We start from the raw sequence: 57671 nt of genomic DNA, 5'->3' as shown, positions 1-57671 counted from the left end.
TGAACTGGAAACTATTTTCAATCATTGGTCAACAATACATATTTCCGACAAAGAGATGAAAGAGCTTATCAAACTGGCCTTGGTCCCCAATAATGAAGTATTGGCCAATTTGCAAAAAGGGAACAGCGAGGAATTATCAACCTGTTTTAAAAATAGGTGTGACCATGCTTTTGAGTACGCCATGAGCAGTCCAGCTCAATTAACGACCACGACGAAGGGAACAGTATTTGGCGCCTACAATGCTGTTACGGGTTACTTCCAAAATGTGCGCACCTATGCTAACCAGGAAGCTAAAGTTAAGTCATTGTTGCTTGGCGGAACTGGGCAGCTGCGAGCGAAGGCGGCCTTTAAACTTTGTAATGATTTTGCAAAACATGGAAGGGTGGTATTGTCTTTAAATTGATCTGAAATAGGAGGAGGATTAAGCTTCTACCCTTCTCCAAAGTTCTTTGACCGTCACCAGATTTTTTCAAAATCTTTAAGTTTTTAAGGGATAATACCAATACCCTTGACGGTTGCTACAACCGTCTTTTGGTGAACGTCCAAGCCGCAGCAACGTTCGATTTGAAGAGAAAATTCTACAACGCGTCCATGAGAAGTGTTTTAGGTAGTAACAATTTTCATGGCCGTTGGTGAATTCCTAATTCATGTATGTTTTATTGTCATTTACTTTGCATTGATCATTCACATCCCCGAATTATCCATTTGAGTCTGATTATCGATTTTAATCTTTTGTTTTAGCTTGTAATTCATCTAATGGACTTTTTATCAGTTCAATATTAGGGGTAAAGTTTTTATAAATAATGGTTGTTCGCACATCGCTATGTCCTAATAATTTTTGCACCACATGAATATCATGTCCTGCTTCTACCAAATGAGCAGCAAAGGAATGTCGAAAGGTATGACAGGAGGCAGGTTTATCAATTTTTGCTTTGATTAGAGCTTTTTTAACGGCCTTATGGAGAAAACTTTCATGTCGGTGATGTAATCTTTGTTCTTTTAAATGATGGTCGGATGGGAAAATATATTGCCAATCCAAATCAAAAGGTGCGGAAGGATGTTTTATTGCTAGCATTTTAGGTAATGATGCTCCACAAAATCCATCCTGTAACCGCTGCTGATGCTGAATTTTAATCCAATTAATCCGGAGTGTTAAAGGTTGTTGAAGAATTTGAGGCAAAGGAAGGCTTCGCATAGCATATTTACTCTCATGACTTATGTGGAGCTGCATTTTTTCAATGTCTATATCTTTAAGGCGTAAGTTAAGACATTCACTTAGTCGAAGTCCACAGCCGTATAAAAGAGTTACCATAAGCCAAGCTTCGTCTTTGAGTACTTCCAAAATGTGTTTAATTTCAACACGAGTAAAGGTTACTGGCACTTGTTTAGTGATCTTAACTTTATCATTATCCTGAATTGCTACAATAGGTTTCTCAAATACCTCCCGGTATAAGAAAATAATAGCTTGTCGGGCTTGATGCCTTGTGGATGCACTAATTTTTCGGTCATTGGACAAAAAATTCAGAAATGTATTTAAGTCCTCTTTCTTTATTTCTGGGGGAAGGTGGTTGTTATGAAAAACAGAATATCGGTAAATCCAATCCACATAGGCCCGTTCAGTTTTCTGACTTAAGTGAAGAAAGCGAATCGCTTCGCACACCTGATTAAGGAGGTTCATATGATAGAATGTTTTTTGAGTTAGCTGTACTCTAATTTGCTGAAAAAAAGTTGTTTAATCAATTATTTCTTCCTTTAGGTTGGATTATCAAGCCTAAAATTTTTCATTAGTTTTTAAAATGATAGGGTTAAATTTGGAACACATTTACGGTTTGATTCCTATTCAATCAAGAATCCTGATGTTCCAAATTATTAATGAATCTATCAAGAAAGTGAGGTAAATAATTATGGAAACTGAACGTGTAAACCGATTATTGATTAAATTATAAATCTGCCACACAAACAGGTAGGACATAGATAAGACAGTGCCTCTGGATTTGCCTTGACCTGCCCCTATTCACCATTAATTAAATTTTTATTATGGCAACAACCGCTTTGGGCCCTACAATGGCCGGTGGCATCCAACCTATTGTAAAGGATGGCTACGAACTCATCTATTATCCTGACGTTAACAATGACGCCTTGCAAAATGAAGGTAAGCCACCTGTTTTTTACTGGCTGCCCAATTACGTACACATCGCTCGAAAGAATGGAAGAGAAGATGGCGACCTAATGTTTGTGATGATCCGCTTTGCGGGTAAACAAACCAGTGAAGCCAATATAGGCCTGGAAGAAGGGGAAAGTCGCGAAGTTGCAGGAGGCGTTCTGGCAGTGACCACTACTGCCGCTCCGCCTGACCATGTGTTGGAAGAAGGTCAGCAGGAGATTATTAATCTATACCAGGGGAAGGTAGATTATTTCTGGGGTATTCGCTCCAATGTTAAGCCGGTATTCCGGCCAGCAGTGATTACTTCCAATTACACATCTATCTCAAACTTGTCGCCAAATGCAGATGGATCAGTGGTGCAGCCTGTGTTGGCTAATTCGGGTACTCCCGGTAATCCGGCCACGCCCGCTACACCGACACCCGCAGCGCCAGCAACCCCGGCAGCCCCCACTACCCCAGCTCCTGCCGGTGGCCCTGCTGCACCTAACCGCGAGGTACGCTACGAAATTGTACCGGTACCTCGCTTCATCACTGAAAGGGGATTTAGCACCCGAGCTTTCGATAAACGCAGCACTCGAGATGGTAGTAATCTCGATCCCTGGTATTTTAACATGCAGGGGCAGGGTAATGGATCCATCGATCCTATGGGACAAAGTGCATTCACTGGGCTCATGGGTGTTTATCCGGCAAGTATTTTATACCAGTCTTTCAAAATGGCATATACCCCCGTACGTGTTTGCCAGGCCCTCAAGGTTAAATTCTGGGTGCCGATTATCGAGATCACCATCAAGGGCAACTGGGATAAGGTGTTCGATCATTTTTCTGCGAACGTTAAAGGTCGTTTCTTATGGTTCTCCGCAGATATCAAAGCCGAATTCAACAATATGCGTATAAATGGGACAATCGAAGTGGATGTGAAAATTGATCCCACTATTCCGGGTGCAGACAAAATCCAGGAATATGTTGACAAGAAGACGGATCTCATTTCGCAGAAATTCATGGAACAAGCCAAAGGAATAATTTTCGATCCCCCACCACCGAATGTGCCGGCGGCTGAAGCCAGCAGTGGCGGAGGTGGCTTATTTGGACTCTGGGGTGTTGGTGTGGCACTTAAATATCGCCGTGATAGCACTAAACTGAATTTGAACTACCATGAGAAAAGGCAGCTCGCATACCTTCAGGATCATGTGATCTCTTCCAATCTGGAAGGCGCTTTTGATGTAATGAAAAGAGATCCCGATGCCGAGAAAAAATATTTCCTTACTGTATATATGGACGATTGGCCAAGGAAACTGGCGCGTATCATTAAGCCCGTGGTGAACTGGCCGCAACCGTCGCAAAACTGGGCCGGGGAACCCGTTTCTTTTATGTCTGTACAGGTAGGTTATCCCAACACGGCTGGCGAGATCGACTGGGTGGGTCATATTTTCGAAAGCAATGGCTCCAGCACCGATACCTGGAAAATTGAGACTTCTCGAAAGAATGCTGCTGATGTGAGTAACGCGCCTGCTAACTGGACGCCAGATAAAACTTTCATCAAGCGTAAAGTACACATGATGGAACCACCCGATCCTATCGCCAATCCATATGTGCGTGTGCAGATCGAAGATAATGAGATTAATCTCGATCCGGGTGAAAATGGCAGCCTTGTAAATGATACGACGCTTGAGCTGAGAGCGGATGAGGCCGGTCGTGTTCGAGTTGGACCTCTGGGACTTAATGTGTTATTGGAGAACAATAAGCAGATTGTGGAAGTTACTTTCCAAGCCACGGATGAAGATGGCAATGACCTCCCCAAATTCCCGCCACAGAAATTTATCTGGAAGGATACTGACCAGGATTTCTCCAGGTTTTGGTCTGTATTTACATCAGACATTAATGTGCGGTCTTTCTTCAAATACCAGGTACGTGTGATCGTAAAAGGCAGTCTATTCACGAAAGGCATGGAATGGACAGGGCCATGGGTGCGCAGTATTGGCAACGGACCTTTAACCGTTAGTGTTCCTTCAACAGAAGATGAAGGTGTAGTGATCAAGCGTGATTTCCAATCCAAGGCCAGGGAAATCACAAGTCAGCAACCGGCAGGTCCATCTTCGGGTCATCGAGGCACAGGCGAAACAAAACCACCAGTCCTTATCAAAGGCAGTTACACTGTGGAAGAAGACGGGCCAGGTCATCAGCCACCATCCGGTAAAGTTCCACTCTCCCGGAAAATGTCCACCCGTTCTGTTACTACTGATAATGGATGGAAACAAGTATAACCCGTAAAAGCGTTGTTGTTATGCCAACATATGACATACAGGAAAAAGAATTCCACCTGCCCAACGGGATAGTGTTACCCTATCTCGAAAAAGAGAATGCAATTATTAGCATCTACCCAATGCTGGCCCCTGGCAACAACGCATTTTCCTTCTTCTTTAACGGCCGTTACCCGGCGGATGAAACGGATCCGTTGCCTTATCTCGAACGCGCTACATTTAATTGTTCATTGGCACTTGATAATCTGTCTGTGGAAGAGATGGAAATAAGCACCATTATTCGAACTTCTACCCGGATACAATTGATCCATGAAACAAATGAAAAAAACCTTGTATTGACAGAATCCGAGTTTGCTGGTCATAAGTGTACTCTTCTCATCGAACTGGATGCAACCTCGGCTGGCGCGTTATGGCTAGCAACAAATGGGCAGCCTTCAAGACTTTGGTTACATATAACGTCTTCTATTTATCATTCGTCAACGCGAAAGCATTTCCTGGTCGAAAGTCGAATCGTATTAGAAGATTTTTTACAGCTGGGTGCGGAATACACCGTCAGTAAAAAATATTTTGATGCTGCTTATGGGAATTACCGTGAGATCCAAAGGAAGTTTTCCGGCAACCTGCAAACACGTAATATTAATAACACTCTTGTCGCCAAACTTGAAAATGGACAGATAATCAATGCGGCCTTTGCCAACCTGCCCATAAAAGGCTTACCCGTAATGTCGAATAAATTGCTTACCCAATTGGCCTTTGATCCACTGACCAAATTACACCGGATCGACAATTGGGAGATCAACGTAAACGGAAAAGAAAAGATCAAATCATATCCTATTGTTACAGAGGTATCTAAGGATTGCTGGATCAATCGCAAGCAGCCAGATGAAGTGTTGATTTTCCCCGAAATACAAGTGGTTGTTCCATCTCTGCAAACACCTGCAAGTGATGCACCTTTCCGGTTCAACTTTCGAAATACCGGTTTGAACGACACGAATGGAAAACCAGTACTGGAAGGAGACCTGACCTTAACGCTGGACTTTACCATCACTCCTGCACTGTTGCAGAGTGCAGAAGCGACATATCCCGGAAAAAGCACGAAAAGCCTGCATTTTGAACAGGTGAATTATATTTTGGAGATTCCCTATGCTGACCAGCAATCACAATCCCAAATCCTACAGCTGACGACCCGTGATGTCACCACAACTGCCAGTGGACAAACCAAGTTAGTTTTTCGATTGATGAATGCCGCGATCCGTCTTTGTTATGCAGCCATCGCAATGAACAGTGGCGCGGCCCCTGGGCTCAGCCTGAAAGTCGAACTATCCTTTCGTGGATATTCCCCCGTAGAGCCAAAACTGTTTCAACTGACCAATATAATTGGGTCCAAGATCGAGTCGGTTGCGGCACTTAATGTCAAACCAGTGCGGGGAGTCAGCCATATGCTCGCCTCCAAAATTCATGCGAATATGCACCTTCTTCAACCCGCAGTTGCCTTGCAGCCGGTAATACTGGCCCAACTGGTTGAGCCTAATGTAGAATATAAGTTGCAAACATTTATTCGTAGTGTGTCCATCTTTGTTAGTTTCCCCTGCGCCAGCTTCGGACAGTTCTACCTGGAAGAAAAAGACTTGGAGATCACTGCTATCGGGTGCAAAGAGGCATATAAATTGGGGGAGGCACCGATTGCCCTATACACACTTTTGGAAGAACTCACAACTCCGAAGTATAAAATTTATCGCTCTACTAACGTGCCAAATGATTTTCTTTTGGTGCCTACCCGTTATGTTATCGGTCGCCAGGTGATCACCAATAATGAAAAGGAACAATATCGGCCGACTATTTTGCTTTATTCCACCATCGATGTAGTTGGTGGTACCAGTAAATGGGTGCTGGATGCTACTCTTCAGCCAGACATAGGCCTCGAGGAACGCGAATTGATAGACAGCGCGCTTATCGAACTCACGCCATATCCGCCCAATCTTGAATTTCTGACTGAATTAGTTTCGGGCACAACAGATGTGGAACTATCAATGGACCAACTAACAAATACGGCTACCCGAACAACGGCTTTTGGGAAGAATGTTCGGCTCACTATAACCACAGACCTGTCTTCGATCCTGATTTTGCTTGATATGTTAAAACATGATGCTATCACCGGGGTGTTTACCACTACTCTTGCAACAGGAGAAACCTTTTCCACCCAGTTGCTCCCTAGCCTGCAAAATATTGGTGGAGAATGGGAACATGGACATGTCTGTATAAAGCTAGCCACACCGGGACAATTATCCATCAGCAACAAAACCGAGTGTCGGTTACAGGTTACCGGTATTAGAGCCTACCTCCAGGATGGTAGCGGGTTTGAAGATCTTGAACTGATTTCGGAGATCCCGCCGTTTGGAGAATGGTCAGGATCGATACCGGACAAGTCATATACACGTTTCCAGGCGAATTATACCGTAGTGGAATCTCCGCAGGTGGACCTGGAACAGATCAATAATTATATCGAGGACGTACAATGCCAGGTTATATTCCTTACTACCATAGATTTTGCGAAAGCAGGACTAGCGGCTATAGAGATAAGTTATCGTCTCCATAATACAACAACAGAAAATGCCCTGCAACTCACAATTACTCAAACAAACCAGGAAGTAGCCATCCAAATGCCTATCACTCATTTCCTGATGGAGCGCGTGGTCGATTACCGGGTTACAAAACTTATCCGTAACGATCAAACCATAGATGCCTTCGACCAACCTTTTTTGGCACAGGATCTATCCACCCAGGGAAACATTATCACTATCGAATCAACTGTAATTTATAACTAATAAAAATCAATCTTATGTCAAGAGGAATCTCCTTACACATCGGCTTGAATCATGTAGATACAAGCCAATATCCCGACTATGTCATCCCCGAATTATTCGGGTGCATTAACGATGCAAATTCGATGAAAGTGATTGCCCAGCAGGCAGGATTTACAACCGTTAATCAGTTGATCGATGGCCAGGCCACTGCAATGAATGTTCTCCAAAAAATTGAAGCGGCGGCTTCTCAATTGTGCAACGGGGATATTTTTCTGCTCACTTATTCTGGTCACGGTGGGCAAGTGCCCGATGAAACAGGCGAAGAAGAAGACGGTCTCAACGAAACCTGGATTCTATATGACCGCCAGTTAATAGATAACGAGCTCTACAATTGTTGGCAACATTTTGCAGAAGGAGTACGCATCTTCGTATTATCCGACAGTTGTCACAGTGGCTCCATGGTACGAATGATGCTAATGAATTTCATGAATCAAAAGAGAGAAGGTAAAAGAGGAGTCCGTACTCCTTTTAGCGAAACGGACTTGTTGCAATTCAATAGCCAAATGAAGAAAAGGACTTTACGCGCAATTAGTGATGGATTAAAACCCAAAAATATTCCAATAGGTGCAAGTCTTAAGAACTATATTTTAAAACGGGAGCTATACCAGAATATCCAACTTCTCACCCGCAGTGCCAAAGCAGCTGATGAGTTCCTGGCTTCGTTGATTTATATCTCTGGTTGTCAGGATAACCAGTTAAGCGGTGACGGTGATTCCAATGGGATTTTCACTGGCCGACTGCTCACTGTTTGGCAAAATGGAGCCTTTACTGGTGATTACCCGAATTTCTATGATACTATAATTGCTGGTATGCCGGCCGACCAGAGTCCAAATTATATGACGCTGGGCAGCAACTTATCTCCCTTTGAGGCACAAAAACCCTTTACTGTATTGGCGGTCGTCAGCAGCAACAATAATTCAGGTGGAGGATCATCTGCCTTACCTTGTATGGTAGGGCCAGCCTCCTGGTGTTCCAGTAATTTGCCGCCCTGTTTTAATATCGACAAGGCAGGAAATCCGCAGTATTATGTAGAGTTTGCAACGGATAACAAACTCTTCAATGCCGCCAACGAATCAGAACGGACGGCTGAGAATTTTTATGCCAGTTATAGCGATGCCCAAAACAATTATGAACTTGAAGCCGACAATACATACACCATGAAGTCCTACACCTGGGATGCCATGAAAAATGCTGATCAAATTTTTTATCGTATTGGCTCTACAATTGATTACAACTGGAACGGTTGGAAGGTCTCTTTTTCTGACGAAGATTATTCTTCTGCTCCCAGCTTCCAGGTTATTGCCGAGGATAGAAATAGCACAAATGGTCCCGGCGTTTCTGGCGAATATACCGGTGAAAGCAGCTCAGAAGAAGCAACAGAAACAGTAGGTAATAAAATTGAACAATCCGTTGGTAAAAATGGGACAAACCAGCGAGCCGATGTAAAAGTGATTCAGAAATTGCTGAAGCAGGTAGATGAAAACGAAGGCGGTACTTCCACTCTTTTGATCGATGGTATTTGTGGGCCTAAAACAATTGCAGCCATCAAGAAATTCCAAACAACGAATGAGTTAAACCCTTCGGGATTGTTCCGACCTGGAACAGGATCGGTAATCCTGCTGTACATTAAATCAGGAGTAGCCGATTATAGTGTGGAAATGGTCTAACCAAAGGCAAGGATAGGCAGTTGAAAGAGCTGCTTATCCTCATTCATTTTTACCAATTAAATGAAAATATTATGCCCCATTTTGTTCCAAAATATTTACTGTTTTTGCTGTTGATTTTTTTTGTTGGCATTCATGCTTCGGCTCAACCCTGGGTTTCCCGACATGGCTTATCGGCTACCGATTATAAAATCGAATTTGATAGGTGGACTACCCAAGGTTATACCATATTTTAAAACTCATTATGCAGGAAAGCCTACAAAAAAGTATTTGAAATTGATGAAGAAAATAAAGGGTAGTGAAAACTTGTAATGAGGAGAATTGCCTTTGTATAACTATAATTTTGGATATTTATGTTGAGATTAACATCATTTTAGAGAAAAAAAATCTTTAGTTCTAAACCTACATCACCATCCTTTGCCACCATAATCTCGGGATTGCCTATAATGATTACCTGGAAATATAATGTATCGGAATCATCAAAATCAATTTTAATTATTTAAACTTTTGTCTTATGAAAACTTTAAAAAATTATGCTTTGTGTCTTTTAAGCATCAATCTATTCGTGTGGGGTTGTGAAAATTCAAACTCTGAAGAAATGCTTCAAAAACAACCACAAATAAACAAACTAAATCATCAAGATGTAGAGAAGGTTGAAATTGAATGTAAAAAAGCCAGAGTCTGCAGCAACGTTGAGGAATTAGATTTGCTTTCTACAGGAGGGCCTGCTGCTGACTATGAGAATCCTGAAGTAATCGGCAAGGTTAGAGTTTTTAATGATAAAGAATACTTGTATGTTAATTTTTTAGTAAATGAATGGAACAAAGGATTGAGTAGTGTTACTTTGTATGTCGGCAGTTTTAAAAAAGGGGAAATTCCATTAACCCTCAGTGAATTTCCTTTTAAATCATCAGTTGAATTCGATCTAACTTCATGCGATTTTTTTAGGAGTTATACAGTAAGAGTGCCTCTCCATAAAATGAAAAAAGCTGACAATTTGATCATAGTTCCAGTATTGGGCATTGAAGAGAACGGGTTTCAAGTTAATTCGAATGACCCTTATGACTGTGCGTTTTTTGACAAGTGGTCTGGTTGGGCTGGCTCAGTACTTGATTTAAACAATCGAATCTATTATTTTGAGTATAAAGTAAAAAAGTGTTATGAAAAGGCTGAGGTAAATTAAATAGTTAATTTAAAGTCAACAAAAACCGCTAAGAAATTATCATAGCGGTTTTAATTTTTTTATTAATTATAGAGATATTCAGCTTATCAATCCCCGATATTAAAAGTGATAAAATGGGCATCCCCCATTGAAACAACTCTGTTTTCGGAAATATCTTGGGTAATTAGATGCGATGACGTAATTAGTGATTTAAAAGCCTTATTACCCTAATTACGAAATTAATATCGATAGTAGCCAGAAAAATTCCATTGTTTCTAAAAAAATCTCAATCTTTCTACTACTTCTTAATCCTCATCCTTTTCCTTTTTCTTGTCAATATAGATAAAAGCAGCGTGAGTTGGGGCCGGGGCAGGTTTCCCCTTAAGGCCTTGCCAAAGTACCTCATTAAACAAGAAATCAGACACATTATCCACTTTGGTGAAATCAAAAAAGGCGCTTTTTTTAGCAGCATCACTCTGCGCTATGTTTTTGTCATTTAAATTGATATTGGAAGGTATATGCCTATACATTGAAAAATCAGGGTTAGCTGTAAACGCACGCCATAAGGAAGGCGCAGCCGCATCGTACTGGGTCATTGGCGGTAAGCCTAATATTAGTTCAATAGTTCGTAATACTGATGAAGTTGAATACATTGTATGATCAATGAAACCTTTTTTTACGTGAGGGCCAGCTAAATAAAGCGTACTTCTATGAGCATCTACATGATCTGCGCCGTTTTGGGCGTCGTCTTCAAGCATAATCACTAAAGATTCTTTCCAAATCGGACTTTTACTTAAATGTTCAACCAGCAATCCTACCGCTAAATCATTATCCGCTACATGAGCGTAAGGGGTTGGTCGTCCTACTGCCATTCCTTCGGTATGATCGTTTCCCAAGCGGATGGTATTTAAACGTGGGACAGCATTAACCGCAAGCAATGAATCAAAATCCTTTTGCCACAATCTAAATTTTGAGGTATCCCTCACACTCATTGTCCAATCGAAGTTGGGGCATAAATGGCCGCGGAGTATTTCTATATTGGGTTTGTTTACACCCGCAAACTCGCCATAAGTCCTGTAGCTGACATTATTGCGCTTGCAGTTATCCCAAATAAAGCCACCCTTATTATTGGCTATTGTTCTAAATCCTTCACCATCGTATGATCCTCCTCGGCCACCGTAGCTTGTGGGCCAGGTTTTTTCAAGGTAGTCGGTGGCATAGGCTCCTAAACTCCAGTTATGGCCATCTGCACTTACTTCTGCATCGCAATAAAAATTGTCAAACAAGACAAAGCGCTTAGCGAAATCATGTTGGTTTGGTGTGTACTTCTCGCCAAACAATAATAGAGTAGTATCTCCATTTGCTCCCGGAACATCACTTAACACTTGATCAAAAGTTCTGTTTTCTTTAACAATGTAAAACACGTACTTAATGGGAGAAGGAGAACCCACTTTCATAGGAATAGGATTACCCTCCTCTCCCGCTGCATTCAATTCCCTTTCCTTGCTATATGGTGTATTTTTATAAACTGCGGACGTATAAATATTGAGCTGTTTACGTGTAGGCTGTTTAATCTTACTTAATGTTCCTTTAAACAAATTACCTATATACTGCACTTCCACTTTTTTTTGCAAATCGCCTAAATGCGAGGTTACTGTTTGTTTTTTACCTAGCGGATTTGGGCCATTCGGATTAGATATTGACTTAAAGCCTTTTCCATTGCTGACATAGATATTTTTGCCGATAACCTTTACATTGGTTGGATACCATCCTGCTGGAATAAATCCTTTCGATAAGCTCTTGCCTGGTTCACTTACATCAAATACTGCAATGCAATTATTGTCGGCATTGGCAATATACAGTGTTTTTTGATTTTTGCTTAAAGCCAGACTATTAGTGGTTGAACCGCTTGGTGCATTAGGGTACAAGGCTGCATTTAATGTTTCAATGACCTTTCGTTGTGCTACATCGATTACTGAAACTGAATTATCGTTTGCATTGGCCACATACAACAACTTTCCGTTTTTCGACAGAATTAATTCATTGGGGTGATCGCCTACATCAATTGTTGATTCAATGTTTTTTAAAGCGATATTATATATGGCTACTTTTTTAGCTCCCCAAAGGGTAATAAATAGTGTTTTTTTATCGGCTGAAAGCAGGCAAGAATAAGCTTCTGAGGCTAGTTTAACTTTATTTTCAACCTTTTTGCTAAGGAGATTAAGTTCATAAAGACTGTTGTTTTCTTTGGTAACCACAAAAAGCCTTCCCGCTACTTCATCTATATCAAAACCTGCCGGAGATATTTTTTCCTTTTTATTGCGGCTCAAATAAATCGTATCCGGATTTACCAGCCTTTGATTGATGATGGCATAACGCAAGATTTGGTTATCGTTGCCTGCTGAGGCGTAAAGGTGTTTACCGTCTTTGCTAAACTTTAGTCCATACCATGATTTTGCTATGGTCATGTCATCAAGGGTTTTGAAACCCTTAACATCAATTAATTGCAAAGACTGACGACCCTCCTGACTTGTCCCTTTTAGTGCGGCAGTTTTAGATTTTGCACCAATTTTTCGATTAACGGCGTTATTTTGGCCCTAATGCGTATTTCCTTCCCTGTAATTCCATTCACCATCCTGGCGTCCGTGATCTTTTTCAATTCGGTTACGAACTTTTTTATAGATACTTCGGTTGACAATTCAATATGTTTGGATACTACTAGCGACATGAAGCAGACCAATAAGTGAAGGTTTATAGGCTCTTCTTTGTAATGGAAAATTGGTCTGGTCTGAAGATCGCTTTTAGATATCCTAAAAGCCTGTTCAATCCTGTACAGTTCGTGATAATGCCCTATTATCGTATTGTTGTCAGCAACACTTTCTTCCAGATTAGTGTAATACCCTTTTATTCCCAACAATTTTTTCGTTTTTTGGATCAGCGTACGGTTGAGTTCTAATACTTCGCCTCTCGATTTGGTAAACTTTGTCTTCTTACCCTTTGAGGGAGTCTGGATAATCGTTTCTGCTTTCTGTATCTGCTTTTCCATTTCGTACTTATCTTTTTTGTATCGTACTGCCGAATAACTGCATATCAGATATCCATTATCGGTTTTTATCCTGATGCTATGGCCGTCTTCTCTCTTGAGAGAGCGATCGATTTGTTCGATCAAGGGACTCGAAAGATTCCCCAGTCTTGCACCTACGATATAATTGATATTACTTTCGACCAATGCCTGGACATTGACCGAACTTATCATGGCCGCATCTGCGACGATGGTAAAATTGGCAACGCCATGCTTGCGGATGAACTTCTGTACGACGGGAAGGATCGTGTGCCCCTCAAATGTGCTGCCGGAGAACACCTCATAGGATACAGGGAAGCCTTCTTTGGTCACCATCAAAGCAACCAATATCTGGGGTTGTTGTGATTTATTGTCTTTAGAGAAGCCATTCTCCCTGAGCTCGTCTTCCTCAAAAGTCTCGAAATACAAGGTGGTTACATCATAGAACAACAGCTCGAAATTGAACGCGTAGCTGCTCTTTGCGAAGGCAACAACGATCTGTTCGACATCCTGCTTCAGCTCCAGCCAATCCCTGGCTGACTTATAAAAGCTCTGCCTTCGATGACGAATGCCAAAATAGGTATCCATCAGCTCTATAGATCGCAATTTTGAAGCAGGCTCTAAGATCCGCATAATGACAAGATCCAACAATAGTGGTTTCTTGATATAGGATAGACCGACCTTGTTGACGACTTTCGAAAGTACTTCATATAAAAAGGTATAATGTACACCTAAAAACTGCGCTCTGTCCAGGAAAATCAAATTGTCAAACTTTGTTTCCTCCTTGAACGGCAAGCTCGGTGTGTAATTGTCGATGAAATCCTGCGCGACCAACATAAGAGATTCGACTTCCGCCTCTGACCTTCCTGAACCGATATGCTTGTAGACTACCCTTTTTCGCTTATAATAATAAATTACCTGAACAGCCTTTGCTCCTGAGGCAGTCGTAACAGTTCGAATTCGTAGCATAATTTAAGCTTAGTGCGACAAATTACGGTTTTCAAAACTGTAAAATACTGATATTCAGAAGTGAATTAGTTTTAGTGCGACAAGGGAGGACAAGTCAGGAAGGGTTTTGAAACCCTTAACATCAATTAATTGCAAAGACTGACGACCCTGCCCATTATTGGTAGTGGCCATTAATTTTTTGTTAGCCGAAACAGCAATGTTTAATGGTAAATCGCCCAATTGTAAACTTTTACCCACAGGTGTTAATGCCCAACCATTGGGTAAAAGCACCCGCGAAGAATCTAACTGTGCTAATGATTGCGATTGGGCGGAATTAATGCCTAGAATTACTGCTAATAAAATGTAAATAATTTTCAATTTCATTCGGAATTAAAAGGTATAAGAATGAATAAAGGTCAAAAATAGAATTGCTGTTTTAACGGGCACTAAATAAATGTTGTAAAGCCTTTATGGTCAGTATACTTGTTGTTTTAATAAATCACATATTTCAAAGAGGTTGTATTAGATATTGAATACCGACCTATAACGGAATCTTTATCGAAATATCATCTTCCAATTTGAATTTATAAAGCATGCTTATTAAATTATTCTTGGTTTAAGTTTAAACTTTTTTTGTTTTTTGAATGGTTTTGTAAAACTCTTATGAACTACCATGCTACTATTAAAGAAACTCGACTGTTTCATTTAAAAAGCAAGTTTACAAAAATCAAATAATTATTTTTATAGTGATTACTTATGAATACCCAGACTCTAACAATCCCAGTTTCTTCGGATATTGGCTCAATATCTGCCGAGTGCTTTATTCCTGAAAGAAGTAACTGCATATTAACTATGGCTCATGGTGCAGGTGCCGGGATGAATCATCCCTTTATGGTTGCTTTGGCGAAATCTCTTTCAGAGAAGGGTATTGTTACATTGAGATTCAATTTTCCATACATGGAACAGAAAAAGAAAAGGCCCGATGTACCTGTTGTAGCCCATAAAACCATAGAAGCAGCAATTAATAAGGCAATCGAATTGTTTCCTTCCTTACCACTTTTTATATCTGGAAAATCCTTTGGTGGAAGAATGTCTTCTCAGTATTTATCGATTCAATCTGAAACAAATGTAAAGGGGGTAATTTTCTATGGGTTTCCATTACACGCTCCAGGAAATCCATCTATTGATCGTGCAGAGCATCTTAAAAACGTAAAAGTTCCTATGCTTTTTCTTCAGGGGACACGAGATGAGTTTGCAACTTGGGAATTGATAGATTCTGTTTGTTCAAAACTCCCTTTAGCTACATTAGTAGAAATTGAAGGGGCCAATCATGCATTTAAGGCTGGCAAAACGGATACCATCACAATCTTAAAAAAAGAAACTTACAATTGGATAAATCTGAGGCTAAACAGTTAGTTTATCTCTGGGAACTTTCCAAACACTTTTTTAATACAATTAAAACTTAGTATTGAAATAATTATGTGATAATTAAGTGATTGAAAGTGCGTTTTCTCGTAAATTTAATTAATCAGAACTCTAATTTTTGCTTGCTTATTTGACCTTTTTTAACTTGAACTTAATTCCATAATCATAATAAAGACCAAAAGATAGAATCAAGCTATCATTATCTAATTTTTCTATATTCCAATAAGATTGACCACTAAGTAGGATTGAATTGTTGTTATAAAAAGAATATCTATTAACCTTAAAGAACCAAAATTTTTCGTTTGGATTGCCAAAAAAACCTGAATTAAAAAAGTTAAAATGGACATTTTCAACTAAAGAATCTACGAGGCAAACCTTATCGTTTACTTTTTTATGCTTTTGCATAATATACGCCCCTTCCCATGAACCATTTGTTAACATTCGCCGTTTAAAAGCCACCTCTGTAGACTTATCTCGAGGCCACTTAAATAGGGTAATCAATAGAACTAATATTAAATAAATACAAGCTACCATGGTAATTGGTTTAAGCAGGAAAAACAAATCTTTTTTATTCAAAAACATCTTAGTATCAAAATGTTATCTAATATAATAATTGTTCTTTTAAAATATAAATATAATTTTATTTTTAAATAAATTAACTAATAGTTATTAAAAACTTATAAGAATTGATTTATAGATATATAACACTATTGTATTAGAAAATAAAACAACCCTATATTTTCTGTGTTTTATAAGAGAATTTGTACATTCAGGCTTAATTTTCTAACTCTACAATAATGAGACATTCGTCAGAAGAACGTGAATCGCGTGGCGGCGGCAATTTTTTAATAGGAAAAGAATTTAGCGGTTCTTTCGTCAAGATTTTTGTCATCTCAATAATCATAATATTTGGGTTGGCCTATTTACTTGGATGGATTTAAGTGAAAAATAACTTCTCCCCTCTTATCTTCTGAAATAAATATCCAGATGTGTTAGTGTTATTTGCAATTGGATAACTGCGCTTACTATTATGCATTATTAAAATCAAATTTCAATATATTATCATGTTAAGTCACCACGTATTATTTTGGCTCAAGGCTGATACAACAGCTGAACAAAAAGCCTCTTTTAGAAAAGGATTGGAATCGGTGAAAGCCATTGAAACTGTAAAATCAATCCATATTGGTACCCCTGCTCCTATTGAAAGAGCGGTGGTAGATACAACTTATACTTTTTCTTTATTGCTTTCTTTTGATGATTTGGCTGGGCATGATGTGTACCAGGTCCACCCGGTGCACAAAGCGTTTTTAGACGAGTTTAGAGGTTTATTCGATAAAGTTGTGATTTACGACGCACAATAAGCTTAATAAAGCAGGAAGGTTGATTAGTTAAAATCGACCTTCCTGCTTTATGTCAAATCTTTTTTTGCATGCATAGGCTTTCCTCTACCCCTATATATTGCCCATAATTTGGAATATAGTTAAATCCATACTTTTCATACAACCGAATTGCTTCGGGCTGTTTATTGCCTGTTTCAAGGATTAAATGTTCGAAATTCAGCTCTTTGGCCCATTTTTCAAGTTCATTCAAAATTAATTTTGCTATTCCCTGGTTCCTGTATGCCGGACTTACGTACATACGTTTTATTTCAACAGTGTTAGGTTGATCAATATATTCTTTAAATGCTCCACAGGCAACCAATTCATCGTCATGATAAACAACAACAGAGTTTTTTATAGAATCCAGTTTGTTAAACTGAGAGAAAAAGGCTTGTTTTTCGCCATATCGTTCAACTAAATCTATATCGAGAAGCTTTACCAAAGCAATAAAGTCAGGATTTTCGGAATTGGTGCGGATAATTTTCATGTTAAATGTGCCTTAAACCCAAAAAAGTCATTAGCCTCAATTTCTAATGACCGCCATTAGAAATTAAGAGTGTTAACTTGTTGATAACTATTGGTTTTATACCAATGTAAATTGGAGGAAATTGCAGTAAGTAAACCTTATTTGAACTTGGACCTGAAAATTGACTTTACAGACAAAGAAATAACTCCTTGGTCGGGTATTATTTTGATGAAAAAAATGTTGGACAGGATGGATTTTGAAGCTGCATTGGATCAGTTGCCATTGCCTGCCCCAGGGTCAAACCGGGGGTATTCTCCGCATCAACTCATCCAACAGTTTATGACCAGTATATGGTGTGGGGCCAACAAGTTTGAACATTGCGAGGTAACGCGCCATGATGCGGTCATGAAACAATGCTGGGGTTTCAAACAAATGGCAGGCAGTAAAGCCATCCAGCGCTTTTTTAATAAACATACCCTGGCCACCAACCAGCAGATCTTCACCCCTTTATACCAATGGTTTTTTGGCAATCTGCAGTATGATAATTACACGCTGGATGTCGACTCCACCATCCTTACCCGATACGGCGGGCAACAGGGTAGTAAAAAAGGATACAACCCCCTTAAGCCAGGCCGCAACAGTCATCATCCTTTAATCGCCTTTATAGAGGAAACAAAAATGGTCGCCAACTTTTGGCTGCGAAGCGGCGACAGCTATACGAGCAATAATTTTCAGGGCTTTTTAGCCGATACGATAGAAAAACTAAACGGTAAAAAAATAGGCTTATTCAGGGCCGACAGTGGATTTTACGGTAAAGAAGTATTTGAGTATCTGGAGCAAAGTCCACAAGTGGGCAACTACATCATTGCCGCCCGGCAGTACAAACCGATCCAACAAAAACTCGCCGCACAACACCTGTGGGTAAAAGTTACTGCTGGTATCGAAGTGGCCGAAAGCACTTATCAAAGTCCCCTGTGGGATCAACCCAGAAGGCTGGTCATGGTCCGCCAGCAAATCAGTGAACGCCCCTGTGCAACGGGCAAAACGCTGAAACTATTTGAAGACGAGGGCATTTATAAAAATTACCGCTACAGTTGTTTTGTCACCGATTTAACCCTGCCGGCACTTCAGGTGTGGAATCTGTACCGGCAAAGGGCCAATTGCGAAAACCAGATCAAAGAACTGAAATACGATTTTGGGGCAGACAGCTTCAATCTTAAAAACTTTGATGCCACCGAAGCGGCCCTGAACTGGGTGATGATGGCCTATAACTTCATCAGCCTTTTCAGGCAGGTCGTGCTTAATACCCAAGTAGAACAACGCCTGAAACATTACGCTACAAGGTGTTTGCCATTGGCGGGTATATGGTAAAAAACGGCAGCCAGAAAATCCTAAAACTGTCGCTGGCCATGAAACGAAGAGAATGGTTTACCGGCCTATGGAATTGTAATAAAACATTTGACTTGACAAAAACTTAAATCCCTAATGACTTTTTTGGGTTAAATAAAAAAATCCTTGCCGGTTTTAACCGACAAGGACCTTAAAAATTAATTTATATCGCTAATACACCACATATTACTTGATGAATAACAACTCACGGAACTTAGGTAAAGGCCACTGAGCATCATCAACAATAAGTTCAAGCTTATCAACGTGGTAACGAATTGTTTCGAAATAAGACTTAACTTTCTCATCATAAGCAATTGCCATCTCACGAGCGTCAGCCAATACGTTAGCTTTTTTACGTTCTTCAATCATTTCGTAAACAGCTTTCTTAATGGTTGATACACGCTCAGAAATTTCTGTGATAATTTCCATCTGGCTTGAAGACAATGCACCGTTTAAGCCTAATTCTTTCAAACCTTTAACGTTATCAATCAATCTGGTTTGATAGTTCAATGAAGCAGGGATGATCTGGCTGGTAACTAAGTCACCCATTAAACGAGCCTCAATTTGCAATTTCTTAGTATAGTTTTCTAAGAAGATTTCGTGGCGTGCATGTAACTCGCGCTCTGTGAAAATGTTTTGTTTTTCGAACAGTTCAACAGTTTTCTCATCAGTTAATACATCTAACGCTTTAGGGGTAGTTTTGATGTTTGATAAGCCACGAGTTTCTGCCTCTTGAGCCCACTCATCGCTGTAACCATTACCTTCAAAACGAATGTTTTTAGATTCTTTGATGTATTGACGAATAATTTTCATCAATGCTACATCTTTCTTCTCTCCTTTTTTAACCAGCTTATCAACGTCTTGTTTGAAGATGTTTAACTGCTCTGCAACGATAGCATTTAAAACTGTCATTGGGTTAGCAGAGTTTGCTGATGATCCTACCGCACGGAACTCAAATTTATTACCAGTAAAGGCAAAAGGTGAAGTACGGTTACGATCGGTGTTATCTAATAAAATTTGAGGAATTTTAGGAATGTTCAGACCTAAAGCACCTGAAAGATCTTTTTTCTTACGGTTAACAACATGTGATGATTCGATCTCATCCAATACTTCGTTTAATTGCTCACCTAAGAAGATAGAGATAATTGCTGGAGGAGCTTCGTTAGCACCTAAACGGTGATCGTTATTAACAGAAGCAATTGATGAACGTAATAAATCAGCGTGATTGTAAACGGCCTTAATGGTATTAACAAAGAATGTTAAGAAAATAAGGTTGTTTTTAGGCGTTTTACCAGGTGATAATAAGTTTTTACCTGTATTAGTAATTAACGACCAGTTATTGTGTTTACCTGAACCGTTTACTCCTGCAAATGGTTTTTCGTGTAATAAAACTCTTAATTTATGACGACGAGAAACTTTATCCATCAAGTCCATTAACAATTGATTGTGGTCAATCGCTAAGTTGATTTCCTCATAAATAGGTGCACACTCAAACTGACCAGGAGCAACCTCGTTGTGACGGGTTTTTAATGGAATACCTAATTTTAAAGCTTCAGTTTCGAAATCTAACATGAATGCGTAAACGCGCTCAGGGATTGAACCGAAATAGTGGTCTTCTAATTGTTGGTTACGAGCTGACTCATGACCAAATAAAGTACGACCAGTTGCAACTAAGTCAGGACGAGCAAAGAATAAGTCTTCGTCAACAACAAAGTACTCTTGCTCAATACCTAATGAAGCATTAACCTTGGTAACTGATTTGTCGAAGTATTGACAAACAGCAGTAGCTGCTTTGTCTAAAGCTGCTAAAGCTTTTAATAAAGGAGCTTTAAAGTCAAGTGCTTCGCCTGTATAAGAAACGAAAACGGTAGGAATACATAAAGTTAAACCTGAACCGCTTTCCATAATAAATGCTGGTGAAGATGGGTCCCAAGCTGTGTAACCGCGAGCTTCAAAAGTTGAACGGATACCACCGTTAGGGAATGAAGAAGCATCAGGTTCTTGTTGAACTAATGCGTCGCCACTAAATTTCTCAATTGCTTTGCCGTCAGAAGTTGGCTCAAAGAATGAATCGTGTTTTTCAGCTGTAGTACCGGTTAATGGTTGAAACCAGTGAGTATAGTGTGTAACTCCCCTACCCATAGACCATGATTTTAAGCCGGCAGCAATTTGCTCTGCCATGGTACGGTCAACAGGAATGCCAAGTTCAATAGAACTCATAACACTTTGATAAGCCTCTTTTGAAAGGAATTCTTTCATTTTAGCTTTATCAAAAACATTCGAACCGTAAAAATCGGAGATTTTGGTTGAAGGAGTAACCACTTTAACAACCGGTCTGTTCATGGCAGCTTCTAAAGCTTTAAAACGAAGTAGCGACATTCTTTTTAAGTTTAAAGTTAATTTTTTGTGTTGTTTAGGAGCAAAAGTACTTTATTGATTTGTTTTTACAAGCAATTTTTTAAAAAATTCTGTTTTTTCTCGTGAAAAATTAATTTTTTGCTGATTTGTGCAGGTAAAAATATTTAAAAATGAATTTTTTGTCTTAATTATTGTGGTTTTTTGGTGTTTTATAAAACTGCTCATTTTTTCAATAATGAACTATTTTTATTGAGCAAATTTTGTGCTATGTTTTAAATATATTGAATAATTGTTTGTAATCTCTATTAAATGTTTTTAAAATGACAAAAATAAGATGGTGATTCTATTGTAAATGTTATCATAAAACTTTATTTTGTTTTGGTGTAAATCAATAATAGTCTTAAATGTTTTTTAGGTAATTATTGTTTTATAATGGAAAGTTTTATGAATGAAATATAGCCTAAAGATTAATTAAAGAGTGCAATGATTAATCACGAATTAAAATTAATTTAAATCTTTGTTTCTGAAATATAGTAAGATAGCAAAACAGGGCGATTTTGGAGTTTGTATATATTAGGATTATTTACTTTATTTGCACTCGCTTTTAAGAAAGCTGCACCCATAGCTCAGCTGGATAGAGCAACGGTTTTCTAAACCGTCGGTCTCAGGTTCGAATCCTGATGGGTGTACTGAAAAACTATATAAAACCCCTGTAGGTCAATAGCTTACAGGGGTTTTTGCTTTGGAACGACGACTGAACACAAGCGTGAGCGAGGTGCAACTTACAATTCCACTAGGTTAAATTACTTTCGTAACGCTGGACAATGGAACGGAGTTTTCTTCGCACCTGCGTCAAGCGCCGGAACGTTAGCAGCCACCAATTAAGGACCTCTAAAATCTGAAAAAGAATCTATCTTTGACAGTGACGACACATAACATCTACATAACTGATGACAACTCAAGTAATAGTAGTTCTTATTCTGACATTTTTAATTAATCTCATCACCACCCTTTCCTACTCTGTTAGAATTGTTGGCATTAGAACTGGCCGAATAGCAATTTCCTTTGCATTATTTAACATTCTAGTTTTAGTTTCAAGAACTGCGAATGGATTTCAGGCTCCCCTTTTAGCCAAGACGGTAGAAATGGACATCAAACATGGAGTATTTGACAATATCGTCACCTTTCGGTTAATTATTTTTTCTTGCAGTTTGGCTACACTTGCAGGTGCATTCCTTATACCAACTTTTCAAAGAGTATTGGCTAAAGCAGTAATTAATTTCAGCGTACATAAATCCATGTCTAAATTGGTTTTGCATGGATTTTCTAAAGGAGGCATACTATATTTTAAGGACAATTTAACCTTACCAGCGAGAGAAAATGTTTCTCTAATAAAGTTGAATGAAGAGTTTCCCTGGAGGATGTTCTTTCTTAATATCGTGGCCATAGCTATCTTAACCATTGGAGTTTTATCTGCGGTTTATGCCTCTTATTTAAATCCCGATTATCGATCTACTGCAAGTAATTTATCTGCGTTTATAAATGGTTTTGCTACTATATTAATGTTTGCTTTTATTGATCCCAATTTATCGGCCATGACTGACGATGTTACTTTGGGTAAATGTTCGGAATCAACTTTTAGAAAGCAAATTGTCTATATGACAATAGCTCGTTTTTTGGGTACAATTTTGGCTCAATTGATTTTTTTACCTAGTGCTAAATTTCTTGCGTGGGCAGCCTCATATTTATAATGAAAACAATGCTAGTTGAAACATTAATTCTTAATTTTTTTAATCCACGCGTGAAATTTTTTGCGACGTTTTTGCTTATTTTCATTACTACTATTTCTTGTAATTCACCTACTTCATTCAAAAAGGATCGAATGGATCTAGAAAAAGTGAATATTATTAGCGGTTACGGATATATTAAGAAAAGTATTAAAGATAGCATCCACAGATTTCAGAATACCAACTTAAATATTGATTTCATTTTTGATAATGAGCATAAATCATTAATTCGCCAAGACAAAAATTCGAATTCAAATGATATAACGTATACTGTTCGATATTCTAATCATAAGCTTACAGGTAGAGATCAAATTAATTATATGCCAGAAAAGATTTTAGATTTTGAATTACAGGGAGTATATGAAAATAGCAACGTATCAGAAGATGATAGCGATATTTTTGGTTTTTACTTTAATCCTAAAACTAAAGATATAATTCAAATTACGCATATGTATTTTATAGGAAATCCCCAATCAGTTTTTGTGTTTTCAAATGGTAAAACCAATTGTTTTAAAGATAATTATTCTTTGATAAAGCAGCTTTTATTCTTAGATAAACCGCTTCAAACTGCTGATACGGTGAGTGTAAAATTGAATTTGAATATAAAATAATGACAAAATTGAAGAAAGACATAGAAAATTCTGACAGGGGAATTTTTTGAGTGTTCGAATTCATAACAGAAGGAATCGGATGGTTGCAAATTGTTGCTTCCCCACTTTTAATTGGACTTGCAATTGGAGCAACTATTTATTTCTCTGACCCGACAACAACAAGACTATTTATAGGAATCATAGTTGCGACAGTTGGACTAATTGTGGGCATCATTTGGGCGACAAGACAATGGAAAGGTAAAGGGACAATTTGGTTTATGTCAAGAATAATGGCGACACCAGAGCTAGACAATATAGATGGAGAGCAAAAATCAGAAACGACATCTAATTAATACAGAAAAGGAGAATTAATAATTAAAATAATATGAAGCGTCTACTCATCTTAATGCTTTTAGGACTATTAACTAGCTCTACAATTTTTGGGCAAATTATATATAAGAACGGAAAGGAGGCAGGTCGGGCAGGTCGTATTGCTATGGGATGGACAGGAAAATATGATTCCGATACAACCTTGAAAACAATTTATGATTATAATAAAATCCATTATACATTTAATATGAATGGCAAAGAGATGGTTTCTTTATCGTCTAAAGGTGCACCTGATTTTACAAAAGTTTTATCTCTAAATGATATAAAGGCTAAGTACACACATTTAGGGGACACCACCGCCATCATTTTAATAAATGGAAAGTTTATTGATGAAGATTATAATAAATATTTTCTTGAAGAAAGTGGTTTATGTCAAATAGTTGTTAAAAAATTTGCAAATAACAACAACTTACGCGTTGTGAATATCCATCTGATGGGCATAGGAAATGATATTCATACAACTTTAAAAGCAACCTATGAGTATAATAGAATCCAACCTGAAGTTGTTACGGATTACAAAGGGGGAACTACTTTAATGTCAAAAAATAGAGAAATTGATTTAACAAAGGGTTTATCTCTAAATGATTTAAAGGCTAAGTACACTCATTTAGGCGACACCGCTGCTTTATTTTTAGTAAATGGAAAGTTTGTTGATTATGATCACAATAAATATTTTATTGAAGATAGGGGGCTATATCGGATAGTTGTTTCAAAATTTGCGAATAACAGTAAAAATGTATCCGCCCGACGAACCCCGTCTTTTAAAGTTCAGTTAATTTCTTAAAGTTCTGGGGATAGAGGTCCCGGATATTCTTGTGGTTGATGGTCATGATGTTTTCCAGTGCGTATTTTAACCACCCGAAAGGATTGACCTCATTTTTCTTGCAGATGGCAAAGAACGAATAGATCATCCCCGCCCGCGCAGCAGCCTCATGCGTTCCTGCAAACAAAAAGTTTTTGCGTCCCAAAGCGATGGGGCGTATGGCATTCTCGATGGCATTATTGTCGATCTGCAGGCTGCCATCCTGGAGATACACGCTGAGCTTATCCCATCGTGCCATGGCATAGCGCATCGCCTTTCCAATCTGGCTTTTGGGCAAGGTGTTTTTTACCTCGGCGAAGATCCATTTACCGAGCTCGTTGAGTACCGGAAGTGCTTCATCCAGACGTAATTGCTTGCGTTGATCGGCCGGCAGCTGTGCTTCTTTAGCTTTGCGCTCCACCGCGTAGAGCTGCTGGATCAACTCGAGTGCTTTAGCGGCCCTGACCTTATCGTTTTCCAGTGCCCGTTCAAATTCCCTTCGGGCATGCGCCCAGCAGGCTACCGGGATGACCTCGGGCCGCTGGCCTATTTTTTCGTATACGCCGTAGCCATCACTTTGGAGATACCCCTTAAAGTGCGCCAGCATTTCTTTGGTAGCTACTGCACCGCGAGTAGGCTGATAGTCCATCAGGACCAGTCCGTCCAGTGGAGCATGATACACCCAATACCAGCCCAGGTGACAAGCTCCTTTCTTATCACTTTCTAGCACCTTGATGGTCGTTTCATCGACCTGCAAATAACCCTTGGCTTTGATGTCGAACTTGAGTTGCTCAAAGAGCGGTTCGAGTCGTTCCAGCCCTTGTTTGACCCAGCCTTCGAGCGTAGAGGAGGCAATGGGGATGTTTTCCCGGGCAAACCGCTGCTTTTGTCGGTACAGCGGCAAGTGATCCACATATTTATCGGTCAGGATCATGGCCAGCAGGCCTGCGCCCGGAATGCCCTTGTCGATTACTCGTTCGGGAAGCTCTCCGGTGGTGACCCCTTCACCGCTTTTGGCAGCATATTTATAGCGGATATAACGGCGGATGAAGAACCGGGCAGGTTCACACTCCAGCTCTTCAGTAACTTCTTTGCCGATGCATACCATTTCCGACAGATCACCCTGGGGATAGATCTCCACTTCCTCTACCGGTAAATGAGCCGGAAGGGCGGCGCGGCCTTTATGGGCAGACTGTCTTTTACGGGTATAGGTAATCTGTTCTTTGATGGTTTCTTCCTGAAGGGCCACTTCTTCTGCCGGAGCTTCAAATGGCAACACACCTTGTGCGGGATCGCCTTCGAAGCGTTCACGCTTCTGACCGAATTGCATTCGCTTGAAAAGCTCAACCTGCTGTTTAAGGTAGTCGACCTCTTCCTGAAGGGAAGAGTTGATTTTTTGGTAGGATTCAATGGCGGCATCTCTCCTTTCAATGGAGGTATCTTTCTCCTTCAAAAGAGCAATCAGGTTCTCTTTTGAGAGGTTTTCCAGTGCCATATCCATGACGTGAAAATAAGCAAAAAACCGCATTTGGGCAAATAAAAAGGCACTTTTTTATACTTGGTAGCGGCGTAACTGTCGACTCTTTTGCACCTCGACCCCTTCGATCATCAGCACCAGATCCGCCCAGCTCAGCTGCCCTTTGGACGATGCCGGGAAGGTCCCCTCTTCCAGGCGCTTATAGTACAACACAAAGCCTCCGTGTTCCCAATGCAGCAGCTTGATATGGGTGCGCTGCCGGTTTAGAAAGACGAAGACGTCCCCACTGGTAGCATTCCCCTTGAGCTCCGAAGCAACCAAGCCACACAAGCCGTCGAATGATTTGCGCATATCGCAGTGTCCCTGGTACAGCAAATACCGATGAGAAGAGTTCAGGCTAAACATCAGTAGAGGCGGATCAGTTCAGCAAGGAGATGCACAGGAGCGGAACTTGCGTTAAGCCGTACGCCATTAGGATAGATGATCTCAAGGGTTGCTGAGACCGCTTCAGTTGGGGGAGTGATGGCAATAAAACCTGTTTCAGTCCTTGCTTTACATCGTGCCACCCAGTTGGCAAACGTAGTTCGCTTTACCCCGATCATTTCACAATAAGCTTGCTGGGTTAACCCGCTTTCTTTCCATTGCTGCACGGCTAGGCGCATTTGCTCTATTTTTTTCATCCAACAAAGAAAAGATACCAGGAGGAAACTGTAAAGATGGGGTTGGTCGGGTGCTTACATATATTCAATTATTGGCACTTATTTTAAATCGTTTATTATATGAACCGAAAAGGATTTATTACTTCGTCTTTTTTGCTTGGTGGAACTTCGGTACTCCCCAATAATTCAGTTTTTTCAGCTAATTTTCTGCAAAACGGCATTGACAAACTCACCGACAAGGATGGAAATTTTATTCAAATTCCGCTTCCTTATAATCAGAACTTCTTAGAACCCTATATGGATGAAGAAACGCTGCATGCATTATACCTTTCACCACGGAGGAGCAGTAAAGGGTGCAAACAAAGATCTACAGCAGATACAAGCCGCACTTCAAACTGGTAATCTTGAAACAGTGGACTATTGGACTAAAAAGCTTTCTTACCATCTTTCCAGCCACATTCTTCACAGCATCTTTTGGACAAATCTCACCAATAAAAAAAATGATCCTACAGGGAATTTGTTAAAACGAATAGAAAGAGATTTTGGCAGCTATGATAAATTAAAAGGCTATCTCTCTAAAATTTCTAAAGATGTAGATGGAAACGGATGGGGAATTTTAGGTTATCAACCCTACACAGATAAACTCACATTACTTCAATGTGAAAATCATGAAAAATTAACTCAATGGGGCGTTATTCCGTTACTAGTGATCGATGTGTGGGAGCATGCTTATTACCTGAAATTCAAAAACAAGCGCAATGATTTTGTCGACAATCTTTTTAACATCATTAATTGGGGTATTGTGGCTCAACGTCTTGATATTGCATTGAAACTTTCATAAATCTCAGTTCAATCTCGTGCTCGTTTGCAATGAATCTTCCTAATGATTTTATAAATGCACAACTGATAGGTGTACTAAAAAGCTAATGGACCGGTTTCTTTTAAATTCAAATAGTTCATTGAATAAATTACATCGCAATTTGGAGTTGGAACAAGAGTTTTTGCATTCATTCGATCTTTCCAAATAGGTAATACATTATAACCTTTTCCAAAAGTTGCTTCAGATCCATCGCGCATGCCAATCACATTCAATGCGGACAAAGCAAGCATATAGGCTTCAATAGCTCGTTGTTCCAAAAACTCATCATAGTTTTTTTGAATTTCACCTTTGAAGGCCATTCGCCATTATATAATTTTTGCACTAAGGGAGATGCTGTTTGTGCAGAAACGTAACAGGAAATGAAAATTAACAGGAGAATAAATAAAGATGATTTTTTCTCTTACAATTATATTATGAGTAAAATTTAATGGCAGTGGTAAATGCTAAATAATTTTAAATTCTTTTTAATTAAAAACATTATAAAACTTATTTCAAATCCATGAGAATTAATTAAGTCTACTATTTCTCTCACCATAATCCGATGTCTTTCCTATATCTTTGCCGCAATTTTTAATATTCCTGTATTGTGATTAATGTAAATAACATATCCGTTTCATTTGGCGGAACCACCTTGTTTAGCGACGTAACCTTTTCGATAAACGAGAATGATAAGATTGCCCTGATGGGTAAGAATGGCGCAGGCAAGTCAACTATCCTAAAGATTATTGCAAATGCGGCTAAGCCTACTTCGGGTAACGTAACCGGTCCAAAAGACGCAGTAATAGCATATTTGCCACAGCATTTGCTTACTCAGGATAATGTTACCGTTTTTGAAGAAACTATGAAAGCCTTCGAAGAGGTAAACCAGATGCAAAAAGAGCTTGATGAGGTGAATGAGCAACTTACTATTCGGACCGATTACGAAAGTGATGATTATATGAAGTTGATCGAACGCATGTCGGAATTGAGCGAGAAATTTTATTCGATCGAAGAGACTAATTATGAAGCTGAGGTAGAAAAGGTGCTAAAAGGCTTAGGCTTCGATCGTAAGGACTTTACCCGCCAAACCTCAGAGTTTTCGGGTGGATGGCGCATGCGTATCGAGTTGGCCAAAATTCTGTTAAAAAAACCTGATCTCATCTTACTTGATGAGCCTACCAACCACATGGATATCGAAAGTATACAATGGTTGGAAGATTTTTTGATCAACTCGGCAAAGGCGGTTATGGTGATTTCGCACGATCGTGCCTTTGTTGATAACATTACCAATCGTACCATTGAGGTTACTATGGGTAGAATATATGATTACAAAGCTAAATATAGCCATTACCTCCAGTTGCGTGCTGAGCGTCGGGTACACCAATTGAAAGCTTATGAGGAGCAACAACGATTTATAGCAGATAACCAAGAATTTATAGACCGATTTAGGGGGACTTATTCCAAAACTTTGCAGGTGCAATCGCGTGTAAAGATGCTCGAAAAGCTCGAGGTTATTCAAATCGATGAAGTGGATACTTCGGCATTGCGATTGAAGTTTCCACCATCACCACGTTCTGGGCAATATCCGGTAATGGTAGAAGAACTGACCAAAACTTATGGAGATCATACCGTATTTGAAAAAGCATCGATGGTGATTGAACGAGGTGAGAAAATAGCTTTTGTAGGTAAAAATGGTGAAGGTAAGTCGACCATGATTAAAGCAATTATGGGCGAGATTGATTTTGAAGGTGGATTAAAAGTAGGACATAATGCCAAGATTGGGTACTTTGCCCAAAATCAGGCTGCCTTGCTGGATGAGAACTTAACTGTATTCGAAACCATTGATCAGATTCCGTTAAGCGATGGGACGATAAAGATCAAAGACCTTTTGGGTGCCTTTATGTTTAGTGGCGATGATACCACAAAAAAAGTTAAAGTACTTTCTGGTGGCGAGAAAACGCGTCTGGCAATGATTAAATTGCTGTTGGAACCAGTAAATGTGTTGATTCTGGATGAGCCAACGAACCATTTGGACATGAAGACTAAGGACATTATCAAGGACGCTTTGAAGGATTTTGATGGAACTCTGATTTTGGTATCCCATGATAGGGATTTCTTGGATGGGTTAGTAAACAAAGTATTCGAGTTTGGTAATAAACGCGTCCGAGAACACTTTGAAGACATCAAAGGATTCTTAGCCTACAAGAAAATGGATAGTTTAAAGGAAATTGAACAAAACTAGAAGGTATTTACTCCCTGTAGTCCGAAGAAGCGGAACATATCTTCGGACTACAAATAATACAGAGGTCTATGACCGTCAGATATCTCAACCTGCTTGGTTTGTTGCGTAGGCAACATTTATTCGTTTAGTGGCTATTATATTTTTTCAACTAATCGATTCTCCCTTCGAAGTAGAACAATCGCCAACATAATTACCCAAATCATAAAGATACCAATATTGATGCGTTCCCAATTTCCAATCATTGGTGTAGGACTATTAATTGCAATGTTTGGAGCTTCCGAAAAGGTAAGGATGCCAAAAATAATATGAAGAATTATGGAGATGATAGTATAGATGCGGAATTGCTTGCCTAAAGTTGCTGCTCCAAAACCCATAAAGAGCCACATAAAGATATTTGTTACAATAGCCCAAACGATGTGCAATGTGTCGCTCAAATTCGGTTCATTGCCACGCATGTGCATAGGAGGCCAATAAAAACCGAAGATGCAGTAAGCAAGAATTAAATACCCCACCAGTCGCAAATGGTAGTTCTCTTTTGCTACTTGCAAAACACCCCAGCCAAAAGCAGCAAATAGCAGTGAATATAATAGGCATAGTAATACCCATAACACTCTTGTAGGGGCACCTATTGCAGATAGTTCACTTACTGTATAAGATGCCATATTGTATCCCTCATATTTCAATGGCACATATATATTTATGGCGATATACCAAATGGAAGAAAGAATCCCACAAATGAGTAAAGCTTTTGGCCCTGTCGCATTACGTGAAGCAATTAGTGGGATGGCCACCATCCAACCCAATAACACTGGTATGCCCCACATGGCATGCAACCAATGCAGCTCTTGCAGAATAATAATTTCAACAACGAACCAGATAAACAATCCCCCCAAAGCAAATCCCGACATAAACCAATCTGCAGTTGCCCTGTGAATTACGGATACAAAGGCAAAAGAATTTAGTATTCCCAATCCCAATAGAATAATGCCGGGAACCAGGAAATTACGAAATACGCCATTCATTATGCCAACAGGCATGTCCATGAGGTGGCCATCAGGGCCAGCAATCAAAAGGATGCCCCCTAATAACGCCCCGGCTGCTTCATAACCAAGAATGATTAAGAGAATAATTTGTTGCCATTTCGATTGAATCTCCACTTGTGTAGTTTTGTTAACCTTTTTCATTGTCTTGGCATATGGTTTTAATACAATTCCAAATAGTGGCGGCTAACTGATTAGGTAACGGTATTGGAAAATACTAACATTCATATTCAGATTATTTAGGCTTTTATCTTCGAATTGGAACCCAAACTTCTTCTTCCGAATCAGGTTGATTATTGCGGTATTTATCTCCCAAAAGTTCAAAATGCTCGCGTGTATCCACCATATATCCCGAATTGGGGAGCCATTCTTTAAAAATATACTGAAAAGTTGCTTGAAAAGCACTTGGTGGTCCTTTATGAATAAACACTGCATATAATCCTCCCTGTAGCTCATAAGTTTCCATTGAAGCCGGAACTGAATTGAAATCTGAAACTTCAACAGCTGCCCATTTTTCAAATGTTGTTTGAAGATCAAATAGGTTGAAGTCTAAGCCAGGTTCATATACCTGCATGGAATATAAGTTAGAACCAAGCTGGTTTTGAATAGTCTTTCTTAAAGGCATAAAACTACTCCAAAGTTCAAAGGTCCTATTTTCAGCTAAGCACATTGTCAGCCGTTTGCCAATTAATTTTTTAGGTTTTAAAGTCTCAATTCTTGGTGGTTGTTGCATTTAATTAAGAGTTATAAAAAGGTACAATAATCTATTTTGATTTCTATAAGTTTCAAAAATATCCAATTACTTAATTATAATGTTCAGTAATTAATTGTAAGCTGTCTGAGTTAGGTTTGATTTATAATTAATACTAAAATACTGCCAGATTAAATAGTTGTCGTAGTTTCCCAACTTCTTGTATAACCTCTATATTTGCCGCTTATGGGTCTGAAATCCTTATTAAGTAAACCGCTTGCCTGGTATACGGCAAAGAAAATCCGTAAATGGAACATGCAGGCTGTTGCATTGCAGGAAAAATGGTTTCATAAACTATTGACTGATGCAAAAGAAACTCTTTATGGTCTGGATCATCAGTTTTCATCAATTAAAACCTATGAGGACTTTAAAAAACGGGTTCCCATTGGTGATTATGAGTTGTTAAAGCCTTATATAGATAAAGTGGTTCATGGGGATAGAAATATTCTATGGCCTGGTAAACCTTTGTACTTTGCAAAAACTTCAGGAACTACTTCTGGAGTTAAGTATATACCTATTTCTAAAGAATCCATGCCTGAGCATGTAAATGCTGCTCGCAATGCATTGCTAATGTATATAGCCGAAACAGGTAATGCCCGGTTTGTAAATGGTAAAATAATTTTTTTGCAGGGCAGTCCAGAAATGGAGGAAAAGAATGGCATTCAAGTTGGTCGTTTGTCCGGTATATCAGCTCACTATGTTCCGCAATATTTGCAGCGCAATCGTATGCCATCTTGGGAAACCAACTGTATTGAAGATTGGGAGGAAAAAGTAGATGCTATTGTGGAAGAAACCGTGAACGAGAATATGACACTTATTTCGGGGATTCCACCTTGGGTGCAGATGTATTTTGACCGTTTATCTGCCAAAACAGGAAAACCGGTAAAGGATATCTTTCCCAACTTTAATTTATTTGTTTACGGAGGTGTAAATTTTGAACCCTACAGGGCCAAATTGGAGAAAAGCATTGGTAAAAAGGTTGATTCAATTGAAACTTACCCTGCTTCTGAAGGATTTATCGCTTTTCAGGATTCTCAAAAATCTAATGGCTTATTATTAAATGTTGATGCCGGTATTTTTTATGAGTTTATCCCGGTAGACGAATATTTTAATGAAAATCCTTCTCGCATTTGGTTGAATGAAATAGAGCTGGATAAGAATTATGCTATCATTTTAAATACTAATGCAGGCTTGTGGGGATATAGTATTGGTGATACAGTTAAATTTGTATCCAAAAATCCATATAGAATTATCGTAACCGGACGTATAAAACATTTTATTTCTGCCTTTGGAGAACATGTAATTGGTGAAGAAGTAGAATACGCATTAATGACTGTTGCTAAAGAAGAAGGTGTTGATGTGGTTGAATTTACAGTTGCGCCGCAAGTGAATGACCCTGAAGGTGGATTGCCATTTCATGAGTGGTTTGTAGAGTTTGGTTCACATCAGCCTAAAGACATAGAGCAATTTAGGTCAAAGGTTGATAAGCTGATGCAGCAAAAAAACGTATATTACTTTGATTTGATAGAAGGGAATGTATTACAGCCACTTAAAATCAGGAAAATGCAAAAAGATTCTTTCATAAATTATATGCGTTCTAAAGGGAAACTGGGCGGGCAAAATAAAATGCCAAGGTTGTCTAATGATAGGAAGATTGCCGATGAATTGCAACGTGAATTTATCGGTTGAGGATAGTAAATTGTAAAATTATAATTGAATTAAGTCAGTTTTGCATTTAGGAAATAAATTTTTCTGAAACTTTTTGTAACTCTGGGACTAATTTTGAGGTAAATAGAAAATCTCTCTATGAGATTTTGAATAATAAATGAAACGAATTGCAATTTTAGGGTCAAGCGGCTCAATAGGTACTCAGGCGTTGGAGGTGATAGCTGCAAATCCTGATAAATTTAAAGCAGAAGTATTAACAGTTAATGGTAATGCTGATTTATTAATTCAGCAAGCATTACGGTTTAGTCCAAAAGCGGTAGTTGTTGCTGATGAGTCAAAATATCAGTATGTGAAAAATGCTTTGTCCACCACTCCTATTCTGGTTTTGGCTGGTGAGGCGGCTTTAGCAGAAGTGGTGCAGTATGATTCCGTAGATATGGTATTGACTGCTTTGGTTGGTTATGTTGGTTTACGTCCAACAATTGCTGCTATTAAAGCAGGAAAAAATATCGCCTTAGCAAACAAAGAAACGTTAGTGGTAGCAGGTGATTTGGTGACCGAATTAGCCAAGTTGCATCAAGTGTCAATTTTACCGGTTGATTCGGAGCATTCTGCAATTTTTCAGTGTTTAACTGGTGAAGATCATAATCCTATTGAAAAAATTATTCTTACCGCATCGGGAGGGCCATTCAGGGGAAAAGGATTGGATGACTTAAAAATGGTTACTAAACATCAGGCATTAAAACATCCAAACTGGAGCATGGGAGCTAAAATTACTATTGATTCAGCCAGTTTGATGAATAAAGGTCTGGAGGTGATTGAAGCGAAATGGTTGTTCAATTTGGATATCAATCAAATTGAGGTTGTTATTCATCCCCAATCTATAATTCATTCTATGGTGCAATTTAATGATGGTTCAATTAAAGCTCAGATGGGCTTACCCGATATGAAGTTGCCCATTCAGTATGCCATGGCTTATCCGCAGAGAATAAAAAGTGATTTTCCACGTTTTAGCTTTATTGATTTTCCTAAATTGTCATTCGAAGCACCTGACATCAGAATATTTCGTAATCTTGCCCTGGCTTTTGAAGCTCTTGAAATCGGAGGAAACTGCCCTTGTGTCATAAATGCTGCCAATGAAGTGGTTGTGGATGCATTTTTGAAGGATAAAATCGGTTTTTTGCAGATGTCGGATATTATAGAAGAATGTATGCAAAAAGTAACTAAAGTGGCCAAACCAAGTTATGACGATTATGTTTATACAGATCGTGAGGCTCGAATAAAGGCTTTGGAACTAATAAGTTAGTGCCATTATAAAGATTTATTTTAATTTTGACCTATAACTTTTAAAGAAATAATGAGTGGATTAATCATGGCGGCCCAGCTGTTGGCCGGACTTTCAATTTTAGTGGTGTTGCATGAGCTGGGCCATTATTTGGCTGCACGTGCATTTGGCATTAAGGTTGAAAAATTCTATCTATTTTTTGACGCCTGGGGAGTAAAATTATTTAGTTTCAAGAAAGGAGATACTGAATATGGTATCGGTTGGCTTCCATTAGGTGGATATGTGAAAATTGCCGGAATGATTGATGAATCAATGGATGTTGAGGCAATGAAACAACCTGCTCAGCCTTGGGAGTTCCGTTCAAAACCAGCATGGCAACGATTGATTGTAATGTTGGGTGGAGTTGTTGTAAATGTATTGGTTGGTATCTTTATTTTTTGGTTATTGACCTTTAAATATGGTGAAACTTATCTTCCTAACTCGGAAGTAAAATACGGTATTGAGGCCCTTGAGTTAGGTAAAGAAATAGGCTTAAAAACCGGAGACAAAATTAAAGGAGTGGATGGTAAGCCTGTTGAGAGGTTTAGTGATTTGATGAGTCCTAAAGTGTTGTTCGGAAATGTAAACTTAAATGTTGACCGTGCCGGAAAAGATACCTTGATTCATATCCCTTCTAATTTTATTGAAAAAGTTTCTGAAGTTGAAGGTGGTAAAAATGCTTTCATCTCACCTCGCCTGCCGTTTGTAGTAGGTAAAGTTCAGGCTGGAAGTAATGCTGAAAAAGCTGGCTTACAGGCTGAAGATAAAATCGTAGCTGTTGACTCAACTAGTATTCATTTTTTTGACGAAATACAATCAGCCCTGGCTGTGCGTAAGAGCAAAAATGCCGAGTTGAAGGTAGTCCGTAATGGAAAAAACATCAGTTTACCTGTAGAAGTTACAGAAGAGGGAAAAATTGGTTTTCATCCTAAAGCTGTTGGGCTAAACTTTAAAACCGATAAATTCAGTTTGGCTGAGGCTCTTCCTATTGGAGCAGAAAAAGCAAAACAAACCTTGGTCGATCAAGCTAAAGGCTTTGGTAAGATTTTTAAAGGGGATGTTGATCCTCGCAAGGCTGTACAAGGCCCTATTGGTATGGCTCAAATTTACGGAGGTACGTTTGATTGGGTTAACTTTTGGACACTTACCGGCTTAATTTCTCTGGTATTAGCGTTTATGAACTTATTACCTATCCCTGCATTAGATGGAGGTCACGCTATATTCCTTATTGTAGAAATGATAAAAGGTAAACCATTGAGTGATAGATTTATGGAACGTGCCCAAGTAGTAGGTTTCGTTATACTTATCGGTTTAATGGTGTTTGCTTTTGGTAATGATATTTTTAAATTCTTCAGGTAAACTATTGTTTACGGTAGAATAAAAGCAAAGAACAAAGAGCAATCTTTGTTCTTTGCTTTTATAGCTGCTCCCCTATCTTTGTCTCCAAATAAAATTTAATAATGAATTATTTCCAGTTCTACGATATTCCTGTTTCTTTTTACCCAGATGAGGCTCTCCTAAAGAAAAAGTTTTATGCTTTAAGCAAAGAGTATCATCCCGACTTTCATGTAAATGAATCGGATGAAAAACAGCAGGAAGTGTTAGAATTATCAACTTTAAATAATAATGCCTTTAAAGTATTGAGTAATCCCGTTAAACGCGTGGAATATATTTTACAGCTGAATGATTTAATAATAGATGGCGAAAAGCATCAATTGCCACAGGCTTTCCTTATGGAAATGATGGAAATAAACGAGTTGTTAATGGAGTTAGAATTTGATGAAGATGAAACTAAGATGGCTGAAATTGAAACTCAGGTAAAATCTATTGATGAAGTTTTGGACATAGAGTTAAAACATCACGTTAAGGATTTTGAGGAGCTATCTGAAAATGACAAAAAAAATATTCTCCTGAAAATCAAGGACAACTATTATAAGAGCAAATATTTGTTGCGAATTAAAGAAAAGCTATATACATTTGCATCCCGCAATTGAGGGAACGGTTTTAGTAATAAAGCCACTCAGAAATGCCCGGATGGCGGAATTGGTAGACGCGCTGGTCTCAAACACCAGTTGGAAACAGTGCCGGTTCGACTCCGGCTCCGGGTACCGAAAAACAGATTTAACCCTTGTGAATCAAGTATTTGCAAGGGTTTTGTATTTTAAAGGGGACGGAATATAAACGCAACTAAACATGCACTGAAAACGGATCAATCCCAAAACCTGTGGAGCAACCCTTTCTTAAGCAAATAATTTAGTAAGCCTGAAAAGGAAAAAAGGTACATCCTTTACACCCCTGAATTGACTCCGGAAGGCTTTGATTTTAGCATTGAACGATTCGGCCGAAGCGTTGGTGCTGCGGTTGTCAAAGTAGTTCAGGATCCGTTCGTAATGGAGCTGTATGGTTTTGGACAGGGTATTAAACGTTTTAAAGCCGGCCTTTTCTACCTGGTCATACCATTGGGCCAAGCGTGTTAAGGCCAGGGGTTTAGATGAGGAGTGGTTGTAAATCCAGGAGAGCTTTTGAGCCAATGCATAAGCCTGTCCCAGATCTGGATATAGCTCAAAGAGGAGACTTGCCCGTTTTTCTTGTTCCTGGCTCCAGTTCACCTGGGCTTTATACAGCAGGTGGCGGCTGCGGGCCAGCAATTGCTTGAGCGTATCCCCGTTGGCATAGATCTTCGGATGATATTCTGCTTGGGTTTTTCGGGCCTTTTCCAAGGCCTTGTTTTCCGCCTCTATGGCCTTCCAGCGATGCTGGATGCGAATTTCCTGCAAGGCCTCTCCCCCCAGTTGTTGCACATGAAAACGATCGATCACCTGTTTGGCATAGGGAAAACAATGTTTGACAATAAGGTTCATGCTTCCTGCCAGGTCCATGGTTACTTCTTTTACTTCGTTCCGTAACCGTTTGGGAAGCCGCTTGAGCAGGGGAATAATCCCATCGGACTGTGTGCCCTTGACGATGGCCACAACGGTCCCTTTTTTGCCCCTGGCGTCTTTATTTGTGATGATGGTATAGAGTTCCCCTAAGGACAACGAAGTTTCGTCAATGGAAAGATAAGGTCCCATGTTTTGGGGAAACAAAAGTCCTTTTTCGATATCGTTGCCCGCTTTCCAGGAGTTAAAATTACTTAAGCGGTTCCGGTAGCTGCGATGAAGTTTCTTGCCATTCACGCCATAGAAACCGGCGATGGTTTGCAGGCTATGCGCCTGTGTATCGGCTGAATGCTTTTAAAAAAGCCGCAAAACCCTTGGTAATGCGGGTGCCTTGGGCCACTAAATCCCAATTGCGGTAAACGACTTTGCCGGTATCCTCGTTCATCCAGCGGCGGCGGGTAATGTGGAGGTACACCTGAAAACCACGAATGGGAAAATCCTGCAGGGTGATGGGCTCAAAAAAGCCTTTGGAGTGCAATTTGTTTGCCGAATACTCTTCAGGGGTCTTGTTTACTTCCTTTAAATAGATATGGATAGCGGCGTCTTTTTTCTCCACCTCAGTTAATTCAAAATATTCCTCAATGGATTCAGGAAGGATCAGTGGGATCAGGGCTTTATAGGACTCGTGCATGGTGTTTTTTAGGATGCCCAAAAATGAACTTTTATTCCCTACTCCACAACTTTTGTACTTGATCCCTGAAAACTGAAGAGTTGCTTTTTAGTTTATTCGTTAGCACCAAATACTAAGACATCAACATTATTACTAAAATAAATTAAATGGAAGCATCTTTAAAAATAATCAAGCAACAACTTCAAAGCATCCTTAAACGACTCGACTGGAAAGCAGAAAACATGGCTACTTCACAAGGACAGGTGAGTAATATGAGATTGTCTGGACTTGCAAGCATTAGAAATGTTATTAATGATATAAAGACATTAAACTTATTTGATGGTGTAGTTGATTCTTTAAGTAACTCTGCAATCTTCACGACAGCTAATGATCAAATGATTATTCAAATCCTAGAAGGACGAGAAATTGTTTCTAATCTGACTTTATTAAAAACACTCAGTACGAATTTTTTAAATGTTTTGCTTACCACAGTTCCTGAGGAAGATATCAACTCTATAAATATTAAATTACCACCAGTAAATGATTTTGACGAGCTATCAAAAGTATCAAGAGACATCCACATTGGTCTAAGCCAAGTAATATTTAATGACGAGATTAATGGCCAAACAAAAATTGTAAGTGTTGAAAATGGGTCAATTTGGCTTAATGTTTTTGTAGGTGCATCAGCAGTGACAGTAATAGCAAGTTTGGTATGGGCATCCGCTGTTATATACAAAAAAATACATGAAGGTAAATTACTTGCTGAACAAGTTAGAGGATTAAAAGTGAAAAACGACAGTTTAGAAGATATTTTAAAAGCCCAAAAGGCTGAAACAGACTTGATGATTCAAGCAGAGGCAGAACATATTTCAAGTGAACATTTTAAAGAAAATATCCCTGAAAATATCGAGAGGATAAAAAATTCTATAAAAACATTTGCAGAATTAATCGGAAAAGGTGCAGAAATTCACCCTGCATTAGTTGCACCAGAAAACGTCTCTAATTTGTTTCCAGACCCCACTAAGTTAATTGTTGTCGGATCGAAAATTAAAAAACTTGCAAATCCCATAGACAACTAAAAGTACTGGTGCACGGTTTTGCGTCTGGCGGGGGGCGTGTAGACTTGAAGTTTTGAGCTAGTTCAAGTTCAGTACTTATTTACGGTTTCGATTGTTTACATTATAAAATTGAGGAATATATTTTGTAACGATAAAGATATTATCGTAACTAAATATTCACTTAACAGACGAGTTGGGGTTATTTAGATAAAAATAGTATTATCATGAAGAAAATATTTACTTTGATGGTTTTTACACTATCTACTTTGACCTCATTTGCTCAAGTAGATAATATTTCAGCTAAAAGCACAGTAACTGATTCAGTAAGCTATCTTAAAATTAAAAATAAGCTTAAAAAGCTAGGACATTTTACATTTAAAGATATTCCAATAAACGACTCGTTAAATCAATTTGTTGCTCAACTTAAAAAGCAAGGTTTTACTCCATGGAAAATTACTGATTTAAAAGCATACCTTACTGGCAAATTCACGGGTGATGATGTACATGTTATGGTAGAAGCAACACCTAAAACAGTATATAGTGTGACAGTGATGTATGATAAACAAACCACTTGGAAGTCTATAAAATCTCAGTATGATAATATGAAGTCCATGCTTATATCGAAATATGGAGAGCCAGTGGAATCAGTTGAAAAATTTGATTCTCCTTATTATGAAGGTTCAAGTTTGGAACTTTATGCTTTAAACGAAGATAGGTGTACTTACAGGACTGTTTTTGCCTCAAAGGCAGGCAACGGTATGATTCAATTGAAGATTTCATCCGATGCATCCCTCGTGATTAATTATGTTGATGCGTTAAATTATATGATTGTGAGTGGGGAAGCGCGCAATGATTTATAACACTAAGACTGGGCAAATCCGTTGCCAAAAGATGACGATATTGCTTTAAATGAATGAAATATAAAGAAAAGGAGATTGCTTAATCTCCTTTTTTTATTTTCAATTAGACAATCTAGACTAAACTTATCTTCCAATAAAGTTTGTTTTATTTCAAATCACAACTATCCGAAAGTCCAAAATTAAAAAAGGCGAAAAAAGTCCAAATTTGAGGTGACCAAACTTCAAAAGATGAGCCTTTTTCGCCGCACCAAAAATAATCCCAAAAAAGTCATTAGCCTCAATTTCTAATGACCGCCATTAGAAATTAAGAGTGTTAACTTGTTGATAACTATTGGTTTTATACCAATGTAAATTGGAGGAAATTGCAGTAAGTAAACCTTATTTGAACTTGGACCTGAAAATTGACTTTACAGACAAAGAAATAACGCCCTGGTCGGGCATTGTTTTACTGAAAAAAATGCTGGACAGGATGGAGTTTGAAGCAGCCTTGGATCGGTTGCCATTGCCAGCCCCAGGGTCAAACCGGGGCTATTCCCCGCATCAACTCATCCAACAGTTTATGACCAGCATATGGTGTGGGGCCAACAAGTTTGAACATTGCGAGGTAACACGCCATGATGCGGTCATGAAACAATGCTGGGGTTTCAAACAAATGGCAGGCAGTAAAGCCATCCAGCGCTTTTTCAACAAACATACCCTGGCCACCAACCAGCAGATCTTCACCCCTTTATACCAATGGTTTTTTGGCAATCTGCAGTATGATAATTACACGCTGGATGTCGACTCCACCATCCTTACCCGATACGGCGGGCAACAGGGTAGTAAAAAAGGATACAACCCCCTTAAGCCAGGCCGCAACAGTCATCATCCTTTAATCGCCTTTATAGAGGAAACAAAAATGGTCGCCAACTTTTGGCTGCGAAGCGGCGACAGCTATACGAGCAATAATTTCCAAGGCTTTTTAGCCGATACGATAGAAAAACTAAACGGTAAAAAAATAGGCTTATTCAGGGCCGACAGTGGATTTTACGGTAAAGAAGTATTTGAGTATCTGGAGCAAAGTCCACAAGTGGGCAACTACATCATTGCCGCCCGGCAGTACAAACCGATCCAACAAAAACTCGCCGCACAACACCTGTGGGTAAAAGTTACCGCTGGTATCGAAGTGGCCGAAAGCACTTATCAAAGTCCCCTGTGGGATCAACCCAGAAGGCTGGTCATGGTCCGCCAGCAAGTCAGTGAACGCCCCTGTGCAACGGACAAAACGCTGAAACTATTTGAAGACGAGGGCATTTATAAAAATTACCGCTACAGTTGTTTTGTCACCGATTTAACCCTGCCGGCGCTTCAGGTGTGGAATCTGTACCGGCAAAGGGCCAATTGCGAAAACCGGATCAAAGAACTGAAATACGATTTTGGGGCAGACAGCTTCAATCTTAAAAACTTTGATGCTACCGAAGCGGCCCTGAACTGGGTGATGATGGCCTATAACTTCATCAGCCTTTTCAGGCAGGTCGTGCTTAATACCCAAGTAGAACAACGCCTGAAAACATTACGCTACAAGGTGTTTGCCATTGGCGGGTATATGGTAAAAAACGGCAGCCAGAAAATCCTAAAACTGTCGCTGGCCATGAAACGAAGAGAATGGTTTACCGGCCTATGGAATTGCAATAAAACATTTGACTTGACAAAAACTTAAATCCCTAATGACTTTTTTGGGATAATGATAAACCTTTAATCCGCCAGATAATTGATTTAATCCCTCGTTATCTGCTAAATCAATCCATTAAGAAATATCAGAGTGATAAATACTGCCATAAATACAAGACTTACGACCATTTAGTCGCGCTTTTGTTCGGACAGCTGTGTAAATGCAGCACTTTGGAGGATATTTCGGTGGGCATCGGAGTATCCGAAACCTTCATTAAAGACCTCGGATTGCAGCAAAGCCCCGCCAAAAGCACCATGAGCGATGGAAATAAAAAACGCAACTGGCAAGTGTTTGACCATCTTTATACGGCCCTGTTGAAGCATTACGGCAGCAGCCTGAGTAAATACTCCAATCAGCAAATTGTGGAGGAAGTCAAAGACAAAACCCTGCTGATTCGAGATAGCAGCACGATTAGCGTTTGTTTAAGCATGTTTGACTGGGCAAAGTTTCGGACAGCTAAAGGAGGCCTTAAAATCCACACCCAATGGGATGAAAGCATGATGTTGCCCAACCTGGTCAACATCAGCCAGGCCCAAACGCATGACAGCAAAGGTTTTGAACAAACTATCTTTCCAAAGGATACCATCATCCTGGAAGACAAGGGCTATTGGGATTATGAGGTAATCCTGGCCCGCATAAAAGCTCAAAACACCTTTGTCACCCGCATAAAGGACAATACGGTATATGAAGTGATCGAAGAACTGGAGCTGCCTGAGCAGGAAGACCAACACATACTAAAGGACGAATTGATTCATTTAACCGGCACGAAAGCAAAAGCCAACAGGCTATCGCTAGAGATTCTGCGAAGAGTGGTGGTGTTTGATCAGCAAAACAATCTGCAGCTGGAAATCATCACCAATAATACTACCTGGAAGGCTGCCACCATTGCCGCCCTTTACAAACGCCGCTGGGATATTGAAATATTTTTCAAACAACTCAAACAAAACCTGAATGTTAAAACATTCATCGGCACGAGTGAAAACGCCGTTAAATCGCAAATCTTTGTAGCCCTGATCACCTACCTGCTGCTGGAACTGCTCAGAAGAGTGAAAGCCAAAGGCAGAACCGCCTTTTCCAACTTTGTAGAGAAAATCCGTATCTGCCTGTGCTATTACCTGACCCTTGATTATGTGATTGAACGAATACAGCCCCTCGTCCGAAGTATCCGTCCGGTACAGGCAACCATGAAAAATGAACGGGAGCATACGCTTTTTGCCACCTGATTCCCTACTTGTTTTCTGCCGTTTTCATAGCAAAACCCCTGTATTCATTCGCTAAGCCCTTAAATTTAGACGAAATGGAAAAAGTTCGGATGAGTGTGATTTCAAATCTTTTTATCATTAATAAAAATCCCTAAAGTCCTTTTAATTTTAATCTTTATTCAATCCCAAAAGTTTATGTGGACCTCATTATTAAAAAAATCATGTATATAATAAGATGAACTTTTCGAAATGCATATTGAATTTTCAGGATCTTCGAGGTTCCCTTACTTAAAAACTTCTTCTTTCCATAAGTGCCTCAAGATTTCAGCTTTATTATTATAATACAGCATTCCCTTATTCCATACAACTCCCCCCTAAACGCCGCATCCAACAAGCTAGCCTTTAACGCTTATTTTTCTTTCTTTTTTTGTTTTAAAGCCAGCTGTTTCTCGTTTACATTATTTAAAAACTCAACAATATTTTGTTGAATTTCTAGGCTTGGTGTATAGCGCATAAGGGAGCAATATAAAGCAATTTTCAAAAAATGATTGATTGAATTTTCAACAGCTATGGAACTGCTAAGGTTTAATTAGCTAAATTTCGTCATATGAAGCAGGGTGAAATTAGAAATATTCAAGGATCATCAAAAGGCAGGTGCAAAATCACTTTCATTATGGATAGTATTTTCGCACTAACAGGAAGAAAAGTTCGGTGGACTACCGAAAATGGAGAAATAAATAAGTGGGCAATGCTCTCAACGTCAGAACAATTAAAAGCGCATCCTTTTTATGAAAGATTAAAAAATGATATTAATAATGTTAAAATAAAAGAAGTTACCTCTTTATTTTATAGAGGTATAAATTATAAAAATGCCCCATCAAAATTGAATATGGGTCCTCCTCCCAGAGAAAAAGCAAAATCAAATCGCTATAGCTCCAATGGAGAAATAGTTCTATACTTATCCGACTCCCCATTTGGGGTTTTGAAAGAATGTAACTTTGAGAACGGGAAAACACTATGGTGTCAAGAGTATAAAATTCCTCAAAATCTGAAAATTGCAAATTTAAGCTATGTAGAACCTGATACTTTCTTAAGCTGTATAATGTGGCATGCTGACCTCTCGGAAGAGGATGATGAAAAAAGAGGTGAGAATTATAATTACCCAAAGTATGTATTTAGCCAAACGATTGCTGAAATTTTTAAGAATAAATATGATGGAATTTACGTATTTGGAGTTAGAAGTGATGATACCCAGTATTATCACAATTTGGTAATTTTTGAGCCGGATAAGAAGTGGGATTCATGGCTTGAAAATGAACCAATGAAGCTATTGTAGAATCTCGAACAAACAGTTTTGTGATTTAACTCGCTCGGATAGAACGATATACTCTATCGGTTAATTCAATTAATCATACACTTGCCCTTCCCTGTCAATGAGTTTGTTTTCTGCGGCTTAACAATTTTCTGTGTTGAAGTTTTAATCTTCATTACTTCACTGAAAATAAGATTTTGTTTTAATAAACAATCCAAAGACCGTTGTAAATCGTAAAAAGGGGCATGAAGGGATTTTTGTAATTCATAAAAAGAAGCACCTTGCCTTCGATAGAGGCTGAATAGTACATAAATGGCCAGATAGCCTTGTTTTGTGCTATTTTTATACTCTTTGCGAAGTTCACGATTAAGATCGCGTGTAAGCCTTGGGATTCAATCTTGCAATCAGGTTAAACTCTTTTTTAAAGTAAAATGGTTCATCAATTATTCGACGCGGATCAACAAATACAAATGGATAAACGATATCTGGATGATTCTTCTTTAAATCGCCAAATCTTTCATTTGAGAATGGAACTTGTATTTTTCCTTTAAGCCCCCTGCGTCCATATATTCCATATCCATAGGTAGAATTACAAAACGGGTACCCGGATTATACTGCCCTTTTAAGTTCTTAAAAATGGTGTATTGATGTTCATGAAATGCATACCTCCCGATATATAGGTAGCGCTTTATTAATTCCTTAGTTTGTTTACCAGGAAGGATAGCCAGAAACGCCCTGGGTGTCTATAACGGTGATACTGGGCCACTCAAAACGGATGATACTGGTTCTTCGTCACTTTTGGTGAAAAGTATATAAATTAATTACACTTTATTTATCAATCCGCGCTTCTTTTCAAATGTAATGCCGACTTTCTCAAGCAGATTGTATACCTGAGCCTTCTGATACTCTAATCCATATTCATTTTTGATCCATTTCACCAGAAGGGGGCCGGTCCATTTTTCCGATGTTAATCCGTGCTGGTTCGGGCTTTCCAAGAGGACTAATGACTTAATTCTCTTTAGTTGATCTTCCGATAGGGCACTGCGCCTACCTCGTCCTTTTCGATCTTTCAATCCTTCAATCCCTTCTTTTTCGTATCGATGCACCCAGTTGGTTATCTGCTTAAAGCTTATATCATGAAGTTCAGCCAGCTTCCTGGAGGAATGGCCCAAGGCCACTAAGTATACAAGAAACAGTCTTACGCCCACGGTATAGTCGTCATTTGTGTTTAATAGCTTCTTGATCTCTCCGGCTTCTGACCGCTGGACTTTCAATACAGTTTTTCCCATAATAATTTTCTGTTCGGATGATAAAAATAAGCATAATATATGTGTAATTTTATATTATACTTTTTATTAATGATACCATCATTTATTCTCCCTGCTAACGTACAGCTAAAAGCTGATGCCATTTCTTCTGAACCTGGAGTATTGCACATTTGTGCATCGGTTTGTCAGCCCTGCTCTACCTGCCCCATTTGCAGCAAAAAAAGCAATAGGATCCACAGCCGATACTCCAGGAAGCTTTTGGACCTGCCTGTTTCGGGGCATTTGGCAAGAGTTAAGCTCAAAGCAAGGAAATACTTTTGTGATAACCCTGCGTGCCACCGAAAAATCTTTACGGAGCGTTTTGATTCTGAAATTAAGCCTTATTACAGAAGAATGCTGCGTTCCAATGACCTGCTAGCAAGAATGGCACTTGAACTGGGCGGGAATACGGGTGCTACCATCAGCAGGTATGTGGGCATACCCGTAAGTCCGTCTACCGTATTACGCGTGGTTAAAAAGCTGGAAATACAATCTAAAACATTGACCTCGGGAATCATTGGGGTGGATGATTGGGCATTCAAAAAGGGAAGAACGTACGGAACTGTTCTTGTTGATTTGGAAAGAAAGGAAGTGATCGACCTGTTGCCGGATCGGGAGTCGGAAACCCTAGCCGAATGGCTTAAAAAACATCCAGAAATAAAAACAGTTTCCCGTGACCGGTATGGACCTTATGCATTAGGGGTGAAAAAAGGCGCCCCACAAGCTCATCAGGTAGCAGACCGCTTTCATTTATTAATGAATCTTGGAGAAGCAGTCAAAAGAGTTATTCAATCCAAAGGAAAAGAGCTGAAGGAGGTATTCAATCTCTACAATAATCCCCAAAAGGAGCATGCACCTGCAGCTCCAAGGCCACAGCCGGTTCAGTGCACCCCAGAGTTGGAAACATCCGGGGATTCTGTTGCAAACATTAGTATTGATAGACAGCATAAATTCGAGCAAGTGAAAAAATTATACAATGCAGGTTATTCGATAAGGCAAATCGCCAAAACGGTAAATGTATCACGGACAACCACCCAGAAATATGTGCATATGGAGCAACTGCCCAAAAGGGAATCCTGCACTATCACTAACCTGGATGCTTTCCTTGACTTTTTGCTACAGGAAAACAATCGAGGTAAAACTTATCGGGAATTACACCAGATCATAACCCAGATGGGCTTTAATGGTAAGTATTCGCAGTTTTGTTTCAAAATGAACAAAATGCAACCCTCGTTCAGAGCCAAGAAAATAAACCCCACACCTATAAAAACATGGTCGCCAACCAAGTTATCCTTTATGTTATACCTGGAGCCGGATCAACTTCCGCGGAAGGATGACCAGGACTTCCTCAAGCTCCTGTATGAGAAATGTCCTGATATAAAACAGATGGAACAGTTAGTAAAAAGCTTTAAAAACCTTTTTCTCCTTAAGGAAGATGGGTCACTGATGAAATGGATAGATGAAACCGCCAAATCTGAATGCGGCTTAAAAAATTTCGCCAAAAATATCTTGAAGGATTATGAAGCCGTAAATAATGCCGTGATCACACCCTTTAGTAATGGGCAGGTGGAAGGGCAAGTCAACCGGATTAAAAATATCAAAAGAAAAATGTATGGCAGAGCCAGCTTTGAGCTGTTAAGAAAAATGGTACTAGCGAAATCTGCATAATTCACCAAAATTGACGAAGAACCATGATACTGGGCCAGCTGTTACGGGAATCAACGGGCCACTTTTCAATACAATTATAAGCGTTTAATTTTAATGACTCAATTGTTTTTTTCTCCGGAAAGATTCACCTTCCAGTTCAATTCGGTGAGAGGAGAAAACGATCCGGTCTAATATCGCGTCAGCGGCCGTACTTTCTCCAATCAGGCCATGCCAATTTGCTACCGGTATCTGTGTGGCAATAATGGTTGAAGAGGTTTCATGTCGTTCTTCAATGACATCCATTAGCACATTCCTGGCAGCCTGATCAATAGGAACGAGTCCAAAGTCGTCCAGGATGAGCAGCTCCGTTTTTTGTATCCGCTTGATCAGTTTAGAGTAAGTACCTTGCAGTTTAGCGAGTTTGGCCAGGTCAAAGAACCGCGCTGTATTGTAATACATTGTTCGATGCAACATTTGACAGGCTTTAACCCCTATACTCTGAGCCAGAAAACTTTTACCGCAGCCACTATAGCCAGTAATTATGATATTTTCCTTTTTTTTAATAAAGGTAAGCCCCAGTAGCCTTTCAAAGGTTGTTTTATCTAAACCTCGTTGAGTTTGGTAATCAATATCTGAAGCAGAAGCTGCCTGTTTAAAGCCAGCACGCTGGATCAGGCTATCAATATTTCGGTTCTGTCGGCTTTCCCATTCAGTATCTACCAGCAGGGAAAGAAAGTCATCCAGGGTATAATCCTGATAAAGGTGTTCGCTGATACTGCGGTGGTAAAGGGCCGCCATGGCATTCATGCGCATGCGGCGCATCTTTTCTACGGTGTTGTGTTCATTCATAATTTGTTGTTGGATCTGTTTAATAAGTAAGTATTGACCGGTGGGGTCAGCATGCCCCGGAACCTGTTTATTGATAGTGACTTGCCCCCCGGATGTTGCTGTGCTCTGGGATCGGGGAACCGGATGGTTCCGCTGGATCTTCCTGCTCCATATCCAGGTTGTTCTTCAGTATCATTTCAATGGTGCGGTAAGAAGCCTTATGGTATTCCAAGCCTCTTTTGCATGCCTTTTCCAGGCGTTCATTGTTGTACGTTTTCCCGAAAGCGAGGATTCCCTGACTCTGCTTATAAGCGATTTCTGGATAATTATATTGGGTAAACAAGCGCTGAATATAGGCCAGGGTAAAAGGACCTACCTGGCGGGCACGACCCTGGAAGTATTCAGGACTCCATTGTCCGTAAGCCTGGTGCGAGGAAGGCATGTGTTGGGGTATGGTAGTATAATTGCCTGCCTTATAATTTCGTTCATGGCTGGCAATACGGTCGTAATTATAGAAGATCTCTACCTTATCCTGATTGTATTGCACCTCCACATGCATGCCGGTAAAGCGGTAAGGAACGCTGTAATAGTTGCGATCTTCACTCATGTAGACATGTGCTGTCTTTTGTACTTTAGCCCGCCTGTATTGTCGGATACTGTAAGAGTCGGTCGCAATTCCCTGTAAGTATTGTTGCTCCAGATCAATGAAATAACTCCTGCGGCTGCCGCCTCCATGAGAGAACAGGTAATCATTATATTCCTCCAAGAGCTCCTCAATCGCTTTCTGGTAGACCAGCTCTACGCTGCGTTCCACCAGTGCCTTATCTTGAGGGTGATGCGGACGGGCAGGATCGACCACGCAACCATAATGCAGGGTAAAGTCGGCAAAGGTTTTATTGATCACAGGAGCGTATTTACTACCCTTGCTAACTGCGGATTTGAGATTATCAGATACGATGGCCTGTGGAACCCCACCCATCCACCTCAGGCAAGATTCCATGCAACTGATCAGATCTTCGCGCTTTTGGGAAGGAACTGCCTTGACAAAGGTATACTGGCTGCAAGGGAGCACAGCGATAAATACTTCCACATCAATCTGTTCACCGGTAGATTTGTCTACATAATAAGGCTTCTTGCCGCAAAAGTCGACAAAGAGCTTTTCCCCAGCTTTATGGATTAATTTACCGCTGTGATGGCTCCGGCTCTTCCAGTTTCGGTAGTGCAGGGCAAACTGGGTGTATTTATAGCCTTTGGGGTTCTTTTCAAAGTAGTCTTTCCAGAGCTCCTGTAAAGTGCCTCCAGGTTTGTGCAGTTCCTTTTGTATAGCAGGAAACTGACTGCTGAGGATCTCGTAACGCGCTTTTTCAGTCTGGCTGTTTTCGGTAAACAAGTCCCTAAGATCAGCCTCCCCGAGCTCTATGAGCTCCTGGTAAGAGAGGTTCAGTGCTTTGAAACGACTGGTATAACTGTCAACCGTTTTACGGTTAACTTTTAAAAAATCTGCTACCTTGCGGTTGCTTAAGCCTTTAAGTTTAAGGGAAATTAAACTGCGTAATTCCATGATATCAATTCGTTGTCCTGCCATGCATCCATTGAGTTCAGATACAAGGCTATTAAAAATCATGAAAAGTGGCCCGATGACTTCCGTTTTAAGCAAGGAATCCCTGGTACTATTTTGGCCCAATGACCTCCGTTTTGCTTTTAGGAGCAGACATTGCTTTTGGCCCAATGACCTCCGTAATAACGGTTATCTTTTTGGCCCAATGATTCCCGTTATGACTGGCCCGGCATCACCGTAATGGCTGGCCCATTGACTACCGTTTTAGACACCCTGGGTTAACCAAATTTGCAAAGTATTAATAAACTCGCTATCTGAGGAAGATCCCGGTGCATTCAAACTGTTAGCAATTTATCTCATAATCAAAAAACAATTTCCCGCTATCTTGATTGACAGACTGTTTAAACTTTTCCCATTCTTGCGAAGAAATCTCGGTAGGCTTTTTTGAATTGGCTAAATCTTCATCAGCCATTAAAATTTTACCTGAAGTTCTACCCAATAATTTATCCAATAAAGGAGGAAATGGCATATTCCATTTTTTCTTTTTTGCCATTTCCTTATTAACAGGTATCATAACAGTTAACTCGTTATTCGTCATTAATTCGAGTCCATTTGTGCTTAAAGTTGCATTATGACTTCCGTGATGACCAACCTTATAAAAGGTGGTTCTTTCAAATATTTTTTTTATATCAATTTCTTCATTCTCCCCTTTATTATTCTTTACTGTCCATTTGTAATTATGCCATGAAAGCCAGTTGCCAACCTGAGCATCACCAGGAAAAAGCAGAAATTTTCCGCTTTCAGTTAATTCAATTGCCAGTACTAAACTTGTATTATTGGTATCACTGTCCAATGCAAGTGCTAATTGGCCGGAAAAATCCATCCAATCATTATTAATTTGCCTCCATTCATTCTCCGCATTATAATAGCTTTCACTTAAACTATTATTTTGCTTCACCTTTTCAATTTCAATCCCACTACTTTCAAAAGGGCGGTATTTATCTATAGAGTTTTGATCCCCATTGAAATTCAGGGCACTCATAAAGCTATTTCCAAAATCAGACTTGAAAAACTCATGATATACCTCTTTATTCGCTAAATCTTTTTTAAGTAATTTTTCATCTTCTGGAGGACCCAGCACAAACAGCCTTATTCCTTCGATATCTTTTAATTGTAAAGGATCTTTACCTGGTTTACAATAAGAAAGATTGCCTTTGGCTTTTTTCTTTACGTAATCTAAAGCTTCTGAAGTGGACGAACTTCCGTTTGCACCTAATCCTCCATTGAACGAAGTAATTTCTTCCACAGCACCTAAATAAGCTTTTCGGGCGTTAAATTGTTTAGGTGATAGAAATTGATTGCTGATTAATTCCAATTTCAATCTGTCCAATGCTGTCGCCAGACCCATTTTTCTTTCTTCGCGTGTTTTCCTTAGTTTGTTGGCTAAATCATTTTTAGGATCCTCAGTCCAAGCCATCCAAACCTCATCAAAATTGATTTCATCAAATATTTTTTGTGCTTGTTTAAAACCCGAAAGATGATCCCAGTGTTCATGAGTTATTACAACTAAATCAATTTTGCCATTCGTTTCATCTTTTATATTTTGAGCTACTTCACCCATTTTCTTTTCGGGGTTTGCAGTACCTAAAATTACTCCACAATCTATGAGAATATGGTACTTTTTATTAGCTCCGTAACTAAGTGTAAGAAGGAAACAATCGCCTAGACCTTGTCTATACATGCGAATGCGTATTTTATTTAGTTTCATTTTAGAAGAAGCTGTTGTTTAAATTCTATGTAGTAAAGCCAACGGTTCAGGGTTGTTTTCAGCAAGAGAGTTGGTGAAGTATGTGGAATAAAGAGAACCTAAAGTCGATTCTTTCTGATATTTTACCTGAGCCCTTAGTCTTTCAGGGTCAACCATTGGTTTATTAATACAATACTTTAATGAGTGTTTATCCAGATCAAAAATCAACGTGCTTCCTCCCCTGAAAATAATGTCATCTTCAACACTATTTTCAATTACATTGTTTTGCATTGATTCATTTGAATTAAGAAGAGGCATCCATTCTTTTTTTTTGATATTTAGTTTCTGAGTAATGGATATAATTACCTGGTTTAAAGCGTCCCCATCTGGACCGACTCTTCTGGCTCTTCGTAAGGAGTGAACCTCAAATTTAGGTACACCATAGTCTCCAATGCTTATTAAATACTTTTCTAAATGTTCTTCTTTAAATAGCAAACCTGTTAAATCTGAAAATTCCGAAGAGTTTTCTAATTTATCAGCAAGGAGATCATGAAGTTGTCCTTTATGTTTCTTGGTTATATTGTAAATGTCTTCACGAGTGTATTGATATCGGCTTATTTCATCCTGAAAGTTTATAAGGAACTCCGAAATCTGATTTAATTTATTTCGAAGCTCACCAACCTTAACAAGTGGAAAAACTAAACTCTCTACAGATAATGTTTTAATTCCTTTAGGGATGATTCCTCTGCGTTTAAAGGCGTCAATAAATGCAATACGGTAATCTAAATCATCATCTGGAACTAGCTCTGCATCAGCAGTAATCAATGCTCTCAAATAATCACCGAAATTAATATCGACAGGAGGACAATAATCTAAAGCACGAATGCACATGTTTAGTACATGGTTAGCGGCCTTTGATGCTTCTAAGGCTAATAGCTTTACAAGAGTGGGGTGCAATTCCCCTTCAGGAAGGAGACCTGATCCTCCTGATGCGATTCTGAATAAATCTTTAACCCTTATATTGTAAATTGAAATAAAGGCTTCAAAAACAGCTGAAACTAATATTGCCCCCCTGGCATGTGGCTCTAAAATATCGATATAGTCATTGGGGTTTGGAGGAGATAATTCCCACTTTTTTGTTTCAGGGTTTTCTTTTCCAATAGCACTCCTAAGTGCCCCATAATGTCCTATTGCCTTCCCAAACTGTTGTGCTAGTTCACCGAGTAAACTTTGACTGGTTAAATCACCTTTGGTTTTAGCAATCTGATGATTTAATACTTCTGGCATACTGAAATGTTGAAATAGGGCCACGATATCTGCAAAAGCCTCATGGAAACCTAATGTATCAGGGTGTGTAGCCTCGATGAATCTTCTATGCATTCCATCCAATAATGCATGTGTGGTTTCATGAGCAATAATATCCTGAGATAGGCATGTAAATACTATTCCATCAGGCATATGTTGGGTGACATCCCTTGTAGAGGCTGGGAAATATCCAAACAATAAGGCTTTCTTTTGAGGACTATAAAAGGCATTTGCTTCTCGAAGTGCATGTGGATAAATGCGAAGTTTAGCAACAAATTTTTCTTTATCGCCCTCTGTTGTATTCGCATCATATCTCCCGGACCACAGGGCTCTTCTGCCAAGCGCCTTTTCAAAATTCTCAATAGTTCTCATAGCAACAGCATAAACCATCTGCTGATGAAATTTAGGATTGCCTTCACTAGGAGGTAAACCATCCTGACCTAAAATATTGGGGTCATTTAAATTTACACCATCATAGTATAAGTTACTAGCTGGGTCTATATCAATTACTTCAAGATACTCCCCGATTGGGCCAGGCTCTAAATCTTCCCACTTGATTTTGAAAGTTGCCATATTAATGGCTGACGTTTCAAGTTGTATAGAGAGACTTGGGTCAAAAGCAAAACCACGAAGTTTTCTATAATTTGGTTTCGGCGTTTCAGTTTCAAAGATTTCCTTAAGCTTTGCAACATTACTGTATTCTTTTGATAACATGACGTAGATGTAATTTTGTTTTTAAAGTAGTTATGAGTAAATATTGGATCTAGGTTAGTGATATTTTCTAATGATATTTTAAATGGAAGTCTTAAAATATGATGGGTCTTACATTATATAATATAGGAGAATGTTATAACTATTAAGTTACAAATAATGCACTAAATATCAATGTGTTAATTGTGGTAATTCGATTGAAAAATGAGTTTAGGCCAGCACTTCTGACATCATGGTTTCCTTTCTTGAGAAATGAAAAACTGGCTGTTTACAAAGTAACATTGGTAGAAGCGGGAAAATAATCGCGGTTATTATGCCTATTTTATTTAAAAATCCTCTGAATTAAACCGTTGAATAGCGATTTTTCTAAAAGTAGTTGTCTGGTTTCTTTTTATGGTAACTTCCGTATACTTTAGAGTTACCGACAATGCTAAATTGCACTATACCTTAATTTAAATTAAAACTATGATTCAACCAGGGGACATAATTTCTTCTAATGAAATGTGCATGACAGAAGGATTTTCATTACAAAGAGGGATGAATTTTAAAGTTGGCGGCGGGCCAAGTATTTAGGCGCTGCTTTTTCTGCTCGCCGGCAGCGCTAATTCATCGGGAGGTTCTAGTCTTTAAACTTCCTGCAACATCTCCAATAAATAGCTAAGCGCCGGATTTTTATTGTTTTTCTTCCATACTGCAAACAGTACTGTCCGTTGAGGAATATTTTTTAATTCGATAAATCGAATTCCCTTGTTTTCACTGGTAGCTAGTGATGTAGGTAGAATGGAAAGGCCCATTCCATTTTCAACCAGTTTAAATATGGTAGGAGCATGGATTGAATGGTGGGCGATTTTCGGGCTAAAGCCTTGATCGGCAAATAGATTGATGATTTGCTGATAATAAAGCTGACTCTGATCATTGGGAAAAAGTATGAAAGATTCATCTCTCAGCTGCCCTACATTAATAAATGTTTTCTCAGTTAAAGAGTGATCATTGGGAAGCACCAAAGAAAACGTTTCTTTAAAAACACTTTTTATCTTATAGTCTGACTCAACCAAATTAGACCGCATAAAGCCTAGGTCTAAACTATCATTTTTTAAGGCATGCAATTGCTCTCGGTTACTAAGCTCATCCAATTGCAGTTTAATATTCGGACACTCCGTGTTAAATTTCTTAAGTAGATTTGGGAGAATAGATTCGATCGCCGAAGCCACAAAGCCAATCTTGATTTGCCCTGTGTTACCTTTCTTTAATAGTTCCAGGTTGATCAACGCAGATTCTACCTTATTCAACACCTCAACCGTATCGTTGTAAAACAACTTTCCTGCATCAGTCAATGCTACCTTCTTATTAGTACGATCAAATAATAGCACTTCAAGCAATTGTTCCAGCTGTCTGATTTGCTGACTTAAAGCAGACTGAGAAATAAACAACTTTTCTGAAGCCTTCCGGTAGTGAAGTTCTTCAGCAAGCATTCGGAAATAATTAAGATGTCTTAATTCTATTTGATTAGTTGCACTTATCATTATTTAATTAATATGAATCATTACTAATGACTAAGTTATGGATATTTGTTCGAATGACTAAAAACAACCTAAAATTAATATGATTAATAAAGTCCTTACGCTTGGCCTTGGGAAAGTTGGAACGCTTGTAGCTACCCTGTTAAGTGAAAAATTTGAAGTTACAGGAATAGATAAACAGGCCCCACATTACGACTATGAATTACCGTTTAAGATCTTATCAGGTGATGTTGCTGATAGTGCATTTTTAAGTAAAATCATTGAAGAACATGATGCTGTGGTATCAGCCCTACCCTATTTCTTAAACAAACCAATTGCTAAAATTGCACATGATAAAGGAAAGCACTATTTCGACTTAACTGAAGATGTGGAAACCACGAACTACATCAGAAGCTTAAGTGAAACTGCAACGGCAGTACTTGCCCCTCAATGTGGTCTTGCTCCAGGCATTATAGGTATCATTGGTGCTGATTTGGCTAAGGATTTTGATACCCTTCGTTCTATTGAAATGCGTGTAGGGGCATTGCCTAAATACCCAAATGGTGATTTAGGCTATGCTTTCACCTGGTCGGCTGCTGGAGTGGTAAATGAATACATCAACGATGCAGAAGCTATCCATGATGGTCAACGTAAGCTGGTGAGATCATTACAAGGCAAAGAAACCATTAATATCAATGGGGGTATTTACGAAGCCTTCTATACTTCGGGTGGTTTAGGAACCATGTGCGAAACTTACGAAGGTAAAGTTGATCGACTTGATTATAAAACAATCCGTTATCCTGGGCATTGCGAACGCATGAATTTTCTGATTCATGAATTGCACATGAAAAACGATAAGCAGCAATTGGAGGATATCTTAAAAAATGCAAAACCACCTGTTGACGAAGACGTGGTATTGGTATATGCTGCGGCCGAAGGATGGAAAAACGGTGCAATAGATCGTAAAGAGTTTGTAAGAGCTTATACACCAATTAACATCAACGGAAACTCGTGGAGAGCTATCTCTTGGACAACAGCGGCGAGTATTGTTGCAGTAGTAGAAATGGTTGCTATGGGAGCTTTGGATTCGAAAGGCTTTATTAAGCAGGAAGAAATCTCTTTCAGTGAATTTTTGAAATCACATACCGGTCAATTTTTTAATTAATTAAGAAAATGAAATTCACCAATCATAAAGCCTTGGATTATTTCTTAAACGATCTGTTCGATCGTTATAAGGAAAATGTCCCGGCTGTAAAAATAATTACTGATGCATTGATCAACCGGGGAGTAATCAATGCTCAGGACGAGATCGTTAATGATCATGTGGCGTTTCGAACCCTAGGTGTTCCCCATCTTGGGATCCAATCATTTGAAAAAATTTTTCTTAAACATGGTTACCAGAAGAGGGATCAATATTATTTCGAAGAGAAAAAGCTGAATGCCTACTGGTACGCACCACCATCAGAAGAATATCCTAGAGTTTTCATGAGTGAGCTCATGGTGAATGAGCTTTCTGAAGAAACTCAACAGATCATTAGAAAATATACCGACCCAATTACTTCGGATCCGGTAGATAACCTGGATTTGGATGATGCAGTACAGGTGGCGGCATTCTTCCATAAACCACTTTGGGAACTTCCAACAAAAGCCGACTATATGGCCTTGCTTGCCGAAAGTGAGTATGCTGCATGGGTAATCTACAATCGATATTACCTTAACCATTACACGATTAGTGTACATGCCTTAAAAGAAGGTTATAATACCCTAAGTGATTTTAACAAATTTGTAGAGCAATTAGATATCAGGTTGAATAATGCTGATGGGATTATTAAAACCAGTCCCGATGGATTATTAAGTCAAAGCAGTACTGTTGCCGAAATGCATGAAGTGGCCTTTGCTGATGGTGGAAAAATGAAAATTGCAGGCAGTTATGTTGAATTTGCTGAACGAGCGATAATGCCAGAGTACCGACATCTTTCGCCAGACGAAATAAAACCAGTGCATAGACGTGAAGGTTTTGAGACCAGCAATGCAGATAAAATTTTTGAAAGTACTTACACTGAACAAACTCAGTTCTGAATTTAGTAAAATGAACATTAATAATATATTAACCCAATTGGGGGTTGCCGAAAATAACTGTGGGACCTCTACAGGCTCGCAATGGTTTGGGACCGGAGCTACTATTTGCTCTTCTTCCCCGGTGGACGGTAAACACATCGCTTCGGTACAAACAACTTCAACCGAAGAGTATGAAAAAGTAATGCAAACAGCCGAAAAGGCATTCCAGTTTTGGCGCAATGTACCTGCACCCAAAAGAGGTGAAATCGTGCGCCAGCTAGGCGATGCTTTAAGAGTGAAGAAAGAAAGCTTGGGCGCTTTGGTTTCTTATGAAATGGGTAAAAGTCTGCAGGAAGGTTTGGGTGAAGTTCAGGAAATGATCGATATCTGTGATTTTGCAGTGGGTCTGTCGAGACAATTGTATGGATTGACCATGCATTCTGAAAGGCCAGGCCATCGCATGTATGAACAATGGCACCCCCTTGGAATTGTGGGTATTATTTCCGCTTTCAATTTTCCGGTAGCCGTATGGAGCTGGAATGCGGCCTTGGCTCTTGTGTGCGGAAACGTATGCGTATGGAAGCCATCATCC

Annotated in this window: 50 protein-coding genes and 2 tRNA genes (2 of these 52 cut by a window edge); 30 read left to right on the top strand and 22 right to left on the bottom strand. The window is 39.2% G+C overall.

Features of this window, described 5'->3' with window-relative positions; translation table 11 throughout:
* Nucleotides 1-403, top strand: the 3' portion of a protein-coding gene (locus L2B55_RS11870; protein WP_237845823.1) for a DUF932 domain-containing protein. Its footprint begins 638 nt before the window's first position; the window shows 403 of its 1041 coding nt (coding positions 639-1041); the start codon falls outside the window, past its left edge; it ends in the stop codon at nt 401-403.
* Nucleotides 404-724: 321 nt separating this feature from the next.
* Here L2B55_RS11870 and L2B55_RS11865 read toward each other — a convergent pair whose 3' ends face one another.
* Nucleotides 725-1678 (bottom strand): integron integrase, encoded by a 954-nt coding sequence (locus tag L2B55_RS11865; protein ID WP_237845819.1) that lies wholly within the window; start codon nt 1676-1678, stop codon nt 725-727.
* A gap of 359 nt (nt 1679-2037) precedes the next feature.
* Between L2B55_RS11865 and L2B55_RS11860 the strand changes: the two genes are divergently transcribed.
* The 5 genes from L2B55_RS11860 to L2B55_RS11845 all read left to right on the top strand — a co-directional run bounded on the left by L2B55_RS11860 (nt 2038) and on the right by L2B55_RS11845 (nt 10133).
* Nucleotides 2038-4425, top strand: a complete 2388-nt coding sequence (locus tag L2B55_RS11860; protein ID WP_237845817.1) for a hypothetical protein — start codon at nt 2038-2040, stop codon at nt 4423-4425.
* A complete protein-coding gene (locus L2B55_RS11855) occupies nt 4410-7247 on the top strand; it encodes a hypothetical protein (RefSeq protein WP_237845815.1) in 2838 nt (945 codons plus the stop codon). The genes L2B55_RS11860 and L2B55_RS11855 overlap by 16 nt, the downstream gene beginning before the upstream one ends.
* A 14-nt stretch (nt 7248-7261) precedes the next feature.
* Nucleotides 7262-8953, top strand: coding sequence for a caspase family protein (locus tag L2B55_RS11850; RefSeq protein ID WP_237845811.1), 1692 nt, complete (start codon nt 7262-7264; stop codon nt 8951-8953).
* A 71-nt stretch (nt 8954-9024) separates the two neighbouring features.
* Nucleotides 9025-9186 (top strand): hypothetical protein, encoded by a 162-nt coding sequence (locus L2B55_RS19060; RefSeq protein WP_420854504.1) that lies wholly within the window; start codon nt 9025-9027, stop codon nt 9184-9186.
* 278 nt (nt 9187-9464) lie between these two features.
* A complete protein-coding gene (locus tag L2B55_RS11845) occupies nt 9465-10133 on the top strand; it encodes a hypothetical protein (protein ID WP_237845806.1) in 669 nt (222 codons plus the stop codon).
* Between the two features lie 284 nt (nt 10134-10417).
* Here L2B55_RS11845 and L2B55_RS11840 read toward each other — a convergent pair whose 3' ends face one another.
* The 3 genes from L2B55_RS11840 to L2B55_RS11830 are packed head-to-tail and all read right to left on the bottom strand — an operon-like array spanning nt 10418 to nt 14505.
* On the bottom strand, nt 10418-12622 hold the full coding sequence (locus L2B55_RS11840; protein WP_338092183.1) for a bifunctional YncE family protein/alkaline phosphatase family protein: 2205 nt from the start codon (nt 12620-12622) through the stop codon (nt 10418-10420).
* 29 nt (nt 12623-12651) lie between these two features.
* On the bottom strand, nt 12652-14142 hold the full coding sequence (locus tag L2B55_RS11835) for an IS1634 family transposase (protein ID WP_237845796.1): 1491 nt from the start codon (nt 14140-14142) through the stop codon (nt 12652-12654).
* Between the two features lie 54 nt (nt 14143-14196).
* Nucleotides 14197-14505, bottom strand: coding sequence for a hypothetical protein (locus L2B55_RS11830; RefSeq protein WP_237845792.1), 309 nt, complete (start codon nt 14503-14505; stop codon nt 14197-14199).
* A gap of 372 nt (nt 14506-14877) precedes the next feature.
* Between L2B55_RS11830 and L2B55_RS11825 the strand changes: the two genes are divergently transcribed.
* Nucleotides 14878-15537: an alpha/beta hydrolase family protein gene (locus L2B55_RS11825; RefSeq protein WP_237845790.1), complete on the top strand. Its 660-nt coding sequence runs from the start codon at nt 14878-14880 to the stop codon at nt 15535-15537.
* A 135-nt stretch (nt 15538-15672) separates the two neighbouring features.
* Here L2B55_RS11825 and L2B55_RS11820 read toward each other — a convergent pair whose 3' ends face one another.
* On the bottom strand, nt 15673-16122 hold the full coding sequence (locus L2B55_RS11820; RefSeq protein WP_237845785.1) for a hypothetical protein: 450 nt from the start codon (nt 16120-16122) through the stop codon (nt 15673-15675).
* Nucleotides 16123-16610: 488 nt separating this feature from the next.
* Here L2B55_RS11820 and L2B55_RS11815 point away from each other — a divergent pair, with 488 nt between their 5' ends.
* Nucleotides 16611-16907: a Dabb family protein gene (locus L2B55_RS11815; RefSeq protein ID WP_237845784.1), complete on the top strand. Its 297-nt coding sequence runs from the start codon at nt 16611-16613 to the stop codon at nt 16905-16907.
* Nucleotides 16908-16959: 52 nt separating this feature from the next.
* Here the strand turns inward: L2B55_RS11815 and L2B55_RS11810 are convergent, their stop codons facing one another.
* Nucleotides 16960-17412 carry a GNAT family N-acetyltransferase gene (locus tag L2B55_RS11810; protein ID WP_237845783.1) on the bottom strand — a complete coding sequence of 151 codons (453 nt, stop codon included), beginning with the start codon at nt 17410-17412 and terminating at the stop codon, nt 16960-16962.
* Nucleotides 17413-17523: 111 nt separating this feature from the next.
* Between L2B55_RS11810 and L2B55_RS11805 the strand changes: the two genes are divergently transcribed.
* Entirely contained in the window at nt 17524-18762 is a 1239-nt protein-coding gene (locus tag L2B55_RS11805; protein WP_237845781.1) for an IS1380 family transposase, read from the top strand.
* A 204-nt stretch (nt 18763-18966) separates the two neighbouring features.
* On the opposite strand, the gene L2B55_RS11800 is transcribed toward L2B55_RS11805, so the two are convergent.
* Nucleotides 18967-21159: a glutamine synthetase III family protein gene (locus L2B55_RS11800; protein WP_237845779.1), complete on the bottom strand. Its 2193-nt coding sequence runs from the start codon at nt 21157-21159 to the stop codon at nt 18967-18969.
* Nucleotides 21160-21753: 594 nt separating this feature from the next.
* Here L2B55_RS11800 and L2B55_RS11795 point away from each other — a divergent pair.
* The 5 genes from L2B55_RS11795 (at nt 21754) to L2B55_RS11775 (ending at nt 24689) form a co-directional block, all read left to right on the top strand.
* Nucleotides 21754-21827, top strand: a tRNA-Arg gene (locus L2B55_RS11795).
* A gap of 261 nt (nt 21828-22088) precedes the next feature.
* Nucleotides 22089-22889 carry a lipid II flippase Amj family protein gene (locus tag L2B55_RS11790; RefSeq protein ID WP_237845776.1) on the top strand — a complete coding sequence of 267 codons (801 nt, stop codon included), beginning with the start codon at nt 22089-22091 and terminating at the stop codon, nt 22887-22889.
* The gene (locus tag L2B55_RS11785) at nt 22889-23536 is read left to right on the top strand and encodes a hypothetical protein (RefSeq protein ID WP_237845773.1); all 648 of its coding nucleotides are present in this window, start codon (nt 22889-22891) and stop codon (nt 23534-23536) included. The genes L2B55_RS11790 and L2B55_RS11785 overlap by 1 nt, the downstream gene beginning before the upstream one ends.
* A gap of 83 nt (nt 23537-23619) precedes the next feature.
* The gene (locus L2B55_RS11780) at nt 23620-23868 is read left to right on the top strand and encodes a hypothetical protein (RefSeq protein WP_237845770.1); all 249 of its coding nucleotides are present in this window, start codon (nt 23620-23622) and stop codon (nt 23866-23868) included.
* A gap of 32 nt (nt 23869-23900) precedes the next feature.
* Nucleotides 23901-24689 carry a hypothetical protein gene (locus L2B55_RS11775; RefSeq protein WP_237845768.1) on the top strand — a complete coding sequence of 263 codons (789 nt, stop codon included), beginning with the start codon at nt 23901-23903 and terminating at the stop codon, nt 24687-24689.
* Here L2B55_RS11775 and tnpC read toward each other — a convergent pair.
* The 3 genes from tnpC to tnpA are packed head-to-tail and all read right to left on the bottom strand — an operon-like array spanning nt 24667 to nt 26864.
* Entirely contained in the window at nt 24667-26208 is a 1542-nt protein-coding gene (gene tnpC, locus L2B55_RS11770) for an IS66 family transposase (RefSeq protein ID WP_237845764.1), read from the bottom strand. The genes L2B55_RS11775 and tnpC overlap by 23 nt on opposite strands.
* 51 nt (nt 26209-26259) lie before the next feature.
* Nucleotides 26260-26589, bottom strand: a complete 330-nt coding sequence (gene tnpB, locus L2B55_RS11765) for an IS66 family insertion sequence element accessory protein TnpB (RefSeq protein WP_255696433.1) — start codon at nt 26587-26589, stop codon at nt 26260-26262.
* Nucleotides 26589-26864 carry an IS66 family insertion sequence element accessory protein TnpA gene (tnpA, locus tag L2B55_RS11760; protein WP_237845749.1) on the bottom strand — a complete coding sequence of 92 codons (276 nt, stop codon included), beginning with the start codon at nt 26862-26864 and terminating at the stop codon, nt 26589-26591. The genes tnpB and tnpA overlap by 1 nt, the downstream gene beginning before the upstream one ends.
* A gap of 280 nt (nt 26865-27144) precedes the next feature.
* Here tnpA and L2B55_RS11755 point away from each other — a divergent pair, with 280 nt between their 5' ends.
* Nucleotides 27145-27684, top strand: coding sequence for a superoxide dismutase (locus L2B55_RS11755; RefSeq protein ID WP_237845746.1), 540 nt, complete (start codon nt 27145-27147; stop codon nt 27682-27684).
* Between the two features lie 74 nt (nt 27685-27758).
* Here L2B55_RS11755 and L2B55_RS11750 read toward each other — a convergent pair whose 3' ends face one another.
* On the bottom strand, nt 27759-28022 hold the full coding sequence (locus tag L2B55_RS11750) for a DUF1254 domain-containing protein (protein ID WP_237845743.1): 264 nt from the start codon (nt 28020-28022) through the stop codon (nt 27759-27761).
* Between the two features lie 287 nt (nt 28023-28309).
* Here L2B55_RS11750 and L2B55_RS11745 point away from each other — a divergent pair, with 287 nt between their 5' ends.
* Nucleotides 28310-29944, top strand: coding sequence for an ABC-F family ATP-binding cassette domain-containing protein (locus L2B55_RS11745; RefSeq protein ID WP_237845741.1), 1635 nt, complete (start codon nt 28310-28312; stop codon nt 29942-29944).
* Nucleotides 29945-30078: 134 nt separating this feature from the next.
* On the opposite strand, the gene L2B55_RS11740 is transcribed toward L2B55_RS11745, so the two are convergent.
* Complete coding sequence (locus tag L2B55_RS11740; protein WP_237845739.1) at nt 30079-31128, bottom strand: DUF998 domain-containing protein; 1050 nt, start codon at nt 31126-31128, stop codon at nt 30079-30081.
* Between the two features lie 103 nt (nt 31129-31231).
* Nucleotides 31232-31717, bottom strand: a complete 486-nt coding sequence (locus L2B55_RS11735) for a GyrI-like domain-containing protein (RefSeq protein ID WP_237845737.1) — start codon at nt 31715-31717, stop codon at nt 31232-31234.
* Between the two features lie 204 nt (nt 31718-31921).
* Between L2B55_RS11735 and L2B55_RS11730 the strand changes: the two genes are divergently transcribed.
* The 5 genes from L2B55_RS11730 (at nt 31922) to L2B55_RS11710 (ending at nt 36835) form a co-directional block, all read left to right on the top strand.
* Nucleotides 31922-33424 carry a GH3 auxin-responsive promoter family protein gene (locus L2B55_RS11730; protein WP_237845736.1) on the top strand — a complete coding sequence of 501 codons (1503 nt, stop codon included), beginning with the start codon at nt 31922-31924 and terminating at the stop codon, nt 33422-33424.
* A 136-nt stretch (nt 33425-33560) separates the two neighbouring features.
* Nucleotides 33561-34709, top strand: coding sequence for a 1-deoxy-D-xylulose-5-phosphate reductoisomerase (locus tag L2B55_RS11725; RefSeq protein WP_237845731.1), 1149 nt, complete (start codon nt 33561-33563; stop codon nt 34707-34709).
* Nucleotides 34710-34760: 51 nt separating this feature from the next.
* Nucleotides 34761-36086: an RIP metalloprotease RseP gene (gene rseP, locus L2B55_RS11720; RefSeq protein ID WP_237845729.1), complete on the top strand. Its 1326-nt coding sequence runs from the start codon at nt 34761-34763 to the stop codon at nt 36084-36086.
* 101 nt (nt 36087-36187) lie between these two features.
* Nucleotides 36188-36721 carry a Fe-S protein assembly co-chaperone HscB gene (gene hscB / locus L2B55_RS11715; protein WP_237845724.1) on the top strand — a complete coding sequence of 178 codons (534 nt, stop codon included), beginning with the start codon at nt 36188-36190 and terminating at the stop codon, nt 36719-36721.
* 34 nt (nt 36722-36755) lie between these two features.
* Nucleotides 36756-36835, top strand: a tRNA-Leu gene (locus tag L2B55_RS11710).
* Nucleotides 36836-36967: 132 nt separating this feature from the next.
* On the opposite strand, the gene L2B55_RS11705 is transcribed toward L2B55_RS11710, so the two are convergent.
* Nucleotides 36968-37903: an ISAon1 family transposase gene (locus L2B55_RS11705; protein WP_237845722.1), complete on the bottom strand. Its 936-nt coding sequence runs from the start codon at nt 37901-37903 to the stop codon at nt 36968-36970.
* A 28-nt stretch (nt 37904-37931) separates the two neighbouring features.
* Nucleotides 37932-38297, bottom strand: coding sequence for an ISAon1 family transposase N-terminal region protein (locus tag L2B55_RS11700; RefSeq protein ID WP_237845721.1), 366 nt, complete (start codon nt 38295-38297; stop codon nt 37932-37934).
* A gap of 146 nt (nt 38298-38443) precedes the next feature.
* Here L2B55_RS11700 and L2B55_RS11695 point away from each other — a divergent pair, with 146 nt between their 5' ends.
* The 4 genes from L2B55_RS11695 to L2B55_RS11680 all read left to right on the top strand — a co-directional run bounded on the left by L2B55_RS11695 (nt 38444) and on the right by L2B55_RS11680 (nt 43128).
* Nucleotides 38444-39355 carry a hypothetical protein gene (locus tag L2B55_RS11695; protein ID WP_237845719.1) on the top strand — a complete coding sequence of 304 codons (912 nt, stop codon included), beginning with the start codon at nt 38444-38446 and terminating at the stop codon, nt 39353-39355.
* A gap of 203 nt (nt 39356-39558) precedes the next feature.
* Nucleotides 39559-40194, top strand: coding sequence for a hypothetical protein (locus L2B55_RS11690; RefSeq protein WP_237845717.1), 636 nt, complete (start codon nt 39559-39561; stop codon nt 40192-40194).
* A gap of 352 nt (nt 40195-40546) precedes the next feature.
* Entirely contained in the window at nt 40547-41893 is a 1347-nt protein-coding gene (locus L2B55_RS11685) for an IS1380 family transposase (protein WP_237845715.1), read from the top strand.
* Nucleotides 41894-41931: 38 nt separating this feature from the next.
* Complete coding sequence (locus tag L2B55_RS11680; protein WP_338092201.1) at nt 41932-43128, top strand: IS4 family transposase; 1197 nt, start codon at nt 41932-41934, stop codon at nt 43126-43128.
* Nucleotides 43129-43516: 388 nt separating this feature from the next.
* Here the strand turns inward: L2B55_RS11680 and L2B55_RS18880 are convergent, their stop codons facing one another.
* Nucleotides 43517-43648 carry a hypothetical protein gene (locus L2B55_RS18880; protein WP_255696427.1) on the bottom strand — a complete coding sequence of 44 codons (132 nt, stop codon included), beginning with the start codon at nt 43646-43648 and terminating at the stop codon, nt 43517-43519.
* Between the two features lie 66 nt (nt 43649-43714).
* Here L2B55_RS18880 and L2B55_RS11675 point away from each other — a divergent pair, with 66 nt between their 5' ends.
* On the top strand, nt 43715-44443 hold the full coding sequence (locus tag L2B55_RS11675) for an RES domain-containing protein (RefSeq protein ID WP_237845712.1): 729 nt from the start codon (nt 43715-43717) through the stop codon (nt 44441-44443).
* A gap of 797 nt (nt 44444-45240) precedes the next feature.
* On the opposite strand, the gene L2B55_RS11670 is transcribed toward L2B55_RS11675, so the two are convergent.
* Complete coding sequence (locus tag L2B55_RS11670) at nt 45241-45708, bottom strand: helix-turn-helix domain-containing protein (protein ID WP_237845709.1); 468 nt, start codon at nt 45706-45708, stop codon at nt 45241-45243.
* A gap of 69 nt (nt 45709-45777) precedes the next feature.
* On the opposite strand from L2B55_RS11670, the gene L2B55_RS11665 reads away from it, so the two are divergent.
* Nucleotides 45778-47394 carry an ISL3 family transposase gene (locus L2B55_RS11665; protein WP_237845707.1) on the top strand — a complete coding sequence of 539 codons (1617 nt, stop codon included), beginning with the start codon at nt 45778-45780 and terminating at the stop codon, nt 47392-47394.
* 90 nt (nt 47395-47484) lie between these two features.
* Here L2B55_RS11665 and istB read toward each other — a convergent pair whose 3' ends face one another.
* The 5 genes from istB to L2B55_RS11640 form a co-directional block, all read right to left on the bottom strand.
* Nucleotides 47485-48222: an IS21-like element helper ATPase IstB gene (istB, locus tag L2B55_RS11660; RefSeq protein WP_237845705.1), complete on the bottom strand. Its 738-nt coding sequence runs from the start codon at nt 48220-48222 to the stop codon at nt 47485-47487.
* Between the two features lie 67 nt (nt 48223-48289).
* A complete protein-coding gene (istA, locus tag L2B55_RS11655; RefSeq protein ID WP_237845700.1) occupies nt 48290-49786 on the bottom strand; it encodes an IS21 family transposase in 1497 nt (498 codons plus the stop codon).
* Between the two features lie 316 nt (nt 49787-50102).
* On the bottom strand, nt 50103-51527 hold the full coding sequence (locus L2B55_RS11650; protein WP_237845698.1) for an MBL fold metallo-hydrolase: 1425 nt from the start codon (nt 51525-51527) through the stop codon (nt 50103-50105).
* 18 nt (nt 51528-51545) lie between these two features.
* Complete coding sequence (locus tag L2B55_RS11645; RefSeq protein ID WP_237845694.1) at nt 51546-53525, bottom strand: gluzincin family metallopeptidase; 1980 nt, start codon at nt 53523-53525, stop codon at nt 51546-51548.
* Between the two features lie 623 nt (nt 53526-54148).
* Entirely contained in the window at nt 54149-55045 is an 897-nt protein-coding gene (locus L2B55_RS11640; RefSeq protein ID WP_237845693.1) for a LysR family transcriptional regulator, read from the bottom strand.
* A gap of 79 nt (nt 55046-55124) precedes the next feature.
* Between L2B55_RS11640 and L2B55_RS11635 the strand changes: the two genes are divergently transcribed.
* The 3 genes in view from L2B55_RS11635 to amaB are tightly spaced (at most 10 nt apart) and all read left to right on the top strand, a layout consistent with a single transcriptional unit that may run on beyond the window.
* Nucleotides 55125-56186, top strand: coding sequence for a saccharopine dehydrogenase family protein (locus L2B55_RS11635; RefSeq protein ID WP_237845692.1), 1062 nt, complete (start codon nt 55125-55127; stop codon nt 56184-56186).
* An 8-nt stretch (nt 56187-56194) separates the two neighbouring features.
* Entirely contained in the window at nt 56195-57100 is a 906-nt protein-coding gene (locus tag L2B55_RS11630; protein WP_237845689.1) for a DUF1338 domain-containing protein, read from the top strand.
* A gap of 10 nt (nt 57101-57110) precedes the next feature.
* Nucleotides 57111-57671: the 5' portion of an L-piperidine-6-carboxylate dehydrogenase gene (amaB, locus tag L2B55_RS11625; protein ID WP_237845688.1), read on the top strand. It continues 969 nt past the right edge of the window; only the first 561 of its 1530 coding nucleotides appear in the window; its start codon is at nt 57111-57113; its stop codon lies off the right edge, out of view.

It is taken from the genome of Solitalea lacus, assembly GCF_022014595.1.
Classification (GTDB): domain Bacteria; phylum Bacteroidota; class Bacteroidia; order Sphingobacteriales; family Sphingobacteriaceae; genus Solitalea; species Solitalea lacus.
The sequence above is the reverse complement of the archived record's forward strand: the minus strand, read 5'-3'. Positions and strand labels throughout refer to the sequence as shown.

What these genes read in the sequence shown, in the direction of transcription:
- L2B55_RS11855 (WP_237845815.1), top strand. Translation starts at nt 4,410, where the DNA reads ATGGAAACAAGTATAACCCGTAAAAGCGTTGTTGTTATGCCAACATAT.
- tnpC (WP_237845764.1), bottom strand. Translation starts at nt 26,208, where the DNA reads ATGGATATGGCACTGGAAAACCTCTCAAAAGAGAACCTGATTGCTCTT.
- L2B55_RS11825 (WP_237845790.1), top strand. Translation starts at nt 14,878, where the DNA reads ATGAATACCCAGACTCTAACAATCCCAGTTTCTTCGGATATTGGCTCA.
- L2B55_RS11665 (WP_237845707.1), top strand. Translation starts at nt 45,778, where the DNA reads ATGATACCATCATTTATTCTCCCTGCTAACGTACAGCTAAAAGCTGAT.
- L2B55_RS11725 (WP_237845731.1), top strand. Translation starts at nt 33,561, where the DNA reads ATGAAACGAATTGCAATTTTAGGGTCAAGCGGCTCAATAGGTACTCAG.
- L2B55_RS11845 (WP_237845806.1), top strand. Translation starts at nt 9,465, where the DNA reads ATGAAAACTTTAAAAAATTATGCTTTGTGTCTTTTAAGCATCAATCTA.
- L2B55_RS11750 (WP_237845743.1), bottom strand. Translation starts at nt 28,022, where the DNA reads ATGGCCTTCAAAGGTGAAATTCAAAAAAACTATGATGAGTTTTTGGAA.
- L2B55_RS11790 (WP_237845776.1), top strand. Translation starts at nt 22,089, where the DNA reads ATGACAACTCAAGTAATAGTAGTTCTTATTCTGACATTTTTAATTAAT.
- L2B55_RS11695 (WP_237845719.1), top strand. Translation starts at nt 38,444, where the DNA reads ATGGAAGCATCTTTAAAAATAATCAAGCAACAACTTCAAAGCATCCTT.
- L2B55_RS11810 (WP_237845783.1), bottom strand. Translation starts at nt 17,412, where the DNA reads ATGAAAATTATCCGCACCAATTCCGAAAATCCTGACTTTATTGCTTTG.
- istA (WP_237845700.1), bottom strand. Translation starts at nt 49,786, where the DNA reads ATGGCAGGACAACGAATTGATATCATGGAATTACGCAGTTTAATTTCC.
- L2B55_RS11650 (WP_237845698.1), bottom strand. Translation starts at nt 51,527, where the DNA reads ATGAAACTAAATAAAATACGCATTCGCATGTATAGACAAGGTCTAGGC.
- tnpA (WP_237845749.1), bottom strand. Translation starts at nt 26,864, where the DNA reads ATGAAAAAAATAGAGCAAATGCGCCTAGCCGTGCAGCAATGGAAAGAA.
- L2B55_RS11730 (WP_237845736.1), top strand. Translation starts at nt 31,922, where the DNA reads ATGGGTCTGAAATCCTTATTAAGTAAACCGCTTGCCTGGTATACGGCA.
- istB (WP_237845705.1), bottom strand. Translation starts at nt 48,222, where the DNA reads ATGAATGAACACAACACCGTAGAAAAGATGCGCCGCATGCGCATGAAT.
- L2B55_RS11860 (WP_237845817.1), top strand. Translation starts at nt 2,038, where the DNA reads ATGGCAACAACCGCTTTGGGCCCTACAATGGCCGGTGGCATCCAACCT.
- L2B55_RS11785 (WP_237845773.1), top strand. Translation starts at nt 22,889, where the DNA reads ATGAAAACAATGCTAGTTGAAACATTAATTCTTAATTTTTTTAATCCA.
- L2B55_RS11815 (WP_237845784.1), top strand. Translation starts at nt 16,611, where the DNA reads ATGTTAAGTCACCACGTATTATTTTGGCTCAAGGCTGATACAACAGCT.
- L2B55_RS11755 (WP_237845746.1), top strand. Translation starts at nt 27,145, where the DNA reads ATGAAGAAACGCTGCATGCATTATACCTTTCACCACGGAGGAGCAGTA.
- L2B55_RS11640 (WP_237845693.1), bottom strand. Translation starts at nt 55,045, where the DNA reads ATGATAAGTGCAACTAATCAAATAGAATTAAGACATCTTAATTATTTC.
- L2B55_RS11645 (WP_237845694.1), bottom strand. Translation starts at nt 53,525, where the DNA reads ATGTTATCAAAAGAATACAGTAATGTTGCAAAGCTTAAGGAAATCTTT.
- L2B55_RS11830 (WP_237845792.1), bottom strand. Translation starts at nt 14,505, where the DNA reads ATGAAATTGAAAATTATTTACATTTTATTAGCAGTAATTCTAGGCATT.
- L2B55_RS11635 (WP_237845692.1), top strand. Translation starts at nt 55,125, where the DNA reads ATGATTAATAAAGTCCTTACGCTTGGCCTTGGGAAAGTTGGAACGCTT.
- L2B55_RS11675 (WP_237845712.1), top strand. Translation starts at nt 43,715, where the DNA reads ATGAAGCAGGGTGAAATTAGAAATATTCAAGGATCATCAAAAGGCAGG.
- L2B55_RS11690 (WP_237845717.1), top strand. Translation starts at nt 39,559, where the DNA reads ATGAAGAAAATATTTACTTTGATGGTTTTTACACTATCTACTTTGACC.
- L2B55_RS19060 (WP_420854504.1), top strand. Translation starts at nt 9,025, where the DNA reads ATGCCCCATTTTGTTCCAAAATATTTACTGTTTTTGCTGTTGATTTTT.
- hscB (WP_237845724.1), top strand. Translation starts at nt 36,188, where the DNA reads ATGAATTATTTCCAGTTCTACGATATTCCTGTTTCTTTTTACCCAGAT.
- tnpB (WP_255696433.1), bottom strand. Translation starts at nt 26,589, where the DNA reads ATGTTTAGCCTGAACTCTTCTCATCGGTATTTGCTGTACCAGGGACAC.
- L2B55_RS11630 (WP_237845689.1), top strand. Translation starts at nt 56,195, where the DNA reads ATGAAATTCACCAATCATAAAGCCTTGGATTATTTCTTAAACGATCTG.
- L2B55_RS11835 (WP_237845796.1), bottom strand. Translation starts at nt 14,142, where the DNA reads ATGCTACGAATTCGAACTGTTACGACTGCCTCAGGAGCAAAGGCTGTT.
- L2B55_RS11700 (WP_237845721.1), bottom strand. Translation starts at nt 38,297, where the DNA reads ATGCACGAGTCCTATAAAGCCCTGATCCCACTGATCCTTCCTGAATCC.
- L2B55_RS11740 (WP_237845739.1), bottom strand. Translation starts at nt 31,128, where the DNA reads ATGAAAAAGGTTAACAAAACTACACAAGTGGAGATTCAATCGAAATGG.
- L2B55_RS11735 (WP_237845737.1), bottom strand. Translation starts at nt 31,717, where the DNA reads ATGCAACAACCACCAAGAATTGAGACTTTAAAACCTAAAAAATTAATT.
- L2B55_RS11800 (WP_237845779.1), bottom strand. Translation starts at nt 21,159, where the DNA reads ATGTCGCTACTTCGTTTTAAAGCTTTAGAAGCTGCCATGAACAGACCG.
- rseP (WP_237845729.1), top strand. Translation starts at nt 34,761, where the DNA reads ATGAGTGGATTAATCATGGCGGCCCAGCTGTTGGCCGGACTTTCAATT.
- L2B55_RS11850 (WP_237845811.1), top strand. Translation starts at nt 7,262, where the DNA reads ATGTCAAGAGGAATCTCCTTACACATCGGCTTGAATCATGTAGATACA.
- L2B55_RS11865 (WP_237845819.1), bottom strand. Translation starts at nt 1,678, where the DNA reads ATGAACCTCCTTAATCAGGTGTGCGAAGCGATTCGCTTTCTTCACTTA.
- L2B55_RS11775 (WP_237845768.1), top strand. Translation starts at nt 23,901, where the DNA reads ATGAAGCGTCTACTCATCTTAATGCTTTTAGGACTATTAACTAGCTCT.
- L2B55_RS11670 (WP_237845709.1), bottom strand. Translation starts at nt 45,708, where the DNA reads ATGGGAAAAACTGTATTGAAAGTCCAGCGGTCAGAAGCCGGAGAGATC.